The sequence below is a fragment of the Agrobacterium rubi TR3 = NBRC 13261 genome (assembly GCF_000739935.1).
Taxonomy (GTDB): Bacteria; Pseudomonadota; Alphaproteobacteria; order Rhizobiales; family Rhizobiaceae; genus Agrobacterium; species Agrobacterium rubi.
In genome coordinates, this window is sequence record NZ_BBJU01000001.1 from 1 (window position 1) to 57,671 (window position 57,671).

The following is a 57,671-nucleotide window of genomic DNA, read 5'->3' on the forward strand; positions in this document are numbered from 1 at the left end:
CGAAACTTCCAAATTCAACCATTCCAAATATTTGTGTTTAAGCTCCTAACCATACTGGTCGAGGAGCTTTTTGCGTTTGGCCTCCGTGTCGATCTCGCCGAACGCAATTCGCGCCATCAGATCGTTGCCTGCTGCGGCAAGGAACTGCTGCTCCATCAGATCGAGAACCTCCATGGATGCCATGATACTGGCGATGTCGCCATGCACCTGCAGGCTCGCCAGCTGGTGGCCCGGTGTCTTGCCAATCACGACGCTGCTTGGCGTCTTCGTCGGCATTGCTACGGGCAAGGAACAACAACTTGCGAATGGCAAGCTCGACATTATCAGGATTGAACTGCTGCTCCAACTTGCTGATCTTCTCCTGAAAATCCTCCGTCGGCGCTTCGGTAGCGGCAAGCTCGAAGGCCGGCTTCTCACGCGTCACTTCCAGTCCATCCAGTTGGTCGTCGAGGATGGCAAGGCGCGGTCGGCCTTCGGCATGCCGGTCCTGGATTTGTTTCATCAGGCTGGTCTGTGTCGATTTGATTTTTGCAAGCTCTGTCGCAATCTGATCTTTGCGGGAGGGCACGCTCTTCAGCTTGGTCACCTCATGGGCGATCATCTTGTGCGAAATCCGGTCGAAGATGTCGATGGAGTAGAACGCGACCGGAATACAGTTCAGAACGCGCTCTTCGAGTTCTTGGCGCGTGATCGTTTTGCTGTTGCTACAGCATTCGCTGCCAAGCTCGTCGATCGGTAAACGCTTCTTGCGGTTGGTACAGCTATAGCGGTCCTTTCCGCTAATCGCATAGGGTCCGCCGCATTCCGCACATTCCAGCATGCGGCTCAGGAGATATTCTGGACGATGCGTCGCATTCAGCCGGTTGGACGAAGACGTATCGTAGTCTTCACGCGCCTCGGCCTGGAGCTTTTTGACCCTGTCCCACAGCTCGTCCGAAATGATCCGGAGATCAGGGCGTTCATTATACACCCACTGATCCTGGTCATTTGCGCGTGAGGTGCGCCGTTCAGTTGTCGGGTTCTTGCGGTAGTTCTGCTTGTTCCAGATCATCTTGCCGACGTAAAGAACATTGTTCAGGATTCCGGTCCCATCAGAGACGCTGCCAGGGATTGTGGTATCGCGCCAATATTTGGTGCGTGCCCCTGGAACTCCCTGGTCGTTGAGTTTCTGTGCGATGTCCGCCGGTGATACACCATCCGCATATTGCTTGAAGATCCAGCGCACAATCTCTGCCTTGGCCGGGTCAATGTCGCGAAGGCCCCTGATGCGGTCACCATTGGCATCGCGCTGCTGGGAGAGCTCGTAGCCGTAGGATAGGCACGTCGTCGCCTTACCCTTGCGGACAGCCGTCTTCATACCTTCGCGTGTTCGGTAACGAATCTGTTCGACCATTTCGTGGCTGAGTGCTGCGCGCAGGAGCCGATGCTAGGAACATCCGCATGGGCATAGAGGGCTCGTTGATGCGGCTAAAGACTGATTACATCGACATGTACTGGATGCATGTGTGGGACCGCACGACGCCAGCAGAAGAGGTTCTGCAGACGTTGGCCAATGCGGTTCGCGCAGGCAAAATCCTGCATTACGGTTTCTCCAACACGCCCGCGTGGTATGTCGCAAAGGTCGCGACGCTTGCGGAAGCGCACGGCCTACCCAAGCCAATCGGTTTGCAATACGCCTATTCGCTGATCGACCGTGGCGTAGAGCTGGACCTTCTTCCGGCAGGTGCCGAATTTGGTTTAGGTGTGGTGCCATGGAGCCCGCTTGCGGCTGGCTTGCTGACGGGTAAATATGACCGCGAAAAAATCAGCGACTCCAACCGTGTCCCCGGTCTGCCAGACAAGGCCGGATTTGTGGCAGAAAGTGAAAGCGATGGACGCCTTAACGGTGACAATCCGTTCGGCGGCATGCTGTTCACAAACCGTAACTTCGATGTCGTCGATGTTCTGAAGACTGTGGCGTCAGAGGTTGGTCGTTCGCCTGCGGAAGTGGCGCTTGCCTGGGTAGCGAAACGCCCTGGCGTCTCCTCAGTGCTGATCGGCGCCAGCCGGATAGAGCAACTCACCCAAAACATCGCCTCGCTCGAGATTGTGCTGAAGGATGAACATATGCAACGGCTGGAAAAAGCGACAGCGCTGCCTGTGCTTAATCCCTATTTCATCTTTGAGATGCCGACTGAAATGGTCTTTGGTGGACAGCAGGTGCGTGGGTGGGGAGCGAGCTAAGCAGGTACGGCGACTTGTAATCTTCTGATATTCGGAAGGAATTAGTTTTAGGGCCCGGTCTTTGCGACCGGGCCCTGGGTACATCAATGATGGTGTTCTGGCATGTCTTTCAATTGGTCTTTCGTCCAGGAAGTGACGGCATGAACATCGCCGTCCTCATCTCGCATGAAATCGAGGTCGCTGAGGGAGACCGCTACCGGCTTTGCGCCAATTCCTAGGAACCCGCCGACGTCGATAATGACCTGGCCGCCTGTTCCGCCATGCACGTGATCAACCTTTCCAACCTTATGGTCATCTGCGCCATATACGGTTGCACCTTCCAGAATCTCTGGGGTCAGCTCTGTCGTCGATAGGCGAACGTGATTTGTATGATCCATTGGTTTTCCTCCTTGCTGGATGAACACGTAACGGCATCACAGGCCTCTGGTTCCTTAATTAGGAAAAGCTTTAACTGACCCCTGACTAACGGCTCTTCTGACGCTCTCACGGGATGTGTTTATATTCGCGAGACGATCCAGGCATCACCATCTGTAGTCCCGATACTCACGTCGCCCACGCCATTCGCGTTGGTCATAGTAGTCGCGACGATCGCGCCATTCGCGTCTGGCTTCCCAGCGGTCACGTCGATCCCACCGATCGCGATACTCGCGTGGAGGGCCGTTTGGTCGGCAATAGCCACGTGGGGAAAGGTGGAAGCCGCGTCCGCAAGCGTAGTCGACCTTCTGAACATCTGAGGCCAAGGGAACCGATGGATGAACTGACGGCATCGCGTTGGCGACGTTGGCAAGCAGACTACCTAGAATTATTCCCGCGCTGAAAATTACCTTGCGCATCTCACATCACTCCGTTGAGGGTGATGTGATTTAGCGACCTGCACCGTGAACCATGCCTGAATGAACTTTGACGTTTTCGTGGCGTTGTGAGTTGCGAAGTTTTTCGAATGCAACCAAAGCGCGGCGGGACCCTATTCCGAACTAGGCAGCGCCGGGGAGGTGAAACTGGTGCCTATTTTCGGGGTATTCTACGCCAGTGCTCTACGGCCTGGCATCTGTCGGTAAGTTTGAAAGGTTTCGCCCTGACGCACGTGTAGGATGCTTAAGCGCTACTGAGCTAACAACAAATCTAACGGAGCAGTCCGTCAAGGTCGAACTCTTCCCAGCCGCCAAGGTTCGGGGCCGAATCCTTGGCGCCGTCTTTCGACGTCTTAGACCTCTTTCTAGCGTCCTTCTTGAGCGACCGCGTCAACTTCGCCTGATACGTAGCCCGCTGCCGCTTTTCGGCTTTCGCCTCGGCATCCTCCACACGCCATTCTTCCGCGGCTCCTCTGTCGAGAAGATCCTCCACCACCTTAGGGTCGAACACATGGAACGTAATCTGACGAGCGCGTCCGTTCAGTCTGACAGTCCTCGTTCCGGCGCTCGGCAGACGACCGTCTGCAAGCCAACGATGTCGCTCGCTGGTCTTGATCGTGAGGATGTCCTCGATTTCTCGCGGGATGACCGGCATTGCTCCGGCTTCCGCCACCACTTTCGCGACGATAGCCGCTGCCGCGTTGAATGCGGTCTTTTCGTTAGCCGCCATCGCCAGTGTGAGATCGACGCCTTCCAGCGAGATCGACTTTTTAGAGATCGCTGGCAGCCTTGCTCGTATTTCCTGAAGAACGCCTTTCGCCCGAACGGCCGACCCCATTGTTACCGTGGCTGGCAGGGTCCATGTCCTGATCAGTTCGATCTCATCTTTTTCACGCTTCGGCATGTCACACAAATGGTGGTTCAGCGCTTCCAAGTCAACGAGCCTGTTGACAGCAGAAGAGGAACTGCAACCGATCTTTCTTATCCCTCCTTCTTACCGAAACTCTCCATCAAGATGTTCAGCAAGGCTTCCCGTAATCGATGCAGCATGATGCATAAGCGGGCGGATCGTATTCGCCCGCGACCGTCCTTCAATAAACTTGTATCGCGTTCGATGGCAGTTCGAGTACAATCAAACTTAGCCAGAGCTTGCAGAACGCATTGCCAGCCAGTGACCCGGCGTCATACCGAAGGCTTTGCGGAAATGGCGGGTAAAATGTGCCTGGTCAGCAAAACCCGCATCTGCTGCCGACTGCGCCAATCCGTTGCCATTAACAACAGACCGTTTCGCCAATTCAAGTTTGCGCATGATGAGGTATCTATGAGGGCTGGTACCTAGCAATCGGCGAAACTGTCGGGCCAATTCGTAACGGTCCAGTCCAGATGCAACCTCTAGCGCTTCCGAGCGCACGACATCGCTGCAATGCCCTTCGATAAAGTCGCGAGCACGAAGAACAGCCGACCGTGCCGGCGCGGCGATGCTTTTGGGCGGTGCACCTGCTTGGCGGGAAAGACCTGATGCCAGCCGCATTACGACGTCGTCCATGATCAGGTCGCTCGGTTCTTCGCTCAGATCGGCAAGAATATCTGCCAGTGCCTGCCAGAGGCCGATGTCAGCAACCACAGGGTTGGCAACAAATGGCAGAGCGTGGCGGTAGCCATCGATAGCGCCAATGAGATCGGGCGGCAGATAGATCATCCGATAGATCAACCCATCCTCGGTACCTGCAGCACCATCATGCAGCTCGTCGGGATGCAGCACGATCACGTTGCCGGGGCTGCTGAAACGCGCGGTGCCGCGATAGCGGAAGGTCTGTACGCCGTGGAGCGTCAGCCCTAGCGCGTAGGTGTCGTGCCGATGCGGCGAAAAAGCGTTGCCATGAAACCGGGCTTCCATCCGCTCGACACCGTGTGAGGGCGCGGAGACACGCATACCGTCGGCAAATCCGACTTCGCACGAACGTTCAAGACCGCCCGCCTTGCTCGGAGCTAGGTCTTCTTTTCCCTCGATACCCCGGACGGAGTTCAACCGCATGTTCGACACCAAGATCGCAATCGTTATCCGCAATGACCTCGCAACCTGGCAGAGGCTGAATGTCACCGCTTTCCTGACAAGTGGCATCGTTGCCCAGACACCAGCCATTATCGGCGAACCATACCGGGATGCGGCTGGGAATGTCTACAATCCCATGACGATCCAGCCGATCGTGGTTCTTGCAGCAGATCAGGAGACGCTGCGCACGACCCATAGGCGGGCTCTCGACCGCAAGGTTACAGCCTCGGCTTATATCGAGGAGATGTTTTCAACAGGGCACGACGCTGCCAACAGGGAGGTGTTCGCCCAGTTTGGCCCAGACAATTCGAAACTGGTAGGACTGGCACTTAGAGCTGAAAAGAAGGTGGTCGATAAGATCGTAAAGGGAGCAAAAATGCATCCTTGACGTATGGAAATTTAGGTCTGGGCGCCGCAACGCCGTCGAATATAGCCGTCTACGGAAGCACTTTCACGCGGCCGAATCTTGGTTTAGCTACCTTAAGTCGGGACTTTTGCAGAAGTCGGTAAGCGACTGATCATACATTGTTCTTCAACGCTGCAAGAGTGGCTTGATCGCCTTCACCTCCATAAAAAACGTGAAGGGCGGTCTCGAACGACGAACCACTCTGGGCGGCTATGCCAAATAACGTCATGCTGGAATGAAACTTGAGGTCATCGGGAGAGCCAAGAATTTCACGTGCACTGAGGCTGGGATGGCTGAGCATGGCGCGCGTGCACTCCTCCAAACGGGCGCCCAAAACAGGATGTTTCAGGTAGGCTTCGGCTTCAGAACGCCCAGAGATCGCGTAAAAGCGGGCAGTTTCCGATCGACCAAGTCCGTGAATTTGCGGAAAAATGAACCACATCCAGTGAGACCTCTTCAGTCCGTCGCTTAACTCCTGCAAGGCTTTTGCGTACGTATCTTGTTGCGCTTTGATGAACCGCGCCAGATCAAATTCCATCCCTGTGTCCTTCGCTCAGCGGGTTAGATTTTTGTCTTCTAGGTGCCATCACATCTCATTCCATTTCCAACTGTGCAAACCATGTAGCGTAGGGGGTGTTCCTGGCGAGATGGCGATTGAAGTCAGGCGCCCCGTCATCCCACCAGACCGGACCGCGTTCTCCAAGGGCAACTTTGGCTGCATCCACTTTCTCTCGAGCTTCGATCATCGCTGGTGAGCCTGCCGATGCGTCGCGAACTGCCCGGCGTGCAGTCATCAAATCCTTGACCAGTGCCGCACGGGTGAGTTCATCGAGTGCAGGATTACTGCGCCGCCACAGCCGTCCTTTTACGACGAAGTATCGACCATCGGGCGTGTCCGGATACTTGTTGCTCATTTGAATCCAAGCGTCCCTTGTGCCGGTTCCGCATCCCGAGACGGCTTGTCCTCAATCCGCCGAGCCAGTTCTGTCTGTGCGCTGAAGCGCACGTCCACATCCCGATCTACGATGAACGCGTTGAGTGTCTCGAGGCTGATGCGACCCCAGGGTTTTCCCCGATCTGGTCCGGCAGGTATGCGCGGTAGAAGTCCGGGTTCGTTGCTCCATGTCAGACAATCCTCAAGCGAGGTTTGGTTCAACATGTCGCGGAGATGATGAGCCGTAACATAGGCATCTGGCATCGCTCTGTGCGCTGGGAGGCCAATTTCATGCACCAGCCCGGTGGGCATTCGTTGATAACGCAGCATCTGGTTGGAAAACCGCGGAAGCTCCGGCCAGACGCGCAGCGCACATTTCCATGTGCAGATCCAAGGCATTCCGCCTGCAAACCGCGGTGTGCAATATCGTTGCTCGAAAGCTGCTCGATGAGCTGCCAAGGCGTCGATGCGGCCGGGTGGACGAAGAACGGTTGACGCTATTTCTTTCCAGAAGGGAGCATCCGCGACTTGGGCATCCAGAATATGATGAATCGCCATCGTGTCGGGTGAGATGGGACGTCCAGGGTTGACGAACAGCGCCCCGCGCTCTTCAGTGACCTGCCACTTTCCAGCTTGGTCGATGACGACATCCTGCCAGCCGATCTCACAAACGTCGTTCGGGCCATTGCCTCCTGTTTCGAGATCGATGACGCGTACCCTGGCTTCGACCACTTCGGTGCTACCTTTCTTCAAACTCCAGCATTGGTAAGCGCGATTGGCGTAGGATGGTTCCTGAATATGAGGCCTACGATCAGCGGGGGCTTGCACGCATCGACAGCCGATGCTGAGGGATTGATTAAGCTCTCCTGAAATTTATTTTCTGCACGTTACCGAGCACCGTTCCAAATCTTACTCACTGATTCAATTTGCGAATCTCTTGAGTTGCTAAAAATCGAGGATTGCATTCCTAATTTAGCGCGTCTTGACTCTTAAGGGTCTGAGAGATGTCCGTGATCGCGTCCGATCTGCTGCATGAGCGCGTTCCCCACACAGTGGACTGTGCCGCTGACATTGCTGGCCGTCATATGCTGGTGTGTCGGCTTAAATCTTGCTCAGAGATCTGCTGTTTTCGCGTATCGACGGAATTGTGCACACATACGAGGCTGTTGACTTTTCCAAGACTGTGGATTGACCTCTGGCTCAATCAACTCAAAGGATATAATTTTTTTGATAAGCCAATAAACAAGACTGAAATTGTTGCCGTTGGATCGCGCTAACCGCGACGAATTGCACCTCCCAAAATTAAAACATGTTGCTCATCCTGCTGGAAGTATCTTCCACCTTTCTATCATCTCATCTCCTGAGAAAAGATTGATGGTATCAAAACCCTGCAGCACGGCTTCGCTTTGAGTGGGTCGAAAAAATGCGAAGTCGTCCGGTTTTAGTGAACTATCATCGGGCAGAGACATCATCTGTTGATTGGATGAGAGGCCCCATAACTTGCTTTCTTTCATGCCGGGCGGAAATACGGGTTCTGCCATCCACTTGCCCCCATAGAGAAAGCAGCCTTGGTGAGGGAACAGACCGGCCATCTGCATCAGAGGGGTCAAAAAAGCAGGACCGGGAAGGCAGACTTTCTGCACTTTCAAAACAGGTGCGGCAATGAAGACAGCTGGCGCCAGCGCGTCGAGAGATGCGACATCGAAATCCATCGGCTTCAGGAAGGCAGATCCCACAGAGACGTCGTTGGCAGAGCTTGGCCCGTGATAGGAAAGCGCTGTCTTGCTGCCGCCTGTGTTGATGATGTGACGGGCGCCCTGAGGAACTGCGGAGACGAACGCTTTCATGCGTGACCCCACGTGTTTTCGTTCGATTCCACCGATGATACCCGGCACCTCCGTGATATGTGCGTCATAACCCATCAAACCTTCTAGTTGGAGGTCTGGAAGTTCTGCGGCGCGTGCAGCGGCAGCTCCAAGTTCAACTGCGGTCGAAAATCCGCCTCGATGCATGCCGACATCGATTTCGAATGCGATCCTGAATGTTTTTCTCGCTCGACTTGCCAATGCAGCATATTGGTCGAGGCGCTCGATCGTATCGATCAGGAAAACCGTGCGACGAACAAAGTCTGTGAAGGATTGAGGGGATGTGGACTGCATCCACGCAGACACAGCTCCAACTGGTAGCGGTTTTCCGTACAGTACGTCTGCTTCAGGGAATGCCTCCAACACGGCAACTGTCGTCGGGAGATGAAAACTCATGATCCGTGTGGTTTGCGTAGCGGCGAGTATATGCGCCAGCAAAGGGATTGATGGGAGGGATTTATCGACGACTCTGAGCGAAAGAGCTGGCGCAAGACCGTTCATCACCGCCACGATATTTGCATCCAACCTGTCTTTGTCGACAACAAGGACGGGACGAAACAGCCCGGCTCTTTTCAAGGCTTCCGAGAGAGCGCGAAAATAACCGTCCTCCGCCGTCATTTGATCCCCAGAAGCTTCGCGATATACGGAGAGACAAATCTGTTATCGGGATCAAGGCTACGTCTTGTGTCCATCGCTTCCCTAAAGCGTGGATAGATCGACACCAGATCGGTTGACGTCAGATTATGCATTTTCCCCCAATGCGGCCGCCCGCCTCGCTTTCGGAAAATGGCTTCGGCAGCACGAAAAAGAATGTCAGGATTTTCGCTGACGCCATGGTGAACGGCAATGGAACAGGTGTCACGCCCGTAGAAAGGGCTGAGCCAGAAATCATCGCCTTTCACACTGCGGACTTCGATGGGGAAATAGACTTCGGGGAAATGATTTTCGATGAGTGTTATGATCTCTTGCAGAGCGCCGGCACCCTCTTCGAAGGGCAGATGATATTCCATTTCGTTGAATTTGGTTCGGCGGTCGGTGACGTAGATTTTCATCCATTCGCCGACGACTTCCTCGTCGGAGAGTTTCGCCATGGCATTGCCGATCAATCGACGCCGCAGGCCGGGAAACCATTTGAGAGCGGTTCTCAATGTTTTAAGCGTAGCAAGACCGTCCTCATCTTCAGATGTAATCTGAGAACGCGCTGCCTCTTCGGTCATATCGAGCGTTTGAAGCAATGCGTGCCTGGCAAAAGGAATGATGAAGACTTCCGTAGACCGGTGTTGGGCCATCAAGTCCTCGAAGCTTTCCAGCATGGTGTCGATACGTATTATGGTGCGCTTGCGACGCAAATTATAGGTTGGGACATTCTGGAAAGTAACAGAGGTCAGCGCGCCGAAGATTCCAAGCGTAACGCCTGTGGCCTTGATCATATCATCGTCACGCCCGGCTATATAGTCGTGGTGAATGCCGTTGCCGTCGATGAGATGCATGCCCCGCAGCAGTGTATGGTAAGCCCCCAGCCCCAAACCAGAACCATGCGTCGCGGTACCCAAAGCGCCAGCAACGGACTGCTTGTCTATATCGCCCATATTGGGCAGGGCCTGACCGATCCCCGCCAGCAACTCCGTCAGTTTATCGAGCTTTGTCCCAGCACCGATTGTCGCTGTCATGGTCTCGTTGTTGTGGTCGATAAGCCCCGACAGCGTCGACACGTCAATGATCGTTCCCGATGTTGCCACCAGCGGGGTGAAGGAGTGACCCGATCCAATCAGTCGAAGGGGAACCGGGCAGGTCGTGATAGCGTCCTGAAGGTCCAGCCCTGTGCTCGGCCGAATAATCGCTTCTGGTGCGCTTGTGACCGTGCCTGACCAGTTGGTCCATGCGGCTTTTTTACCTGAGGCTATTGTGAACCCTCCCACCGAATGACAGGAAGACGCACGTTCCTTCACAGGCGGACGGTCGGAAACATCACGCGTTGGAACGCCATGCTGCTTGTCAGAATTGTAGGGCATAGGTGACACCGACCGCAAAGGCCCAATCAGCGTTCGCTGTCGCGTCGTATGTCGCACCCGAGCTTGCGTTCTGTGATCCTGCAGTCAAATAGGACAGAGCCGCGCCGACACCGACCGTACCAAAGTTGCCCTTATATTGTGTCCCCAGGCCCAAGGTCCACGTATCTGTTGTTATGTCGGCACCGGTGCCGACACCCCTGTCCCAGGTCAGGTTGACGGTACCGCTGACCTTGTCTGTAAACTCGTGTCCCACACCCATTTGGAGTGTATAGCCATCCTTGTAATTGAACACTTTGGAGGATGTTCCAAGACCGGTGACGTCATAGCTGAAACCCGGCAGAACGCTCCAGTCGGTCCAGGCCGCCGAACCATAGACGAGCCAGCCTGGAGCAACACCTGTCTGCGCTGAAAGCTTCAGGGATTGGGGAAGGGTGCCTGCGCCTTTTGCAGGCAGGTCAGTGGGTATCCCGTTTGCTATGCCGAAAGCCGATGGCGTGTAGGTGCCGTCTGCCTCATGCTCGACTTGAGAGCGGTACAAGAGTTGTACGCGCATCGCATATTCAGGAATGTCGTAAGCGATTCCTGCCCTGTATCCCAGTTGACCGTCATCTTTCAGATGAACGGAGCCAATCAGAGTGTCTTCCTTGTAGTCGAAGGTCTCCAAAAACATACCCCCGATGAAATGCAGTCTGCCAGGCCCTGCATCCAAGCGTATGCCGCAGGTTGCTCCGTATTCATCCGCATAGAATTTCATTTTCGATGTCGGGTTGGGAAAGGTACTTCCAGCGGCTAGGGCCGTCAGAAACTCTGCATTTTGTGCAGCCTCGCTATAGGTGCCGGATGCACCGAAAGGCTGGGTGTAGGTCAGCGCGCAGGACAGATTGTCGCCTAGCCGCATGCCTAAGGAGACGCTGGGAATTGCAAACGAATTCGAATATGCGCTTTCATCGACGGACTGGCCCATGATGCTGGAATAGCTACGGTTTGGCGAAACATAGATGACCGAAGATTCCGTGCTGAAACGTGCATCTCCAAACAGAATGTCGGTATTTGCCTCCCCACGGGAGAACCCGCCAGCGGATGCCGCCAGAGGCGAAACAGTCACCAATCCGATTGAAAGTATGAATCCGTATATGTATTCCATTTTTCTGGAATTCATCTGAGCAGTTCCCATCTTTATTTTTGATTTTTATGATTTATTCGAACGTCGCCATCGTCGGCATGCCGATTTCCCACCCCGGCATTTTCGGTCCTCCACCGAAAATCATGTCCAGAATATGTGTGACGGCCCGCGCATCAATGGACGATGGGGACAAAAATGGATCATTTACGGCCAAACAAACCGGGGTGTTCCGGAAGAAAAACGTGGTGAAGTTGAGCCCTTATCTGCCATCGCAGACCCGCATTCTCCACACGCTTGCCGTTAGAGACCCATCGTTGGCCGGAAATGATCGTTCCAGATGTAGAGATGAGATTTATCCTCATCGGCGCGATCATCCGGATCGGATAGCGAAAGCAGTAAGGGGAAAGCGAAATGAGATTTGCAGCATTGATACTGGTTCTGGTCGCCATCGGCATCACGACGTCTCCGGCTAAAGCCGTGGAGCCGATCGAGGGAAAATGGAAGAATGGCCCGGTGGATATCGTCGCAATCACCCCTTGCGGCGAAAGCTTCTGCCTGAAGATGGCGAGTGGCGAATATGCAGGTCAGTCCATCGGAAAGTTGCGTGGCAAAGGCCCTGACTACAGCGGAGATATCACAGACCCGGCTGATCAGAAGACCTATAGCGGCTCGGGAACCGTGAGCGGCACCACGCTCAAGCTCAAAGGATGCGCGTTGAAGATATTTTGCCAGACAGTGGTCTGGAACCGCTTGTAAGCGCAGGCCGAGGGAGCGACGGCGGCACGGACAACGTGGCCGGGCCGTCGCATTCCGACCTCAGATGCCTGAGGCGACTGGATGAACGATGCTTGGGAGATCAGGCAGTGTTTTGCGCAATATCCAAAGGACGATCGGCTTTAGGAGAATACGGGCGAGCCGTATCAGCCAGCGCATGGACAGAGGAAACAGATAATCCTGCTTCTCGTGCCTCAGGGCATAGAGGATGTGATCGGCCGCCTTTTCCGTCGAGATTTCAAACGGTGCAGGCATACCGTCATTGGCTGTGACTTCGGTAGCGACGAATCCCGGATAAACCGTTGTAAAGCGGATGCCGTAACGGGCGAATTCGACCCTTCACGTATCGATCAACAGCATCGCCGCACCCTTTGCCGCCTAAGACGGTCCGTGCAGTGGTACACCGAGGAAGCCGGCCAGCGAATTGGGGTGCCCAGCATGACCGCCACCCTGCTTTACCATCTGCTTCAAGGTCGGAACCAGGAAGTTGACAACCACATCATAGTTCGAACGCAGATAGCTGCAGACCCCTCCTGCGGTCATCAGGCGCATATCCAGTGGTGGCGCACCACCGGCATTGAGGTAGATTACATCGAGACGACCGTAACGGCCAACCACAGCCTCGACCACATCATTGGCCGCACTTTCGTCCATCGCGTCGGCAGCAATCGGGAAGCACTCTCCGCCATTGGCGCTGATTTCCTGCGCCAAACTGTCCAGCAGCGGTTGCCGTCTCGCAATCGCAATGATTTTCGCTCTCTCTTCGGCAAGCCTCAATGCCAGGACGCGACCCATACCGGAAGATGCGCCGACGATCAGGATGATTTTTCCGGAAAACTTCATCTTGGTCATCACTCACGCTGGTTTAGTCCGGCGGTGTTCTGCCCAACTTCGATAATGATCCCTCATCGTCTGTTCGAATGGCCGGTAGACGATCCCGAGTTCATCGCGGCTGCGGCTGTTGTCGAGTGCGAAGCAGATGCCCAGATGGTTCGTCATATAGTCCTGGGTGAGCCCGAAGAGCGGGCCGATAACTCGAACGACGACATTGGGAATTTGCCATGAGGGAAGCAGATAAGCTTTGGGATGCCATCGCCGCGCGAAGCCCGCGATTTCCAGAAATGTGCGGGTATGGTTTTCCGATAAAATATACCTGCCCTTCGCGTCCGGATTCTCTGCTGCACGGATGTGGGCATCGACCACTTCGCGCACATCCACGCAGGCGAGGCTGAGATCGGGCATGCCATAAAAGAAATATCCCTTGAACATCTCATCCAGAAGGAAAAGCGATCCGGATTCGGAAGCAGGAGCCAGCGACGGCCCTAGCACCATGCCGGGATTGATGGTGACGAGGCTCCAGCGGTTCTGCTCGCTCTGGATTTTCCAGGCCGCGTTTTCCGCCACCACCTTGGAATAATGATAGGGATTGTTTTGCACATTGCTGGATGTGTTGAAATATTCCTCCGCCACAGTCCGGTTTTTCATGGCGTAAACGTCGATATAATCACCGAAAATCGCCCCGATGGTCGACGTCATGACGACACGTCGAACGCTCTCGGTCCGGTTGACGCTGCCAAGGACGTTGCGCGTTCCCTGAAGCGCCGGCTCGACCATTTCGACCTGCCCGTCCTTGATTTTTTCCGGCAGTTTGAATGGAGATGCCACGTGGAAGACGACGCTACAGCCCGTCGTGGCGGCATCAAAAGACCCCTCTTTTAGCAAATCCGCCTCGAATAGCTTCAGCCTTTCTGGAAAACGTGCCTGCATATCCGTTAGCGGTCGCACCTTGGTGCTGTTGCTGATGCTTCTGACGGTGGCGTGCACAGTCGCTCCCACATCGAGCAGACGATGGACGAGATGGCTGGCGACGAAGCCGCTTCCGCCCGTGACCAATACGGTTTCTTGCATTGCGAACCCCGGTTTTATGATTATGGCTCACTGTAATCAAAGCTGGAAAAGCAGTGTAAGAGGTCATCATGAGGCTGGCCTCACAAGATCAGAAAATGACCGGAAAAGACCTTTTTTGAAGATGCCAAATCCGTCTCGTCACAACGGTTGGGTTCAACGCGTGTAGCCAACACCGGCGCGCTTATGAACTCATCGTCGCAACCACTGTTTATGCTTCCTAATGCCTGCTTTCACTGGATGCTAAAAGGGCGCTTCCGCTTTCAGTATCCGGCTTTCATGATGGACCGCTCGCCGCGAAGATGGTGCGCGGCGGCATCCTTCTGGTCTTTGCGCAATCTGCCATTGGCAATGAACTTGATGAGCCAGGGGATGCGCTTGACACGGGATGTGGCGCTTTGCGCCAACACGAAGCACTCCGAGCATTTTTCGAGGATTTCGATGTTGAGCACCAATCGCTCCAGCCCCATGCCGAAGCACAGTGCGATGTCATCGAGGCAATACGCATTGGCACCGTTGGAAAGTGCTTTCATCGGTCGCGCATCGTCAGACCGTATGGCAACACGTTTTGCCTCAACGCCCAAATGGCGGATCTGCTCGTCAAACACGGCTGGCAAAGACAGGTCCATGCGGGACAGCAAAGACGTCCATGTAAGCTTACCCGCCGCAATTGCCCCCACGTCCGGGCGGGCGGCATAGATGCGTTGATGCATATCGCCTGGTGTGTCTGATAAGTGTACCCACTCGAAGACTTCGGGAACGTCGCAGCCGGATTTGATCTCCACCCGGACAAAAGCATTGCGTTCGGGAATGCGCTGGGAAAGGGTATCGCCTGACTTCAGCAAGCCCTTGCCAGCAAGGCGCGCGGCGGCAAGGCCGAGCGTGTTTTCCAATATGGCGTTATCGATCTCGTTCAACATATCACACCAGCCGGAACACGGCTTCGAAACGCTCGAGTGCATCATCGATGACCTCGTCGGTATCGGCCATGCTGGTGTAGATACGGCTGCCAGCAAGCGTCAGGATGCCGTGGGCGAGATAGGCCGCCCCCATTTCCTCCATCAGATGCTTGCGGGCATTGGCTTCGCGCATCAGCTTGATGGGGGTTCGCATGCTCATCAACAGAACCGCCGAAGTCTGCAAATGGACGATGGAGCCCATGTTATAGACGACGTAAGGAAGGCCCAAACGGTTCATGATCTCCTTCAAGCCTTTGGCAAGCCGGTCACCCGCACGACCCGCCAGTGCCGGTGCATTGGTCCGCGCCATTTCCTCGATTGCGTAGTAACCCGCGACGCAGGAGAGCGGGTTGGCCGAAAGTGTTCCACCAACGAAAGCACGCTTGGAAGAGGTGCCGATGCCGCCGACAAGCGTCATCATGATCTCCTTGCGCCCGCCAATGCCGCCCGCCATCAGATAGCCACCGGTCAGGCATTTGCCGAAGACAGTGATGTCGGGATTGACCTTGAAGTAACCTTGCGCGCCACCCATGCCGACACGAAAACCCGTGACCACCTCATCGAAGATCAGGAGAGCGCCGAACTCGTCGCAGAGTTTACGCACTTCCCGATTATACTCTGGCGTGACCGGGCGTGTACCGCTTTCTGGGCCAAGCGGCTCAACGATGACGGCGGCAGTACCGCCACGAAAGCGGTTGAGCATCAGCTTTCGGCGTAACGACCCGAGTTCGTTGGGGAACACTTCCTGCGTATAGGCGGTGGCACCTTTGGGAATACCGGTCGCCTCGCGGCGTCCGGTTCCGGGCACGCGCATGCCATAAACCATCTGGTCACTCCAGCCGTGATAATCACCCCCGACCTTGATCACCCATTTTTTGCCCGTATGCGCCCGCGCCAGACGGATTGCACCCATGCAGGCCTCTGTGCCGGAACCGAGCATGCGAAACATCTCGATGCCAGGCATGTGCTGACGGATGATTTCTGCCAGCTTGAATTCATATTCATGCAATAGACCCGTCACAGGTCCGGTTTCATCAATGATCTGATGTGCTTTTTCTCGTACGGGCAAGTAGTTGGACCCAAGCAGCGTCGGGCCACCTGCCTGAAGGAAATCGATATAGCGGTTACCGTCCGCATCCCACATATAGGCACCATCGACTTTGGTGGCGGCAATGGCGAAGGGATAATTGAAGGCGAGATTGTGCTGCACGCCGCCGGGAATGACCTCGGCAGCGCGTGTTGCCCATGCCTTGGACGTCTGGCATTTCTGCTCGAAATAATCGAGCACCTTGGGCATGTTTGCCTTTGAGATGCCGCGCGGTGGCAGTTTGAGGAGGGCATTCAGCCTGTCGGTCAGGTCCTTGTTATCCGGCCATGAACTGATGCTGTAGGGGGCCGGTTCTGTCGTGCGGGGTGCCATGTTCATGTCATGCTCCTTTAAGCTCGGCCTTGTCCAAAACGTTCACGAGAAACGCCTGAAGCTGCTTGTCGAGGCTGGCGCGTTGAGTGATGCGGTTGCGCAGATGAACTGCTGCGGAAGCTTCGATCCGGCGGATCATGCTGGCAGCAGTCTTGAGATTATCGCCCGAGCAAATGACGCCGTGGCTCGCCATAAGATAGGCATAGATGTTCGGCCGCATCGCCTTTTCGAAAGCCTTGGCCAGCATGCCCGTGCCAGACGGCCTGTAGGGAATGACCGCCACATGCGGACCGAAAAGGTTCAGATCGCTGCCCTGTATCCACGGCAGAACCTCGTGCAGCAGCGCGACGGCACTGGCGATAGGCTGATGGGTGTGAATGCTGGCGCGTCGTGAGGGATGCATCCGCAGCATGCGGGAATGAAGCCCTTTCTCCACTGTCGGCGTCTTATCGCCCTCGACGACCTCCAGCGTATCCAGCCGCAGGATGGGCACATCTTCAGGACCGATACCATAATAGTCGGTGGCGGATGGCGTCACGGCCATCAAGTCATCATCGACGCGCACACCGATATTGCCGCCCGTTCCGGCGAAATACCCATGGTCTGCCAGATAACGGCACATATCGGTAATGTCCTGCCGCACCGCTTTGAACCTAGTCATTATTCCTGCCCTTCGAGCCGTTAAGTTTTTGATAGAGCGGTGCAAGACGCCGATGGAGTTCCGTAAAGATGCCGAAACGTTCGTCGTAAAATTGCCGCGCGGATGGATTGGGCTCGTAGAAGCGTTCGATCTTCACATGACGAACCGCCTCATCCATCCCGATAAGGCCAAGACCATGGGCACCGATGAAAGCCGCACCCCGGCTGTTCGCCTTCATGGGATCGTGCGGCTGCCGGATGGTAACGTTGAGAATATCCGCATAAATCTGGCACCAGGCGTTGGACATCGCGCCGCCACCGATCATGGTGATCGCCTTTGGTCTCCGTGCCATGAAACGGGTGATCGGCTTCATCATCCATCGTGTATTGAGCGCCACCCCTTCGAACACCGCGCGCACTATTGTCTCGCGGTTATGCTCCATACTGAGATTGAAGAGCCCGGCCCTAAGCGACTGGTCGTCCACCGGGCAGCGCTCACCGAACAGCCAGGGTAGATACATCGCCCCATCCGCTCCGATAGGCATACGCGCAGCGATTTCATCCAGCACACGGTAGGTATCGACGGACGGCTCGGCATCAATCAGACCATCGTCGTGGAACACGATCCGATCCTTGAGGAACGTGATGTTATTGGCCCCGCTCGACTGCATGGCAATCATCAGATAGCGGGAGGGAACCGCGCAAGGTACGGACCCGATCTGATCGAGAACGCTGGTTTTCTTGTAGGGCACATGCGCGGCAATCCAGGAAGAAGATCCGACATAGAGGTGGCAATCATAGTCATCCAGCGTGCCAGCCCCCAAGGCCGCCGCCGTATTGTCTATAGCACCGGCCACCACCTGCGTCTGCGCAGAAAGGCCGAGTGCCTCGGAGACCGACGGCAGGATGGTGCCGATGACATCTGTGCAGCGGACTAGCTCGGGGAATTTTGACTTGTCGATGCCGCTGATCGCGATCAATCCGTCATCGTAGCGGATATTATCCACGTCACGATTGTCGGTCACCCATGAGGTGAGGATCGAGTCCTGCGTGGCAACGAAGCGTCCCGTCAGTCTCAGGTTAAAGTAATCCAGCACGTTCAGAAATTTATAGGTGCGCGCATAAATTTCGGGAAAGGCGTCACGGATCAGAAGCATATGCCCCGCGGGGTCTTTTCCAGACAGCGCTGGTGCGCCACCGCAAAGCCGAATCCATTTTTGCAGCTTGATCGGGTCATAACCAGCCACTTTCAAAGAGCTGCGCATCTCCTGCTTGAGATGCCGTGCGCCGCGCATATCGAGCCAAAGGACTGCATTCATCAAAGGCTGGCCATCCCGGTCCACGGCAACGGTGCCTTCGCCCTGCGTAGAGGAACAGATAGCCACGATATTCGAGCGTGGCACGAGGTCCTGTGCCAGCACCTCCTGTGCGGCACCCAGAAAAGCATTCCACCAGTCGTCAGGCCTCTGCTCTGCACCGATGCTGTCTACAACGGTCAGTTGGACGGAGCGAAATGCCCACGCCACGACTTGGCCCGTAATCGACACCAACCCGACTTTGCAGCCGCTCGTTCCCAGGTCTATAGCAAGTATATACTGCTCCACCTTCAACATGTCCCCACAGCCTCGCCGGACAACAATCCAGACGTGCCTTCTTTTTAATTGGTGAGCAGATGATAGGCGCGGTGGGTGGCGGCTCATAAGCGGCCAAGCTGTCCTAATGAGGGTCTATTCCGGCCAAATTGACGACATGTGACTTCGCATTGCGCCGGGTGTCGTTCCCGTCCACCTGCGAAAGGCGCGGCGGAAATTGTGGGGGTCTGTGAAGCCCGCCGCAAAGGCGATCTGCTCCACCGACATCTGGGGATTTGCGAGAAGCTCCAGCGCGCGGTTCTTACGCAACCCATCGAGAAGGCTCTGAAATGAGACGTCGTTTTCCGCAAGCCTGCGGCGCAGCGTTCTCTCGCTCATACCCAGCGCACGGGCGACTTTTGCGATGGTGATACGGTCCTGAAGCTTCTGTCGGAGCACGCGTTCAACGGACTCGGTTATTTCGGCCGCCTCGCGAGAGCGGGTTCGGTTGAAGGCCATGAACTCGAGAATTTGACGATGGGTGAAAGGGTCCGCCGTAGCAAGCGGGCGTTTGTACCAAACGGGATCGTAGAGGAAAGCATTCTCCATCTGGCCGAACTCGACGGCGCAACCAAAAACCCGATGATAGGCTGCGGCATGGGTCGGTGGGGGATAAGCGAAATTGACCTTGAGAGGACGGAACTCCTCACCAACAAGTCCGACGGCAATACCCATGAAGCTGGCAAAAGCCTCCTCCACCAGAAATGTATATATCTCCGGGTCGTGGAACCGGCTGGTTGCGGTAACGATGATGCCTTCTTTCGTGGGACGTGTGTCAAACTCCAGCATGCTTCCAGTATCCCGCTGGAACTGAAGTCCGAGCTTGACAGCTTCGCCGACCGTGGGTGCTGTCAACATCGCGTAGCCGACAAAACCTACCGAGGTGATTTTTTCTCGAAAGCCAGTTTCAAGCCCCAGCGCATGCCCCTTGGCCATTTGCGTTGCCCTGAATATCGCTTCCCGGCCCTGACGAAACGAGACCCTACATGCGGGGTCATCCAGATCATCGATCGTCAGTCCAAGCCCGACGAAAAGGCGGGATGCGTCAAGATTGAAATCGCCAAGTGTCTTTACCAGACTGCGTATCAGAAATATCGGAATATTCGCCGTCATATAACGTGTATCGACTGACTTCATATCGGCTCCTCCCGTCTATCCAGCAGACTGACACCCAGCCTTAACGCAACGAACTTCCTCAAATCTGATGCGGGTCATTGTCATGCGAAAGACGTCTCGTCAGTCAAGCCAATCTCCCTGTATCGGTCAAGATTTGGCCGGTTATGACCCCAAACAGGCCCGGATATCTCTTGCTGCCTTTCACGCGCATCATATTCTGTTTGGCAAGGCAGCGATAAGACCCGATCTAGGCACCGCTTCCAATGAACCTCGTAGGGGAAGTTCGATGATCTCTTGGATTTTGGGATTGAGCGCTGCCTATGCAGTCGCGCTCAACGGCACGATGGTGATGCCGGTCGTTGTTCTGGCGATGAGCAAACTAGCCGGTTACGACGAAGGCCTTGCCACTGTCGTCGCCAGTGCAGAATTGGCTGGTATCGCGATCTACGGCATTTTCTTGCCGAAGCTTGCAATGCGATCCTGGCGTCTCGTCGCCATCGGAGGGTTGCTGGCCGTCATCTTGGGAGAGGCGTCAAGTTTCTGGCAACAAGGACCTTTTGCACTTGCGGCTGCGCGCCTTGTGGCAGGCCTCGGCGAAGGTGCAGTCTTCAGTCTCATTTCTATGAATCTCGCCTCGCTGGCCAATGCCGAACGACTTTGGGGCGTGCTTGCTCTCATCGGCGGCGTGGCAATGGGCGTTTTGCTCTTCGTCGTTTCCTTGATGCCTCATCAGGAAACCAGTGCGCCGGTCTTTCTCATATTGGCGGCCTTCATGGCGTTGATGGCGCCTTTCTTTCTGTTGATGGCGAAGCGCCCGAAATTCATGCCGGTCGCCACGCTTCAATCGAAACTCGATCGCCCCAAAATAATCTTGACCATGCTGATCGTCTTCCTTGTTTATGCCGTGCAGGCCGGGCAATGGGCAATCTGTGGCTATGTCGCTGAGCGTGTTGGTCTCAGCAATAGTGAGGTCGGTCTCTATCTCGCCGTATCGTCGCTGGCGGGCTTTGTAGGAGCCATCATTCCCTCGATGACCCGCGACAAGGCCAAGCGCCTTCCGTTCGTCGTGTTGGGCTTTTTCGTGATGGCCGTATCGATCTACTATTTCTTCAACATCTATACCGCAACGGTCTTCATCACAGCACAGATCATGGTGAATATCGGCTTCTTCATCGTCACGCCCTTCGTAACGGGAGTACTGACGGAAAACGACCCGGACGGCTCGTTAATGTCGCGTATTCTGGTAATTGCTATCGTTGGGGCTACGGTCGGCACCGCCATTGCCGGACCCGTTTTTGAAACGGCAGGGCCTTCCGCAGTCGCATGGGCATGTCTCCTGCCCCTTGCGGTTGCAGCCATGTGCGCAATCGTTGTATTTGGACACCTTCATCGTGGCCTTAACGTTGTTGCAAAATTGAAATAGTGGAGCAATCCTTGACCGATAACGGCCATCAGCACATGCACATCAGTCTGACGCATCAGAAAAATGCCTTCGAGCAGGACCCGTTTCCGTCACTCGCCGTTCGGCGCGAAAGGCTTGACAGGATCGGTCGTCTGCTTGAAGCACATGAAGAAAAATTATGCGCCGCCGTTTCCAAAGATTTTGGGCACCGCTCCCCGCACGAAACAATCATGCTGGAGATCGCTCCCCTTATGGGGGCCTTGCGCCACACGCGCTCCCATCTGCGGAACTGGATGCGACCCGAGCGGCGGGGCCGCTCCATCGAATTCCTGCAAATGTCCAATTGGGTTCAGTATCAGCCACTCGGCATCGTCGGCATCATGGCGCCCTGGAACTATCCACTGCTTCTGGCTCTTGGGCCCTTGATTGACGTTCTGGCGGCTGGAAACCGCGCAATGATCAAACCGTCCGAACTGGTTCCGGAAACGTCGGCGTTGCTGACAAAACTCGTAGGAGAATATTTCAAGCCGCAAGAGGTAACAGTTGCCCAAGGCGGCGTCGCGGTGGCGGCTGCGTTTTCAGCCTTGCCGTTCGATCACCTGCTTTTTACGGGGTCCACGACTGTCGGGAAAAAGGTGATGGCAGCGGCAGCGGCCAATTTGACTCCGATTACGCTGGAACTAGGCGGGAAATCCCCGGCTATTATCGCGCCGGACTACCCGGTGGCCAGTGCGGTGAAGGATATCGCATTTGGAAAGCTGATGAATGCGGGGCAAACATGTATCGCACCGGACTATGTCTTTGTTCAAAGAGCAAAGGTTACGGAATTCGTTACTGCGCTTGTCAGCCAAATTCATCGCCTCTATCCGGCCATGACGGCTCCCGAGCACTATACAAGCATCGTAGGTCTCCGCGCCCACGAGCGTCTTGTCAAGGGATTGAGAGAGTGCCGGGAGCGTGGCATCAGGATTGTGGAGGTGGATATCCCTTTGCCGAAATCCGGCACCAGCATCCAACCGACCCTGTTGATCGACCCTCCCATGGACTGCCTGCTGATGGAGGAAGAGATTTTCGGCCCCGTTCTACCGATTATACCCTACGATACGATCGACGAAGCCATAACCTTTATTTGTTCTCGCCCTCACCCTTTGGCGCTCTACATCTTCAGCCACGAGAAAGCAGTGCAACGAAAGCTCCTCGACAAGACCATCTCGGGCAATGTGACCATCAACGGGACGCTTTTGCACATCACGCAAAATGATTTGCCCTTCGGCGGCGTCGGTTCAAGTGGAATTGGTGCCTATCATGGCTATGAAGGTTTCAAGCGGTTTTCCCACGCGAAAGGCATTGCAAAGGTTCGCGTTTTTAACCCCGCACGCCTAGCCGCACCTCCCTATGGCCGCATCACAAGACTGCTCGCTAAATTTCTAAAACGCTGATGTAGATTCCCAGCTACTCGTATCCTGATCTCCTGCGCGTTAGTGGTGACGCCTATAATCGCGCCTTGTCTGAGATGCAGAACAGGAGGCTGATAGCATGCCCAGCTGCAGTTGAGGGCGCGTGGGGTGACACATGGAACCGGGTTATCTCCTCCATCCTCACGACGACATGGCTTAGTTGCAAGCATGCCATCCCGTATATGGGAAAGGGTTCGTCCACGGGGTCGGTCATCAACACAGCGTCGTTCCTAGCAGGAATGGGATCGGCGACCGCTCAGATGGCGTTCAACGCCGCAAAGGCCGGTGTGGAGCAGCTTTCACGCGATCTCGGCGTTCAACTTGCGTGCAGCAATGTAAGACTTAACTCGTTCGCGATCGGTCCGATCGAAACGTCTGAGATCAGGACGAAGTTCGATAGAATCGGACCCGAGCAGGCTGCGCGCCGGTTCACGCATATGCCGATGGGACGCTTCGGCACACTGGAAAAACTCGCCTCGACGGCAGGCTATCTCGCGAGTGACAACGCAGGTTTCCTGACTGCGTCTTCGTTTCCGCTCAACGGCCGCATTCCCGAAATGCCTTCAAAGTTCCTCCTAGACAGATTAAGAGCGACACCGACATTTGATCAACACACCAATTCAAAGGAGATGCTCGTGTCTTCCGGTCCGCAGGATGTATCGTTCAAAAATCGCAGCATAACTCTCGCTGGCATCTTCTGACCCCGCAAAGGGAACATGGTAACCGATCCTTGGCAGCCGTGGTGATTGCGACGCCGGGCAGTAGCGTCAAGGAACAGATCGGTGCGAACTATGCGAAAAGGCTGACGGCGCGAGGGTTCGTGACGCTCACTTTCGATCCTGCCTACCAGGGACACGAAAATGTTGGCTGTATCAGCCTATAACGTCATCCTGACGTCGTGGCGCTGGGTGGAAGGATCCGCGCTCTGGATGAAGGACGCTAGCTCGTACGCGAAAGATGCGTCAGGGCTTCAAAGAGCTGTGAAGAACTCTATGGCGTGGAGATCGACGTCGATATCCGAAATGTCTTCTCCGTGCTTTCCAATCATCCTGCTCAAACACAAGCCGTGGTCGACATCGCAAGTTCGCTGCTTGGAGCAAGTCAAGTGGCGGCAGATTACCCACCGTTCATGGCAAGTGAAGACTTTGCGGACATGTTGAACATCGTTCCTGGCGCACATTTTTTCATCGGCCAGGAAAACACTGCCCCGCTGCATAATCCATCCTATGAGTTTGACGATGATATCATTCCAGTCGGCGCTGCCCTTCTCGCTTCCATCGTGCAGACTAGAAGTTCATCTCTCCGGTGACGGTTGGTCTAGATGCGCGTTTTGTGCGGCTTGGATGTCATGAAGCTGCACACACATCTTGTCGGCTAAGTCCAGAATGGCGACTACTGTGAGGACTTGCTCCAGCCGAGCACTCTAGCGGTTAGGGAAGCATAGGGGACATTATACGATATCCGCAGGTAGAAGACGGTTTCGTCCAGAAAACTGCCGCCTGGAAAACTCTACGAAATCAAGAACGGCCTTTGATTTTTCATTGGCTTGCCATCCCACAACTAGTTCCACTTCGTCTGGAATCTCGGTAAGTGGGCGGTAAACAAGATGTGGGCTGAGATTGTGGGCGAGCCATGACGGCGCGATGGCGATGCCGACGCCCGCCGCAACAAGTGTGGCTATGGCAAGCGTGTGCGATACTTCCTGAACCACCATGGGGTAGATCCCTGCGAGCCGAAACGCATCCATGATGACATGGTGATAACTTGCACCAACGGTTGGCGCATAGGTGATGATGGGTTCACCGGCGAAATCCTTCACACTGACGGCCTCCTGCGTGGCCAAGCGGTGGTCCTTGTGGAGCACTGCCACAAAGCCTTCTTTCAGCAGATGCTCGGTTTTCAGAAAGCCCGCGGGATTGGTGGGGCGGATGAACGCCACTTGAACGGTTCCGTTCTGAAGCATCTCCAATTGGCTGGCGGTGCCAAGCAGTTGCACATCGACCTGGATATTCGGATATTGCTTGTGAAACTCGGCAATGACGCTAGGCAGCACATGCGACAGGGCAACGTGAACGCCGCTCACGTAAATCTTTCCACTATCGTCGCCGGAAATAGAACGGGTGTGCGTGACCGCCCTGTCGATGCCACCTAGTATTTCCATTGCATGACGCAGGAAAATCTCTCCCGCCGGCGTCAGTTTCACGCTGCGTGTCGTGCGCGATAGAAGACGCGTTCCGATGCGTTCCTCAAGTTGACGAATCTGCTGGCTGAGAGGCGCTTGTGCCATGCCAAGCCGGTCTGCCGCGCGGCTGAAATGCAGCTCTTCCGCGACGCAGGCAAAATAGTGAAGGTGACGAAACTCTATGCCGTATTTCATATCCTACAGATATCAATATCCGGCTTATTTTGTAATAGATAATAATTTATTTCCGTGATTATCTGAAAAAAACAAATGAAATAACGGGAATAGCTGAAACATCAATTCCAGAAAACGGAGCCCTATGACACGCTTCTGGTTGCTGAAAATACTACGCACAGCGTTGACGCTGTGGTTCATCGTGACCTTTACTTTCGTTGTTCTGAGAACGTCCGGAGACCCGGTCGTGGCCCTTGTCGGGGCAGATGCAACGCCTGATGAAATCGAACAGTTTCGAGCGCTATGGCGGCTCGATGACCCACTCTGGGTCCAATATTTTCGCTACATCGCACAGATGGCGACGGGCCAGTTCGGCATTTCCTACCGCGACGGTCGGGAGGTCATCGACATCATTGCGGAGCGAGTGCCGTGGACGATCATGCTCGGGCTGTTTGCCTATGCGGGCGCTATCCTGATCGGCATTCCGGCAGGCATCATCGCCGCCATCAAGCGTGGCTCGCCCTTCGATAATCTGATCATGGCCACAGCCGTATTCGGATTTGCCATCCCGAATTTCTTCCTCGGCATTCTTCTGATCCTGTTGTTTTCGCTTGGCCTGCAATGGCTTCCCAGTTCCGGGACGGGAACGATATGGCATGTCCTGATGCCGGCACTCACGCTTGCGACATTTACGGCCGGAACGCTCGCGCGCTTTACGCGCTCGGCCATGCTGGAAGTGCTTGATAAACTCTATATCCGCGCTGCCGCGGCAAAAGGGGTCAGTTACTGGAAACGCATCGTGTTCCACGCACTTCCCAATGCGGGCATCCCGATCATCACCATTATCGGCCTTAATCTGGGCGAACTCATTGGCGGTGCGATTGTGGTGGAAACAGTGTTCGCCTGGCCCGGCGTCGGCAGATTGCTCGTGACAGCCGTGTCGTCTCGCGACCTTGCCGTCGTGCAGGCGCTGGTTCTCATTATGGCTGTTACCATGGTCATGGCCAACCTCATCGTGGACCTGCTTTATGGTTTGCTTGACCCGCGCATCCGCGTCTCGAACTAGGACGATCACGATGAAGCGCCGCTCTCCCATTGTTATTTTCGCTGTGATCGTGCTGGCACTGGCGGTGTTCATCGCCATCGTCGGAAATATCTTCACGTCGCACGGCGTCACGCAACAAAACCTGCTTGCGCGTCTGAAGCCCCCTGCCTTCCTCGGCGGGAACCCGGATTTCCCGCTCGGAACAGATCGCATCGGTCGCGATATGGTCGCCCGTGTCATTGCCGGTTTGCAGATGTCCCTCACGGTCGCCATGGCAGGGACGATCATCGGCGCCGTTTTCGGATCTCTTATCGGCTTCATTGCCGCCCATTTCCGCGGCTGGGTGGATGAAGTGCTGATGATGCTGGTGGATTTCCAGGCATCGCTGCCGTTTATCCTCATCACGCTGACGCTTCTGGCATTCTTTGGCAACAGTCTGACATTGTTCATCCTGCTGATGGGACTGTTTGGATGGGAAAAATATGCTCGTCTTGCCAGGGGTGTCGTGCTGTCGGCGATCAACCAGCCCTATGCCAAGGCCATCGTCGCACTGGGCGCTGGCAATAGCAGGCTCTATGTGCGGCATGTGCTGCCCAATGTCGCAAGTGCCTTGATCGTTCAGGTGACGCTGACATTTCCGCAAATCATCCTGCTCGAGACGTCGCTCAGCTTTCTCGGTCTCGGCGTCCAGGCACCGCAGACGAGCCTCGGTCAGATCCTTGGCGATGGCCGAGACTACCTCTCGACCGCCTGGTGGATTTCTGTTGTGCCCGGCACGGTGATTTTTCTCGTAACACTCTCGATGAGTATCGTCGGCGATTGGCTGCGCGACCGGCTGGACCCGATGCTTCAGGGACGAAACGCGTAAATAAATAAAACAAGATCAAGGAAGGTGGAACATGTTTACCAGGCGTGAAGTTGGAACTCTCCTGCTCGCAGCAGGCGCAGTCACATTGGCAGGCCGGGTGCCGTTGGCGCAGGCCCAGCAACGGCCCACACTCAACATCGCCGTCGATAATCTGTGGGCGACGATGGCACCGATCAACGGCATCTCCACCACATCCCGTCGCATCTTTCCGAATTTCTACGATACGCTGGTCGAGCGGGATTATATCAATGACGAGAATGGTTTGATCTTCGCGCCCAAGCTTGCAACCAAATGGGAGCAGAAGGGCAATATCTGGACATTCACCCTTCGCGAGGGCGTGAAATTCCACGATGGCAGCGAAATGACTGCCGAGGATGCGGTCTTCACTTTGTCGCCAGAGCGTCTTTGGGGCGAGAAACCATTCGAACCGCGTGGCAAGACATTTACGGCGGGTTTCAAGCGGGTCGAAGCAACCGGAAAATATACGTTCGAAATCGAGACCGCCGCACCCGATCCCAACATTCCAGCCAAGTTGACCGGTTATATCGGCTTCGTGGTGCCGAAGAAATATTATCTGGAAGTGGGCGTCGATGCATTTGGTCAAAAGCCGATCGGTACCGGACCCTACAAGGTCACAACCTTCCGTTCGGGCGAGATCATGGTCCTCGATGCGTTCGATGAATATTGGGCGGGGCCTCCTCCGGCGCAGAAGGTCAACTGGAAGATCATTCCCGAATTTGCTGCACGCATGGCGGGTCTGGTCTCGAAGGAGTTCGACTTCATCGTCAATATTCCGACCGATCAGGAAGCATCGTTGGAAAGCTATGATGGTGTTACGCTGAAGCGCGTTCTGGCGGATAATTACCCGGCGATTGCGTTCAACACGCGGCCAGACCCCGTGGACAATCCGCTGGTCGATCCTAACCTGCGTTACGCCATGGTTCAGGCCATCGATATGAACGCCATTGTTCAGGCGCTGTTCAACGGAACGACCGAACATCCAGCTGTGCCCTTCAACTTCAAGGAATACGGCAAGTTCTACGATCCAAATTTGCCGGTCAAGCTTCCCTATGATGTCGAGGCTGCCAAGGCGCTGGTTGCCAAGACGAAATACAAGGGTGAAACGCTGATCTGGCATATCACGCGCCAGTTCTATCCAAACTACGAAGCGGCTGCCGAAATCATGATCGAGCAGTGGCGCGAAATCGGCGTCAATGTGCAGGCGCAGGTGCTGGATAATTTCGAACTGGTCTATCGTCGGCCATACCACATGATGAACATGTCCATGAGTTCGGACTTCATTCCGGGAGACCCGTATCAGCCGCTCTGGCTGGACTGGGGTCCAACGGCATCGCGTTCAACGGCAAGCTGGAAGACCTGGGATCCAACGCCTGAATTCGTTGATCTTGGCAAGAAATTCGATTCCGCGATCGATTTCGAGGAGCGCAAGGCCGCGTATCTTGCCCTTTCCGATGAGTGGCAGCGCGTCACGCCGGGCTATTACATGTGGAAGAGCGTCTATAATTGCGCCCACCGTTCCGGCATTGAGTTCCGCCTCAAGCCGAACGGTGAAATGCGCATCTACGGCGACTACTTCAAGTTGGTGTGATGAGCAACATGCGCAAGAACGCCCTGAAAGACATGACGTTCGCGGAGTTTCGCGAACGTCTGCCGGAAAAACCCGTGATCCTTTTGCCATTCGGCAGCCAAGAGGAGCAGGGGCCCCATGCTCCCATGGGTGATTTTATGCTGACTGAGGCCATCGCGCTCAAGGTGGCCGAGATGTCCGGCGCCATCGTGGCTCCAACGGTGCCTTTCGGCTATGCCGATTTTTTCAAGACCATTCCCGGCGGCAGCCAGTTGCGGCCCGCAACCTTCACGGCTCTTGTGGAGGATATGGTTGCGGCCTTTCTGGATCACGGCATCGATCATATTCTCATCCTTAACGGTCATACGACCAATGCGTCGTTGATTGATCAGGCGGTTCGGCGTGTTCGTGCAGAACGCGGCGTGTCGGTTGTATCGATCAATCTGTGGCAGTCGATACCGGACGCCCTGTGGCAGGAATTGCATGGTCCGGCGGTTGCTGCGGCACGCGGCCATGGCGGGGAACCGCTCACCTCTGTCTATATGCATCTCTTTCCGGAGTTGTTGGGCATGGACCTCGCAAGACCAGCCGGTCGCGCAAAGGCATTCGGGCTTGCCACGAGTGGGGTCAACAATGTCCAGTTCGAAGGCATGCCGGTGAATGTGCCGCTCAACTGCCATGAATTGAATGTCGATGGCATGCTGGGCGGCGATCCGCTGCTCGCAACAGCCCAAAAAGGCGAGCGGATCGTTCAGCATCTCGTCGGCTTTTGCAGCCGCTTCGTGGATCACATGCGTACCTTCGACATGCGCTCACCGTCTCACCAGACACAAAAGGCGATTTGACCATGAGTGATGTAAGGCTGTCGATCGACCACTTGAGCGTTCCCTTGCCGCAGGGCGCAGAGCGTAGCTTTGCAGTCGAGGACCTGTCCCTGACTGTCGCCAAAGGTGAAATCCTCTGCATCGTGGGTGAATCCGGTTCCGGCAAATCCCTGACGGCGCTTGCCACCATGGGATTGCTGCCCAGCAATCTTGGCAAGCCAAGCGGAAAGGTCATATTCGAGGACAAGAACCTCCTGACGATTGACGACGCGACAAGGCGCAGCATCACCGGGCGCAGCATCGCGATGATTTTTCAGGAGCCGACCGCCGCGCTCAACCCAATTTTCCGCATCGGTGAACAGGTATCCGAGGCATTTCGGGTGCACACGTCTCTGTCGAATGCAGAGATCAAGGAGCGGGTCATCACGCTGTTCCAGGAAGTTCAACTGCCCAACCCTGAAGAGATATTTCATTCCTATCCCCATCAACTGTCCGGTGGTCAATGCCAACGCGTCATGATTGCTACGGCGCTCGCGCTCGAACCATCCGTGCTGATTGCGGATGAACCCACGACGGCGCTCGATGTGACGACACAGGCGCAAATCCTCAAGCTGATGCTCGAACTGAGAGAGCGGCACGCAACAGGCATTATTTTCATCACCCATGACTTCGGCGTGGTGGCTGAAATTGCCGACCGCGTGGCAGTCATGCAAAAGGGCAAACTCATCGAAATCGGATCGCGGGACGACGTTCTCAATCATCCGCAACAGGATTACACGAAACGATTGCTGGCGGCGGTGCCGACGCTCACACCTCGCAAGGAACGGGAGGGTCTGGGAACGCCCGTTCTCATCGCGAAAAACATCATCAAGACGTTTTCCCTGTCAGGCGTTTTCGGGCCCGGGCGTGTCGTCAAGGCCGTAGACGACGTCGATATCACCATCCGCCGAGGTGAAACACTGGGGCTCGTCGGCGAATCCGGTTCTGGAAAATCCACGCTGGCGCAATGCGTCATTCGCCTTATCCAGCCTGAAAGCGGCGATATCGTCATTTCGGATGGCGATTTTTCGGGCCTGCGCGGCAAGGCACTGCGGGAAGCGCGACGCAAGGTCCAGATCGTCTTTCAAGATCCCTATACGGCGCTCGATCCGCGTCAACGTATCGGGGATGCCATTGCCGAAGGACCTATCGTCCACGGTCTGGACAGGAAAGCCGCCATGCAGCGTGCGCTCGATCTGCTGGAGGCCTGCGGTCTGGATCCGGCTTCGGCGACGCGGTTTCCGCATGAATTTTCCGGCGGGCAGAGACAGCGTATCTGCATTGCCCGCGCGCTTGCAGTCGAGCCGGAACTGCTGATTGCCGACGAGTCCGTTTCCGCTCTCGATGTCTCAGTGCAGGCGCAGGTCCTGGAGCTTCTTGCAAATATGCAGGCACGGCTTGGTTTCGGCATCCTGTTCATCACGCATGATCTGCGGGTTGCCAGTCAGATTTGCGATAACATCGCCGTCATGCGTCACGGTCGTATCGTTGAGCGGGGCGATCCGGCATCGCTGTTTGGCGAGCCGAAAGACGCCTACACGAGAGAATTGCTTGCCGCGGTTCCAGGCAAGGGCTGGCAACACAAGCCGGAAGCCGCCAAAATTGCAGAGGACCTGTCATGAAGAAGTACCATATCGGCACCCCACCAAAGCAGATCGATCCCGAACTGGTGGCCAAGTTCGAAAGTGTCGAGGTTGCCACCATCGGGCATTTTCGCCACCGTGGTTTCGTCCATCACTCCATCACGCCCGTTGTCGATGCGGGGCGTACATTGGTCGGCACTGCCGTCACCGTCGCCATTCCCGCAACAGATTCCACCTTGCTCCACCATGCGGTCTCCGTCATCCGCCCTGGCGACTTTCTTTTCGTGGATCGCCTCGGCGATGACAGGCACGCCTGTATCGGCGGCGGGGTGGCATTTGCCATTAAAACCGCCGGAGCCATCGGCGTTGTCATAGACGGTCCATGTACAGATGTTGAGGAAATCATCGATCTGGACATGCCCTTGTGGTCGCGCGGTGTGTCCGGCATCACCACGCGGTTGAACGATCTGGGTGGCTCCCTCAATCTTCCTGTGTCCTGCGGCAATGTGCCTGTTATGCCGGGAGATGTGGTCATTGCAGATGCCAGCGGCATCCTCGTCATCCCTGTCGATGAGGCGGAAGAGGCCGTGGAAGAAGCCATGATCCGGCAGGCGCGGGCAGGGCGCAACAAGGGCAAGATCGAGGCTGGCGAGAAGCTTGGTGATCTCTCTGGCGCAAGCCGCATGGTGGCGGCAGCGCTGGAGGCGAAGTGATGGAAAATCCACAATTCGATCATCTGCGCGTTGAGCGTAGCACAACGCGCAAGACGCCGGGTGTCAGCCCAAAAGGGGTGGTCACGTCTCAGCATTTCGTGGCGGCGGAAGCCGGTGCTGCCGTGCTGCGTGCCGGGGGAAATGCCGTCGACGCGGCTGTGACCGCAGCCTTCACTTTACAGACGGTCGAACCATGGATGACCAGCCTCGCGGCATGTGGTTACATGCTGGTGGCGCAGCCTGATGGAACGGTCGATACCGTCGAATTTACAGGGCGTGTGCCATCCTCTTTCGATGCCGATTTTTACCGGCCTGACCCCACCATCAAGACATTCATCGGTCATCCCGCCTCCTTGGAAAACCGCAATGTGGACGGTTTTACCGCTGCGGTCGTGCCCGGCTGCGTGCTCGGTTTTGCAGAGGCGCTGAAGCGCTATGGAACGATCGGTTTTGACGCAGCACTTGCACCTGCCATCGGCCGTGCCCGAAAGGGTCTCGTCGTTGATTGGCACACTACACTTGCCATCGCCATTGCAGCATCCGGTCTTGCAAAGGATGAAGGCACGCGCAGCGTGTTCATGCCGGATGGTTATCCGCCGGAACCCGGTACCGTTCTGCCGTTGACGGCACTGGCCGAAACACTGGAGACGCTGGCCAAAGATGGTCCAGACGCGCTTTATGGCGGTTCCATTGGCCAAAAGCTTATTGCAGATTTGCAAGCGGGCGGCAGCTTCATGACGCTTGACGATCTTGCGGCTTACGAAGCGCGGATTTATCCGGCACGAAGCATGACCTTGCAAGGCAAGACCGTCCATGTTGCAGGAGAAACGAGTGCAGGGCAGCGCCTGTTCGATGCTCTGGCCTTCTTCGACAAGACCCGTGGTATTGGCCCCGTAGATGCCCGGTTCTTTACCGCCATGTCTCAGGCCCTTTGGGAATCCTTTGGCGCTCACCGCCGCAGGCTCAACCCAGCGGAGACCACTAACAAGACCAGCACCACGCAGGTCAATGCCGTGGATAGCGATGGGCGGATGGTGGCAATCACCTTCACCTTGCTGAACCGGTTCGGCGCACGGGCTTTGTCCTCCTCGACCGGCATTCTGCTAAACAACGGCATGTCCTGGTTCGATCCGACCCCTGGCCGTACCAATTCCCTAACGCCGAATGCCTATGCGCCGAGCAATATGTGCCCCGTTGTCCTCACTGATTCCGATGGCACATTTGCCGCCTATGGCGCCGCCGGGGGCAACCAGATCGTGCCATCGCTTGCGCAACTGACCGGCATGATTGTGCATGCCGGCATGGATATCGAAGATGCGATGAACACCCCGCGCATGACGACGGGTCCCCATGCAGACATCATCGTCAATGTCGATATGCCTGCTGACCACATTGCCGCGTTATCGGAGATCGCCAAGGTCAAAGCCGCAGCACAAGTCGTTTTCCCACGGCCTTTCGCGGCGCCGGGCATGGTTGGCCGTCGTGGCGAAAGCTTTATCGGCATGGCGGACACCACCTATCCTGCGGCTTACGCTGCCCCTGCATGAATGGAATATGGCATGAAAGATTTTTCGATTTCGCCTCTCGATATCGAGGGCGTTCTGTCCATCCTGCCGCCAAGTGCGCAGTCCATCCCCATGGTGTTCGACTCGCCCCATAGCGGCCTGATTATCCCAACTGATTTCGAGCGGGCCGTCTCCGACGAACTGGTGTTGATGGCGTCCGATACCTATGTCGACGACCTGTTCGGCTTTGCGCCTTCCATCGGCGCTCCCATGCTTCTGGCTCACTTCCCGCGAAGCTTTCTCGATCTCAACCGCTCGCTGCAAGATGTTGATCTGGAGCTTATCGATGGCGCGTGGCCGCATGCAGTGCGAGACAGCGCCTCGGCGCGTCGCGGAATGGGCCTGACCTGGCGTTTTGCCTGGGGAGACCAGCCTATGTATGGCCGGAAACTGACCGTCAACGAACTTGAAAAGCGCATCGACACCTACTGGCGCCCCTATCATCAGCAATTGGTCCGGTTGCTGGATAAGACTTACGACGCTTTCGGTCGCGTCTACCACGTAAACTGCCACTCCATGCCCGCCATAGGCCACGCCCTATCGCCTGACCCGGCAGGAACGGTGCGAAAAGACATTGTTGTCGGGGATTATGACGGGACGAGCAGTGAAACGGAATTCGTGCAATTGGTCATCAGAACGCTCGAAAGTTTCGGTTATTCCGTTTCTCTCAATGTGCCGTTTCGTGGCGCGGAGCTCGTGTCAGCCTATAACGCACCAGAGAAAAACCGCCACAGCATCCAGATCGAGCTTAACCGCAAGCTTTATATGGATGAGGTTACACGCGAGAAGACTGCTGGTTATGGAGAACTGAAGAGAAATCTCGCTAGGCTTGGGACAATTCTCCGAAATTATGCTGTCTCAAATGACAGGTCGGACAAGCCATGAGCTGGGCGCGTAACGTTGCTCATTGTTAATCACAGCCAATGCCATAGTCCACAAGACGAACGACACAAAGATTACTGAGGCTCGCCGGACCGCGCTGCTTAAGCTTAAAGTCACTTGATTTGGACTAAGGTTCGATGGCCTTGATTCAGTGGACAACTATCTCACAACCTTTAAGTCCGTCGGCGGCTAATAATGTATCAAGGCGGTCGATCTTTTGCAAGTCTCCATGCGCTCAGGCCTCCGCAACCAATTATCCCAATGATTTACGTTGATCAAGCCGCCCTCAGGGGCGGCATTTGCGTTTTTGTGCCCTGAAGCAGCTAGCGCGAGACCCGAGACAGCTGGAGGAAAGCGCCTCGCCATAATCTTTTAATCGGCAGATAAACGATAAGCCATGGTGGGCCGTGAGATATTCACGCGGGCAGGAGGCCGTTCTGTTTTTAATAAGAAGGTAGACTCTGTTTCTGTCGAGCATTCCGAATACGCACTACCACCACGATTTGACGAACTTTCCTTTCACAATAGAGGGATTGCGCGCCGGCAGGGACGCGTTATATTTCCATACATGACGAAGAAAAGCTTGGGAGGAGCGTTTCATGAAACGGTTGTGGCCAGAGGAGTTTAATTCCATTCTTAGGGATGCGCAGGAGGTCACGCTCGATGTGCCGGCGGTGGACCCCGCAGGGCATCCTCATGGAGAGTCAACAAAGCGCCAAGCGTTGAAGGTGCGCATGACACAGGCCGACTATGAGCGCATATGGCCGCTTGCCGAGGCGCGTTACCGCGTTCAAGGGCCGTTATTCGGCAAGGCCATCACGCTCATTACCAACAATCCCCATTATCAGAAATGGCACCCCGAGGATGGCGGATATGAGGAAGATATGTCCGATAGCGGTAAGCCTTTTCAGACAAAATATGTGATCGTACATTTTCTGCTGGATGACGTCATGGAAAAGGCCGAAGCCTGAGCAACGCCACGGTTATCCGTTTCAAAGCGTGTACGGCTGTCGGGTTAATTCGGAGCTTAAACCAATCATAGAGTGGCGGGATTGAGGTCTGTTCATTTTCCGCCGCTCTAACAACTTTGTGTTTATTCCGGTCGCGTTCGATTTTCCATGGGCGCCATGTGGTGTGGCTTGCGTACCGCTATCAGGATTGGAACTGCGAGATAACCTCCAGAAAGGCTGGGCCGTAGCGATCCAGTTTCGCCTCGCCGACGCCGGGGACTTTGGCCATTTCGGCCCGTGAGGTGGGTCTGGCACCTGCGAGTTCGATCAGGGTTTTGTCATGGAATATGACATAGGGCGGCAGGTTCTGGGTGCGGGCGATTTCCATTCGGCGCTCGCGCAGGGCCTGAAACAAAGCCGCATCCTCGTCGGGAAGACTGACGGTTGGTCGTCCATTCGCATTGCGATCTCGGCTGGTTTTGCGCGGCGCCTGAGGTTTTCGCAACAGCAGCATAGGTTTTTCGCGCAGAAACTGGCGGCCTGTTTCTGATATCGAAAGGCCGCCGTGCCCGGCTATATCGACTTCGATCAGTCGCGCTGCGATCAACTGGCGCAGGATTGCTCGCCACGTGCGGTTATCGTGCTCCTTGCCGATGCCATAGGTGGTAATCTGGTCATGACCGAAGCGGGTTATGCGCTCCTCGTCGGCGCCCAACAGCACGCTGATGATGTAGGCTTGGCCGAAGCGCTCTCCGGTTCTGTAGATGCAGGACAGGATTTTCTGGGCGGATATGGCGCCGTCGAACAGTTCTGGTGGTTCGGCGCAGGTGTCGCAGTTGCCACAGGGCTCGCACGTATCTCCAAAATAGGAGAGCAGTGCCTGTCTGCGGCATCCCGCCGTTTCGGCCAAGCCCAGCAGAGCATCCAGCTTTTGCCGTTCCATATGTTTGCGCTGGTCCGACGCATCGGATTCTTCGATGAATCGATTGCGCAACGCGATGTCGTCGGAGCCATAGAGCATCAGCACGTCGGACGGCAGACCATCGCGGCCTGCACGGCCCGTTTCCTGATAATAGGCTTCGATGCTGCTAGGCAGATCGATATGCACCACGAAGCGAACGTCCGGCTTGTCGATGCCCATGCCAAACGCGATGGTGGCGACCATGATGATGGCCTCGCCATGCTGAAAGCGGGTCTGGTTTGCCTCACGGTCTTCGCGTGCCATGCCGGCATGGTAGGAGAGAGCGTCATAGCCTTCGGAGCGCAGCCATTCGGCGGTCTCCTCCGTTTTTCGCTTGGACAGGCAGTAGATGATGCCGCTCTCATCCTGATGATCCCGCAGGAAACGTTTGACTTGGGATCGCGGATTGTCCTTCTCCATGATGGCGTAGCGAATGTTGGGACGGTCGAAGCCTGCGATGAAGGCGTCCTTGCCGTCGATACGCATATGTTCCAGAATTTCGGCGCGGGTCGGCTCGTCTGCGGTCGCCGTCAGGGCCATGCGCGGCGTGTTGGGGAAGCGCTCGGTTAGCATATCCAACTGGCGGTATGGCGGGCGAAAATCGTGGCCCCATTGGGACAGGCAGTGCGCCTCGTCGATGGCAATGAGCGATAGCGACACATCCTGAAGCGCGTCCAGCACGTCAGGCTTCAGCAGTGTTTCGGGGGCTGCGTAGAGAATGCTGACTTTCCCTGCACGGATATCGGACCACAGGGCGCGGCGCTCATCCGGCTGGAGGTTGGAATTCAGCGCTTCCGCTCTCACACCCGCCTGGCGCAAAGCGGCCACCTGATCGACCATCAGCGCGATCAGCGGCGAAACGACAAGGCCCATGCCGGGGCGCGAAAGGGCTGGAATCTGGTAGCAGAGCGACTTGCCGCCGCCTGTCGGCATCAGCACGAAGGCGTTGTTGCCCGCGATGACATGCTGGACGATGTCTGCCTGCTGACCACGAAAAGTGTCATAGCCGTAGATGGTTTTTAGAATATGGAATGGATCAGTATTCACGGATATCTTCTTTGAGATTCGGTCGTGCCGCACCTCATTCCATATTCAGAATAATCGCAACCCTTTCATTCCATTCGTTTCACGCTGGCATAGGGATTATTCCGCTGCGGTCTTCACGCAGCCTTCGATGATGCCGCGGATTTCTGCGCGGCAGGAGCCGCAGTTTGTGCCAGCGCTCAAGGTTTTGCCAATGTCTTCGACGGTGTGGCACCCATCACGAATGGCTGATGTAATCTGGTTGACGCCGACATTGAAGCAGGAGCAGACGGTGGCGCCGGGGTCGGCTCTGCCAGCACCGGGTCGGCCTGCGACGAGGGAAAAGCGGGTTCGCAAATCTTCGTGGCGGATGGAGAGTTGGGAGATCGCCCAGTTGCGGGCGACGCCAACAGGGGCATCGGCGACGTAAAGTGCGGCCAGCAATGTGTCGCCATCGAAGAATGCGAGCCGTATCTGACTGGTGCTGTTATCGGCATAGCCGATGGGTTCTATGCTGACATCGATACCGAAAATGGTGCGAGCCCAGTCGCTCCAGTCGTCGGGTATGTCTTCGAAAGCCATCTCCAGACGATAGCCGCCATTGGCCTTTGCCAGCGCCCAATAGGCGCAATCGAGACCCTGCGGTTTGGCCTGCGTGACGGCAAAGGCATAGGCTTTCGCCTGAAAGCGGCGCGCGGTGACGGCCACGTTTTTCGATGCCGGTTGGCCGGAAAAGGGGTCGGTTACGGATGGCACCAGTCTGTCGACGCGGGCATTGGCGGCAAACTGGTCATTCCAGTGCATGGGCACGAAGAGATTGCCGCGCGCCTGCCGGTCCGTTACCAGCGCCCGCACGATGATCCTGCCGAGCGGGCTTTCGATTTCCACGAGATCGGCGCTGTTGATGCCTGCATCCATCGCATCGCGCGGATGCAGTTCCACGAAGGGCTCGGCTATGTGGGATGACAGGCGGGCGCTTTTTCCCGTGCGCGTCATGGTATGCCACTGGTCGCGGATGCGGCCCGTGTTGAGGGTCAGGGGGTAGGCCGCATCGATGCGGGATGTTTGTGGCAGGGCGGTGCTGACGAAGCGGGCCTTGGCATCGGCATGATAGAATTTTCCGTCTGCAAAGAAACGTGTGGTTTGCGTGGTTCCAGATAATGGCTGCGGCCAGTTGAAGGGTGACAGGTCGTCATAGGCTGGCTTTGTCAGTGCGGAATATGCGCCGATATCGAAATCACGCGATCCGTTATTTTCGAAGGCGGAGAGATTGGCATGTTCCGTGAAGATATCGACTGGGCCGGTGTAATCGAACGCTGCGGCAAACCCCATACGCTGACCGACCTGCGCCAATTGCCACCAGTCTGCCGTTGCCTCTGCCGGTGCGGGAAGGTAGCCGCGCTGGCGGGAAATGCGGCGTTCCGAGTTCGTGACCGTTCCGTCCTTTTCGCCCCAGCCGAGCGAGGGAAGGAGGACATGGGCGTATTTTGCCGTGTCGGTGGTCGCGAACATGTCTGACACGACGACGAAAGGGCAGGCTTTCAATGCGGCTTCGACGGCGCTGGCGTCGGGCATGGAAACCACGGGGTTGGTCGCCATGATCCACAGCGCCTTGATGCGCCCATCGGCCACCGCTTGGAACAGATCAACTGCCTTCAAGCCCGGTTTGTCGGCAATGACGGGCGAATTCCAGAAACGCTGGACGCGGTCGCGATCACCGGCATTCTCGATGGCCATATGGGCCGCCAGCATATTGGCGAGACCGCCGACTTCGCGGCCTCCCATGGCGTTGGGCTGGCCGGTCAGTGAAAACGGTCCCATGCCCGGCCTGCCGATGCGGCCGGTTGCAAGATGGCAGTTGATGATGGCGTTGACCTTGTCCGTGCCGCTTTCCGACTGGTTGACGCCCTGGCTGTAGCAGGTGACGGTCTTTTCCGTGCGCTCAAAGAGTTCGTAGAACTGGATGAGTTCGGCAATGGTCAGCCCCGTGGCATCTGCAATTTCGGGGAGGCCGTATTCCGCAGCGGATTGAACGGCGGCATCGAATCCGTTTGTGAAGCTCTCGACATAGGCACGGTCAATAGCGGGACCGTTGGCGAGATGTGCGAGAAGGCCGGTAAACAGCGCCACATCGCCATCCGGGCGGATGGCCAGATGCATGTCGGCGATATCGCAGCTCATGGTGCGGCGCGGGTCGATGACGACGATGCGCATATCCGGGCGCTCGGCCTTGGCGGCGGCGAGACGCTGGTAGATGACCGGGTGGCACCATGCCAGATTGGAACCGGTGAGAATGACCAGATCAGCTTCGAAAATATCCTCATAGAGACCCGGCACCGTATCCGAGCCGAAAGCGCGGCGGTGGCCTGCGACCGAAGACGACATGCAGAGGCGCGAATTGGTATCGATATTGGCCGAACCGATGAAGCCCTTCATCAGCTTGTTGGCGACATAATAATCTTCCGTCAGCAATTGGCCGGAGACGTAGAAGGCAACGGAGTCTGGTCCGTGTTCGGCAATGGCGTCCGAAAATTTCGAGGCCACGAGATCAAGTGCGCTCTCCCATGTTGCCCGCTCGCCATCCACCTGCGGATAGAGCAATCTTCCGTCGAGATCGATGGTTTCGGCCAGTGCCGAGCCCTTGGAACAGAGCCGTCCCAGATTGGCAGGGTGATCGGGATCGCCTTTGACGGTGACAGCGCCATCGTCTTCGATCTTCGCAATCACACCGCAGCCGACGCCGCAATAGGGACAGGTGGTCTTGACCTCTTGTGCCATGCTCACTCCGCCGCGATCATGAGGCTTTCGATTGAAATCGACAGCTTGCCGTCCACGTTGCGTACGGGAATGGTGCGCACGGCACCCTCATCCGCGCCCAGCGCCTTGCCGGTTTCCAGCGAGATGACCCAGTTGTGCAGCGGACATGTGACCGATGCGCCGTGGACAATGCCTTGGCTCAGCGGTCCACCCTTGTGCGGACAATGGTCTTCGATGGCATAGACATCGTTGTCCGCCGTGCGGAACACCGCGATCTTGCCGGAGGGCGTTTTTACGCAGCGCGCGCCGCGCAGAGGAATGTCGGAGATGTCGCCTATATCGACCCAGTTCATTGCGTTCATCCTGTCCTTCTCGATGATGTCTCCGGGTGGGCGGAAACTCCTCTTTCCGCCCACCCGACTGCCCACGCGTCCAGCCTGCCTTAAAGACGGGCGGTCACTCTGCGGCTTGATTAAAGCCGATGGTCGCCATCGGTTTGAACTCGTGCTTGTGTTCGCCGGATACGCGCTCCGACCAGGGATCGACCTGTGCGAATTTCTGGCTGAAGACGAAGCGGTCGAAGTAAGCCTTGCGCTTTTCGGCATCACCCATGATCTGGCGGCGAACTTCGTCGTAACCGATGCGCTTGGCCCATTTGTAGATGCGCTCCAGGTAACGGCCCTGTTCGCGGTACATCTGCGTCAGAGCCACGATATGCTCAAGCGCCTCGTCCTCGGTTTTGACGAGGCCCAGAACTTCCGTCCCCTTGATGTCGAGACCGGCGGCACCGGCGAAGTGGATTTCATAGCCGCTGTCGACGCAGATCACGCCGATATCCTTGCAGGTGGCTTCGGCGCAGTTGCGCGGACAGCCGGAGACGGCAAGCTTCAGCTTGGCGGGCGTCCAGGAACCCCACATGAATTTTTCGACGCGGATGCCAAAGCCTGTCGAATCCTGCGTGCCAAAGCGGCACCAGTCCGATCCGACGCAGGTTTTGACGGTGCGCAAGCCCTTGGCATAGGCCTGACCGGAGATGAAACCGGCCTTGCCGAGATCGGCCCAGACGGCGGGCAGGTCTTCCTTTTCGATGCCGAGAAGATCGATACGCTGGCCGCCTGTCACCTTCACCATGGGTATCTCGAACTTGTCGACAACGTCCGCGATGGCGCGCAATTCGTTGGCATTGGTCACGCCGCCCCACATGCGTGGCACGACGGAATAGGTGCCATCCTTCTGGATGTTGGCGTGGACACGCTCATTGATATAGCGCGACTGGTAATCGTCGGCATATTCATCCGGCCAGTCGGACACGAGATAGTAGTTCAGCGCCGGGCGGCATTTGGCGCAGCCGCAGGAGGTCTTCCACTCCAGTTCCTGCATGACGGCAGGAATGGTTTTCAGGCTCTTGGCCTTGATCAGACGGCGCACGTCGTCGTGTCCAAGCTCCGTGCAGGTACACATGGGCTGCACGGCTGCCGGGTTGTAGCTGTCGCCCAGCGTCAGCGTCATCAACTGTTCCACAAGGCCCGTGCAGGAGCCGCAGGATGCCGATGCCTTGGTGTGGGCGCGCACATCGTCAAGCGACGTCAGCCCCTTGCCGGTGATGGTCGAGGTGATCTTGCCCTTGCAAACGCCGTTACAGCCACAGATTTCCGCATCATCCGGCAAGGCTGCAACGGCCGCCATAGGGTCCAGTGGGGACCCTCCCTGATAGGACTGGCCGAAAATGAGAGTGTCGCGCATGGCGGAGATATCGACGCCCTTTTTCTTCAGGTCGTTGAACCAGGCTCCGTCAGAGGTTTCACCGTAGAGAACGGTGCCGATAATGCGGTTGTCTTTGAGGATCACGCGCTTGTAGACGCCTGCGGTGGCATCGCGCAGCACGATCTCCTCTCGGTCGTCGCCATCGGCAAAATCACCGATGGAGAAGAGGTTGATGCCGGTAACCTTGAGCTTCGTCGGCGTATCCGCATGCACGAAGGCCGGTGTGGTGTCGCCCGCCAGATGCGCAGCGGCCACCCGCGCCATTTCGTAAAGCGGGGCGACGAGGCCATAGACCATGCCATCCACTTCGGCGCATTCCCCGACAGAGAGAATATCGCCGTCCGATGTCTGCATGCCCGCATCCACGACGATGCCGCGATTGACGGCAAGGCCTGCCTCCTTCGCAAGGCCGATATTGGGCCTAATACCAACCGCCATCACCACCAGCGTGGCGGGGATGATGGTGCCATTGTCGAGTTCGATGCCCTCCACCTTGTCGGTGCCGACGATCTGCTTGGTATTGGCCTTGGTGATGACCTTGATGCCGCGATCTTCCATCGCCTTTTGCAGCAGGTAGCCCGCTGCCGGATCGAGCTGACGCTCCATCAGCGTCGGCATCACATGCAGAACGGTCACGTCCATGCCGCGCATGGAAAGACCGGCTGCGGCCTCCAGCCCCAGCAACCCGCCGCCGATAACGACGGCCTTCGCTCTGGATTGGGCGGCCAGCAGCATGGCATCGACATCGTCAAGATCGCGATAGGTGATGACGCCGGGCAAATCCTTGCCCGGAACGGGAATGATGAAGGGAACGGAGCCGGTGGCGATGACCAGCTTGTCATAGCTTTCGGTGACGCCATGATCTGACGTTACCGTCTTCGCCGCGCGGTCGATATTGACGATGCGGTGACCCTTATAGAGCGTAATGCCGTGCTGGATATACCAGCCATCACCATGGATGATGATGTCCTCATAGGACTTCTCACCCGACAGCACCGGCGAGAGCATGATGCGGTCGTAATTGACGCGAGGCTCGGCGTTGAAAATCGTGACCTGATATCGATCAGGGGCTTTCTCGAAGAGTTCTTCCAGCATGCGTCCAGGCGCCATGCCGTTTCCGATGATGACAAGTTTTTCTGTCATGATTTTACTCCGCAGCTTCGACGAAGCGGTGACGTTCATAGAGGAACTTCAACACGGCTTCGCGGCATTTGAGGTAGGTTCGGTCGGATGCAAGCTCGATGCGGTGGCGCGGCCTTGGCAGCGGCACATCGAGAATTTCGCCGATATGGGCGGCAGGGCCATTGGTCATCATGACGATGCGGTCGGAAAGCAGCACGGCCTCGTCGACATCATGGGTAATCATGACCATGGTGTTGCCAAGACGGGCATGGATTTCCATGACCGCATCCTGCAAATGGGCGCGGGTCAGCGCATCGAGCGCGCCGAAGGGCTCATCCAGCAGCAGGATTTTCGGCTCCATCGCCAGCGCACGGGCAATGCCGACGCGCTGCTTCATGCCGCCGGAAATTTCCGATGGCTTCTTGTCCTTGGCATGGGCCATCTGCACGAGGTCCAGATTGCGCATCACCCATTCGTGGCGCTCTGCCTTGGTCTTCGAATAGCGGAAGACCTTTTCCACGCCGAGATTGACGTTTTCATAGACGCTCAGCCATGGCAGCAGGCTGTGGTTCTGGAACACCACGGCGCGTTCCGGGCCGGGTTCGTTTACCTCGCGGTTTTCCAGGAGAACGACGCCGGAGGAAACCTTGGTCAGCCCCGCGATGAGGTTCAGCATAGTGGACTTGCCGCAGCCGGAATGGCCGATGACCGAGACGAATTCGCCCTTGCCGATGGTGAGGTTGATGCCCTTCAGCACCTCGGCGCGGCTACCGCCCTTGTCGAAATATTTGTCGATGTTATCGAGCTTGAGATAGGCGTTCATGGTTGCTCTCCTCCTCAATTCGCCGCTGCGCCACGGGTGACGATGTTGCCGAGTGCGGCCACCAGCTTGTCCAGCACGAAGCCGACGACGCCGATATAGGCGAGTGCAACGATGATGTCGGGCAGGCGCGAGGAATTCCATGCGTCCCAGATGAAGAAGCCGATGCCGACGCCTCCGGTCAGCATTTCGGCCGCAACGATGGCAAGCCATGAGAGGCCGACACCGATCCGCAGACCCGTGAAGATGTAAGGGGCGGCGGATGGCAACATGATCTTGTAGAAAAACTCCAGCTGGTTCAGCCGCAGCACCTGCGCCACGTTGCGGTAATCCTGTGGGATGTTGCGCACGCCAACGGCGGTGTTGATGATGACCGGCCAGATGGAGGTGATGAAGATCACGAAAATGGCCGATGGATTGCTGTCCTGAAAGGCAGCCAGCGACAGCGGCAGCCATGCCAGCGGCGGCACGGTGCGCAGCACCTGAAAGATCGGGTCCAGACCGCGCATCGCCCAGATGGACTGACCGACGATGGCACCGAGGATGACGCCTGCAACAGCGGCAAGCCCGAAGCCATAGGCCACACGCTCCAGCGAAATCAGAACCCGCCAGCCAAGTCCGATATCCTGCGAACCATAGACGAAGAAGGGATAGACGATCAGGTCATAGCTTTCCTGAAACACTTGGCTCGGCGGCGGCAGCGTTGCACCGGGGGAGGAACAGAGCATCTGCCAGATGCCAAGCATCAACACCAGCACGACCAGCGGCGGAACGACGTTGCGGGTTATGGCGGCGGCGATCTTTTTGGCATTCAACGCCGGTGCCTTGCGGCGGTCGATGGCGATCACGGTGCCGCTTTTCGGGATGGCGGTGGCCGTTGCCATGCTGTCTGTCTTGCGGGCAGTTGCGGTCATGGGTCTATCCTGTCGCTTTTTAAGAGGCGGCTTTGATCGAGAGGCTGTCGAGATAGGCGGATGGGTTTTCCGGGTCGAAGGTCTTGCCGTCGAAGAAGGTTTCCTTGCCGCGGGATTTCGATGTGGGGATATCGCTTGCTGCCACGCCCAGTTCCTTGGCGGCTTCGCGCCACAGGTCTTCGCGGTTGACCTGGGATACCAGCGCCTTGATGTCGGTATCGGGCGCAAACTTGCCCCAGCGGACATTCTCGGCGATGAACCAGCTGTCATGGCTTTGGAACGGGTAGGATGCGCCGTCCTTCCAGAATTTCATCTGCAAATCGGTGCCATGTGCCACGCGGCCATTGCCGTAATTGATGTCACCCTTCAGGCGACCCAGCACATCCTTCGGCGGAACGTTGAACCACTGGCGCTTGCCCAGAATGGCCGACATCTCGTCCTTGTTGTCCATGCTGTCGCACCATTGCTGGGCTTCCATCACGGCCATGAGAATGGCTTTTGCGGCATTCGGGTTCTTCTCCACCCAGTCGGCGCGCATGCCGAGCGCCTTTTCGGGATGGCCCTTCCACAACTCGCCGGTGGTGCAGGCGGTGAAGCCGATGCCCTGGTTGACCAGTTGCTCGTTCCACGGCTCGCCCACACAGAACACATCCATGTTGCCGACCTTCATATTGGCTACCATCTGCGGTGGGGGAACGACGATGGTGGAGACATCCTTGTCCGGGTTGATGCCGCCAGCCGCCAGCCAGTAGCGAATCCACAGATCATGCGTGCCGCCGGGGAAGGTCATGGCCGCCTTGGTCTCCTTGCCCTCGGCCTTCTTCTTTTCAAAGGCTGCCTTCAGCTTGGAAGCATCGAGCTGCACGCCGGTGTCGGCATATTCCTTGGCAACCGAGATGCCCTGGCTGTCGAGATTGAGGCGGGCGAGAATGGCCATCGGCACCGGTACATTGTTCTGCGTCACCTTGCCCGTGTGCATGAGGTAGGGCATGGGGGTCAGAATATGCGCACCATCGATGCCGTTGGATGCACCGCCGAGAACGAGATTGTCGCGTGTCGCACCCCAGGATGCCTGTTTAGCAACTTCCACATCGGGCATGCCATGCTTGGCGAAGAGACCTTTTTCCGACGCGACGATGAGGGGTGCTGCATCCGTCAGCGCGATATAGCCGAGTTTGGCACCCGTCACTTCCGGTGCTGCGGTTGCACCAAATGCGCCGGATGGGAAGGCGGATTTCATGGCGGTGATCAGGGCAGCGGTGGCGGTGGTCTTCAGCATGCTGCGGCGGCTTATGGTGCCGGTGAATGTCGGTTTCATGCGCATGTTCCCCATTTTTGATCCGCCGTTCCGGCGCTGTTTGCGAAAAGTAAAAATAAAAAAACGCCGCTCGGAGATTGCGTTTGCCGGGAGGGAGGTCCCGGTCAGCAAAAACCTTGCGACGTCAGTGTCGTTGGTAAGCAGCAGTGAAGCGCTTTTATCCTCGATCGCCGTTGACCGAGTGTTTTATATCAAGCAACTAGTGTGCCAGTTTGTTGGTTCGTAAATAAGCTTTTGATATAAAAACGTTATTCCTGAATTCTGTGGTCTTTGTTCAAAATTTAATCGTGAAATTGACGGCTCATATTTTGCGCACATGATGTCTGAGAAGCTTTTTCGATGCGCAGCATTTGTGCAGTGCGTTACAATCAGGCGTCTTCGGGGCTGGCCGATCCGAGATTGTCTGCACTGACTGCGAAGCCTTTCACGTACGCCTCAATCATGCTCGGGTCGAAGACATGGCCATCCATGAAACGATCGCCATCCGTATCGCCTTCGATGCGCATATCGGACTCAGGCGGCGCGTTGCTGGTACCCAAGGCGTTGCGGTAAAGATCGCTGCGATAGGCTGATGCCGCAGCATGAGCAGCTTGCTGCGTAAAGTTGGTCTGTCCCCAGCGGATCATCTGGCTGTAGATCCATAGAGCCTGGCTCTTGCGTGGGTAATTGGCGAAATTCTCATGGAACGTAAAATAGCGCTCGATGACGCGCTGGTTGCCCTGTGCATCGACACTGAAGCGTCCGGCCAGCACTTGGCGAATGATCTCCTCGGGCGCGGCGATGTATTTCGCATCCGCCAATGTCTCGGCCAAAGCGCCGTGGTTTTCCGTGTCGTCACACCAGCGCGCAGCGGCATCCAGTGCCACCAGAAGACGCGAGACGGCTTCGGGTTGCGCATCCGCCCATTCCGGTCGCATGCCGACGACCTTTTCTGGTGCCGATGGCCAGATGTCCTGTTTGGCAGCAACGATGCGGCCAATGCCGCGTTCGCTTGCCATCATATTCCACGGCGCGCCGACGCAAAAGCCGTCGATAGCACCAGCGGCAAGGGCGTCGGATGTCAGCGGTGGCGGCACGACGACGAGTTTGACGTCCTTGTCAGGGTGAATGCCGCCAGCCGCCAGCCAGTAACGGAACTCGTAATTGTGCGATGAGAAGGGATAGGTCACACCGAAGGTCGGTGTGGTTTCGCCGCGTGTGCGCATCTCATCCAGAAGCGTTTTCAGCGCCTTGGCATTATCAAGCGCACTTGCGGTTTCGGAAATTCCTGCCACTTCACGCATGCGCGCAAACAGCCGTGTCGACAGCGTAATCGCATTGCCGCCACGCCCCAACGAAAATGGGGTTATGGTCGGGGAGGGGTTGGAGCCCAGATCGAGCATCGAGGCGACCGGCATGGGAGACAGCATATGGGCGATATCGAACTGCCGAAACGCCAAGCGGTCGCGCACATTGGCCCAGGACACGTCTTTCACGAGATCGAGCTTCAGGCCTTCCTTCTCGGCAAAGCCGAATTCGGCGGCGGCAATCAGAACGGATGCGTCGACCAGCGGAATGAAGCCCGCGCGCAAAGTGCGTTGGCGGTCATTGCCAACAAGAGCTGGCGCACTGTCTGCGCTGCCGCCTTCCGGTGTCTCGCTGACGATGGTCGTCATATCCTATGCTTCCTTTCCTGTCCCGCGCCGCTCACATCAGCAAGCCGGCAGCCGTGACCACGCTTTGCGCAATCTCGGACAGTTTTTTCTTTTCGTTCATCGCCGTCTGGCGCAAAAGTGCGAAGGCTTCCTCTTCGGACAGGCCGCGCATCTTCATCAGAATGCCCTTAGCGCGCTCCACGATCTTGCGGTCCTCAAGCGCCGATTTGGCATCGGCGAGTTCCCGCTTCAGGCGGCTGAAGGCGTTGAAACGGCTGACCGCCATATCGAGGATGGGTTTGACGCGCTCTTTCTTGAGCCCATCAACAATATAGGCAGAAACGCCCGCTTCGACTGCGGCTTCGATGGATGCGGTGTCGGAGCGATCCACGAACATGGCGATGGGTCGGCCCACCGTGCGGGTCAGTTGAAACAAATGCTCCATCATGTCCCGGTTGGGATTTTCGATGTCGATAACGATGACGTCGGGACAGAGTGTGTCGATGATGCGTGCCACGCCATGGACTTCGTGGATGACAGTCACGCGGTCATGCCCCGCCTCTCGCAATCCTTCCTCGATAATGGAGGCGCGAATGGCGTTTTCATCGATCACCAGAATGGTCAGGTCGCGCAGCGTCATGCGCGCATTGATGACGCAGCGCACAATCATTTGCAATCTTTTTCACCGCGACTAAAAATCAGGCAAATTTGTCGTTTTTTGTTTTAGCAAAACCCACAAGACGCTCCCTCCACGCCTTGACAACGATCTCGTGTTTATAAAAGGTTGTCATATGAGTGCAGGGGTGGACTGGTTATCAGAAACAAGCCCGATCAGCCGGAAAAGTGCGGCGGAATCGGTGTTCGAAGATTTGCGTCTGGCGATAGTCTCCGGGCGATTGACCGTGGGCACGCGGCTGCCTGCCGAAACGCATCTTGCGGGAAAATACGGCGTCAGCCGACCCATCGTGCGCGAAGCCCTGCGGTCCCTGCAAACGCTTGGCATGACGCAGACCCGCACGGGCAGTGGCACATTCGTTTTGACCGACAGACCAAGCCCCGAACTGAGTTATGGAGGATATTCGGCCCGTGATCTGATCGAGGCCCGGCCCTATATCGAGGTTCCCGCTGCCGGTTGGGCTGCGGTGCGACGCAGCGGCGAGCAGCTCTCTCGTATTCTCAGCCTCTGCGACGCCATGGATGCGCAGGAAGATCCACACAAATGGGTCAAGCTGGATTCGGAGTTCCATAGCGCCATCGCCGAGGCCTCCGGTAATTCCGTGTTTGCGAAAATCGTCTCGGATGCGCGTGGCTCGCTCAGCCAGCAATCGGAATTGCTGAACATCATGGCACCGCGACGCATCGCGTCCAATGTCGAACATCGGCTGATTGCCGAGGCTATTGCCGCTGGTTCGGATGAAACCGCACGAAGCGCTATGGATGCGCATCTGAGCCAGGTCAAGCAGATCGTCACCACCATTCTGGGCGATGAAGAAGCGCTGCGGTAAGGCACGTCGTTTGCTCTCCTAGACTTTTGACGATATCTGCCACGTCATCACAACCGCACTCCTTTATAGCCGCCAACGGCGCGTTGCGACGCACTCCTCATGTGCCTACTCCTCGATTCTTCAATGCCGCGTTGCTGATGAGGCAATAGCGTTCCGTGCACTGGCAGTTACGTTTCCCAGCCTTCAAACAGCTGTTGGGATAGCTGAATCGCTTGGCGGCGGGGTACGAACCCATCTGGATTGAGACTTGACGTCGCAAAAGACGATCAGTATTTGGACGTGTAAATCTGTCTTGCAGCATAACAGAATCATATTTCTATACGTTTTATTAGAAGTTTAACGTCAAAGCCGCCGATATCGTGAGGCTGGCATCTGCCCGCTGAACGATAGGAATTTGCGGCTGACTGAAGCTCTGAGGGAGGGGCGATTGTCAGTGAACCAGTCAAATCAGCACCATGATGACCGCGATACGCAGTTTCAGGAGGACCTTGGATATCACAAAGCTCTAAAACCTCGGCAAATCCAGATGATCGCCATTGGCGGCGCCATCGGAACAGGTCTTTTCCTCGGCGCAGGCGGGCGCTTGGCCGCTGCTGGTCCTGCTCTTGTGTTCGTTTACGCCATCTGTGGCTTCTTTGCATTTCTGGTGCTGCGTGCCCTGGGCGAGCTCATCATGCACCGCCCGTCCTCTGGCTCGTTTGTTTCCTATGCCCGGGAATTCTACGGCGAGAAAATGGCCTTTGCGGTCGGCTGGATGTATTGGCTGAACTGGGCCATGACATCAGTTGCCGATGTGACGGCTGTTGCCATCTACATGAATTTCTTCAAGCAATATGTGCCCTGGTTGCAGGGCATCGACCAATGGGTCTTTGCGCTGGGTGCGCTCATCATCGTGCTGGCCATGAACATGCTGTCGGTGAAGGTGTTCGGCGAGCTGGAATTCTGGTTCAGCCTCATCAAGGTCGTCGCGCTTGCCACCTTCCTTATCGTCGGCATCTATTTCGTCATTTTCGGCACGCTGATCGAAGGGCATGTCACGGGCTTCAGCCTGATTACCGACAATGGCGGTTTCTTCCCCAATGGCATCCTGCCCGCCTTCATCATCATTCAAGGGGTGCTGTTCGCCTATGCCTCCATCGAATTGATCGGCACCACCGCGGGTGAAACCGAAGATCCGCGCAAGGTCATTCCCGGTGCCATCCGCACGGTGGTGTTCCGGTTGCTGGTGTTTTATGTCGGCTCGGTTCTGCTGCTGACGCTGCTGTTGCCCTACACGGCCTATAAAGCAGGCGAGAGCCCGTTCGTGACATTCTTCGGCTCCATCGGCATCGAAGGTGCCGATATCATCATGAACCTCGTGGTGCTGACGGCGGTTTTGTCGTCGCTCAATGCCGGGCTTTACTCCACCGGGCGCATTTTGCACTCCATGGCAGTTTCAGGTTCCGCGCCTGCTGCACTCGCCAAGATGAACAAGGCGGGGGTGCCCTATGGCGGTATCGCGGTGACCGCTGTCGTCACCGTCATCGGCGTCATTCTCAACGCCATTGTACCGGCCGCGGCTTTTGAAATTGCTCTCAATCTTTCGGCGCTTGGCATCATTTGCGCGTGGGGTGTCATCGTGTTATGCCAACTCAAGCTGTGGCATCTGTCGCGGCGGGGGGAAATGAACCGTCCTGATTTCAGAATGTTTGGCGCGCCTTACACCGGCATATTGACCCTTGTCTTTCTTCTCGGCGTGCTGGTTCTGATGGCGCTGGATTATCCTGCTGGTACGTTGACGGTCGGTTCGCTCGTCATCATCGTGCCGGCTCTTGTTGCGGGATGGTATCTGTTGCGAAATCGCATTCATGAACTGGCGAAAGCCGAAACGTCAAGACGCGCTGGCGCTCGAGGCGAGCCGTGAGCATTGGGCAATCGACAAAGCTGGTGGCCGTCATCGCCACCGGCGGCACCATTGCCAGCACACGCGATGAAACCGGCGCCGCCAAACCGGCACTTTCAGGCGAGACGCTGGTGTCGGGGCTTTCAGGCGCCGATGTGCTGATAAAGCCCGTCGAGTTGATGGCGAAGGATTCGTCCAGCCTGACGCTGTCGGATATGCAGCATATCAGCGACGCGGTGGCCAAGGAACTGGTCGATCCCGCCGTGTCGGGTATCGTTATTCTCCACGGCACCGACGCCATGGAGGAAAGCGCGCTTCTGGTGCACCTCCAGCACCAAGTGACCAAGCCCGTCATCTTTACCGGCGCGCAATTTACCGCAGATCACCCGCAGGCCGATGGCCCGGACAATCTTGCGGCTGCTATCGATGCTTGCATCGATCCGTCCAACAGTGAAAAAGGTGTTCTTGTCTGTTTCGGCGGAAAACTCCTGCCAGCATGGGGCCTTTACAAACACTCGTCCGATGCACGCGATGCGTTCGATCTGGCCGGAAAAGCCATCTGTCCGCAAAGCCCCGGTCTCATGGCCAGCGTCAAAAACGTCAGGGTGGATATCGTCGCGATCCATCCGGGGTGTGACGCCACACATATCGACGCCAGTTTAAATGCGGGCGTTGACGGCATCGTTCTGGCGGCCTTGGGCTCGGGCAATGCCAATATTCGCATTGTCGATGCTGTCAGCCGCTGCCGCGATGCTGGTGTGCCAGTGGTCGTTTCCAGCCGGGTGCCCACCGGCGTTCTCGTGGCCGGTTACGGTGGTGGCGGCGGTGGCTATGATCTGGGTGCAGCAGGCGCCATTCATTCGCGGACATTGCGGGCGGGCCAGGCGAGAATTCTGCTTGCGGCTCTGGTTGCTACGGCCAAAAGTAGTGACGACATGCGGACCGCATTCGCCGATTTTGAAAAAGTGGCAAAATCGTGATTTTTTCGGGAACCTTTGAGGCCTGATGGTGTTTCCCGCGTGGGAGACCACTGGGGGCATTTTATGGCAGTTACATCCACTGCAGTCATCCTGACGCTTATTGGACTTGCAATTTTCGGCTTTGGTTCTCAGCTCGTCATGCTGGGCGGAAGCTTCTATTACGCATTGGCGGGCATCGCATTTGTGGTGACCGCTGTTTTGTTGTTTCAAAGAAACAAGCTGGCACTGCATTTTTATGCCGCGTTCGTCATCGCCACCCTGTTGTGGGCGCTTTGGGAAGTCGGCTTCGACTGGTGGCAGCTCGGGCCACGCGGCGGTTTCATCATCGTCATCGGCATGTGGCTGTTGATGCCATGGATCAGAAAGCCGCTGGGCTTTACCAGCCCAACCGGCACCACCTATGGCGCAAACGCCGTGCCATTGCTGACAGCCGTTCTCGTTTCGGTCGGCGCTGCCGCTTATGCGATGACGCAGGACCCGCAGGATATGGAGGGGGCGCTTCCCACAGAGGTCGTGACAGCGTCGCCATCCTATGGAAACGCGGTTCCCGATGGTGAATGGCACCAATATGGCCGCACGTCTTACGGCCAGCGCTATTCGCCCTTGGCGCAGATCAACACGGACAATGTCGGTGAGCTGAAGGAAGCTTGGCGTTACCAGACGGGCGACGTGAAGCTGCCGGATGATGTGGGCGAGACAACCTATCAGGTGACTCCCTTAAAAGTGGGAAACTCGCTTTATCTCTGCACACCGCACAATTGGGCCATTGCCATCGATGCGGCGACCGGCAAGGAAAAGTGGAAATACGATCCCAACGCAGGCATGAACCCTGATCGTCAGCATCAGACCTGCCGTGGGGTGACCTATTACGCCGACCCCGCCGTTCAGGCCGGTGCGCCCTGTGCCCAGCGCGTCTATCTGCCGACGTCGGATGCTCGCCTGATCGCGCTTGATGCCTTGACAGGCCTCGTGTGCAATTCCTTTGCCGACAACGGCACGCTGCAACTGGCATCCGGCATGGAGCACAATCCGGCTGGTTACTATTACTCGACCTCGCCGCCCGTCATCGTCGGCAACAAAATCATCATCGGTGGTGCCGTCAACGACAACTACTCGACGCAGGAGCAGTCCGGTGTCATCAGAGCGTTCGACGTCAACACCGGTGCCTTGATCTGGAATTGGGATTCGGGAAATCCAACTCAGACGCGGCCGTTGCAGCCGGGCCAGACCTACACGACCAACTCTCCCAACAGCTGGTCGGTCTTCAGCGTCGATGAAGCGCTGGGTCTCGTTTATATTCCGCTTGGAAATCAGGTCCCTGACCAGCTGGGCATGGGCCGCAGCGAAAGCGTCGAGAAATACTCGTCCTCCATCGTGGCACTCGATATCAACACGGGGCAGGATCGCTGGGTGCGCCAGACCGTGCATCACGATCTCTGGGACATGGATGTTCCGGCGCAGCCTGTGTTGCTCGATATTACGAAAAAGGATGGTCAGACCGTTCCGGCTTTGGTTGGCCCCACCAAACAGGGTGACATTTACGTTCTCGACCGACGCAGCGGCGAGCCGATACTTGCGGTGACGGAAGAAAAGGCGCCCGGTGGTGCCATTCCTGAAGATTTCAGTGCGCCGACACAGCCGACATCCGCTTTGTCGTTCAAACCAGATCCGCTGGTGGAAAAGAACATGTGGGGCGTGTCGATGTTCGACCAGCTGGCCTGCCGCATCAAGTTTCACCAGCTGAACTATGAGGGCCGCTACACGCCGCCATCGCTGAATGGTTCTCTGATTTATCCCGGCAACTTTGGTACCTTCAACTGGGGTTCCGTCGCGGTTGATCCCGAGCGTCAGGTGATGTTCGGCATGCCCACCTATCTAGCCTTCACATCGCAGCTCGTGCCACGCGCACAGATTCCGCCAAAGGAGCAGGATCAGAAGGGTAGCGAACAAGGCCTGAACCGCAATGATGGCGCGCCCTATGGCGTGTTGATGGGCCCGTTCCTCGGACCGCTCGGCGTTCCCTGCCAGGCACCGCCATGGGGTTATGTTGCAGGTGCCGATCTGCGTACCGGCGATGTTGCCTACAAGCACAAGAACGGGACGGTCTATGACATGACGCCGCTGCCGCTGCCCTTCAAGGTTGGCGTTCCCGGCATCGGTGGTCCGATGATCACCAAGGGTGGCGTTGCGTTCCTCGGTGCTGCGGTCGACAATTATCTGCGCGCTTATGACCTGACATCGGGCAAGCAGCTGTGGGAAGGACGTCTGCCCGCAGGTGGCCAGGCGACGCCGATGACGTATGCCATGGATGACGGCAAGCAGTATGTGGTCATGGTCGCGGGTGGTCACGGCTCTGTCGGCACGAAACCGGGTGACTACGTTATCGCCTACACGCTGCCCTGATCTACCCTAAAGAAGCCGCCAACCTTGTTTGGCGGCTTTCATTGTTTTGACACCTGGGTCGCACATGTGATTCTTCGGGCTGTCTCAAGACAACACTGGTGGATTTCGCCCACGCCCACCGGCGGTTTGAGACGACTGGGCTCCTGAAGGAAACCAAGATGCGATCCTTTTCCAAGACTTGTACGACAGCGATTACGAGCACCGTGCTGACAATCGCAACCTGCCTTGCGGCACAGGCTGCCGATGCGGTGCGGGTGCGCGGCACGGTCGAAAGCCTTGATGGCACGACTTTGTCGGTCAAAACCCGTGAGGGTGCCAGTGCCAAGATCATGCTCAAAGATGGCTGGCAGGTTTCAAGCGTCGCCAAGGCATCCGTCGATGACATCAAGCCGGGCGATTACGTTGGCATTGCTTCTCTGCCCACAGCCAGTGGTGGAGACGGCGCACTCGAGGTGCTGATTTTTCCCGCAGCCATGAAGGGCACCGGCGAAGGCAGTTATGCCTGGGATCTGAAGCCGAATAGCTCCATGACCAACGCCACCGTTGCCGACGCCGTCAAATCGGTCGATGGCCGTACCTTAACGGTTGCCTATAAGGGCAAGGAAAAAAAGATTTCGATACCGGATGGCACGCCGGTCGTTACCTTCGCGCCTGCGACCGTTGCCGACATAAAGGCGGGTGCGACAGTGTTCGTGCCGTCCGGAAAGGCCGCGGATGGCGCCCTGTCGAGTGGCCGGGTCGTGGTCGGCACCAACGGTGTCGTTCCGCCAATGTGACGTGTTCGACGTCGTAGAAAATGGATGCCGCAGTTTGGAAATGGCCGAGATAATGCTCTCGGCCATATTTTATGTCCGGTGCACAAAGCACTTGCACTAAAATGTAATAACATTACAAAAGCTCTGCTTGACGGCATGTGCTGAATGAGTCTATCTGGCCATGACGGTTTCGAGCGAGCAATCGTGAGGAATAATAGGGAATACGGTGAGGACTTTGGTCCGATGCCGTGGCTGCCCCCGCAACTGTGAGCGGATTGTCGAACCCATTGGCGCTTTTTACAAGCGTCATACCACTGCGAAGCACGATCGCGGGAAGGTTGGGTGAAGACGCAAATCCGTGAGCCAGGAGACCTGCCGTCATAAGTTCATTCCAATTCACGGGCGGGGATGCCCGGAGCAGGAGACGTCGTGATTGCATCAAGCGCTGCCCAGCGCCTTATTCCATCTGCCATGTCCCGGTTTCAGATCGTCCCAGTGCTGCGTTTTGCGGGCTGACTGTTGAAACATGTTCATAAACGGTGGCCGTCTGTGCCGCCCATGACGATCGGGGACTATCGAAAAATGACATTCCATTTCAGACACCTGCTGTGTGCTGCGACGTTTGCCGTCGCGACAATCGGCGCATCGATCCCGTCAGCTCAAGCGGCTGAAACGACCTATCCGCTGACGATCCAGAACTGCGGTCGCGACGTGACCTTCACGCATGCGCCAGAGCGCACCGTTTCGATCGGTCAAAGCACCACGGAAATTCTTTATATGCTCGGTCTTGCCGACAAGGTCGTCGGCACTGCGGTGTGGATCGGCCCTGTCATCAAGGGTTACGAAGAGGCCAATGCCAAGATCGACCGTCTGGCCGATAATGATCCAAGCTTTGAGAGCGTTCTGGCCAAAAAGCCTGACTTGGTGACGGCGCAGTTCCAGTGGCATGTCGGTCCTGAAGGCGTGGTTGCCAAGCCAGAACAGTTCGAAGAACTGAAGATACCGGTTTACATATCGCCTGCCGATTGCACGGGGAAGGATAATTCCAGCGGCGGCGACGGCGTTCGCCATTCCGTCTTCACCATGGACCTGATCTACCAGGAAGTGACCGATCTCGCCAAAATCTTCAACGTCCAGGACAAGGGCGAAAAGCTGGTGGCTGATCTCAAGGCCCGCGAAGAGGTGGCACGCAAGAAGATCGCGTCCGTGGATGGCAAACTTTCCGCCGTTTTCTGGTTCTCCAGCGCCGAACTGGATATCGACCCTTACGTCGCAGGCAAGAATGGTGCGCCCGGTTACATCATGTCGGCACTCGGCATCAAGAATGTCATCGACAGCGACGAGGAATGGCCAACGGTGGGTTGGGAGACCATCGCAAAGTCGCAGCCGACGCTGATCGTCGCCGGTAAGATGGATCGCAAGCGCTACCCAGCGGACGACATCGTCGTTAAGGAAAAATTTCTGAAGGAAGACCCGGTCGCAAGCCTGATGCCTGCCGTCAAGCAGGGCCATGTCGTCGTCATGGATGCGCAGGCCATGAACCCGACCATCCGCACTATCGAAGGTATTGAAGTTCTGGCCGACGCCGTCGTCCAGCTTGGACTGTCCAAGTAGGAATGGGTGCTTGTTTCACCCTTACCCGTGCCGTGTTGCTGGCGGCCGGGTTTCTGGCCCTGGCACTTTGGCTCGGTGCCGCCATTGGCGAGACATCCATTCCCATGGATGTCGTCGCCAAAACCGTGGCAAACCGTGTGTTCCATGCGGGCTATCCACTCGACGCCATCGATGAAGGCATTATCTGGAACTACCGCCTCAGCCGGGCGGTGGTCGCCGCCTGCTGTGGTGCGGCACTGGCGCTATCGGGCGTCGTTCTGCAAGCGCTTTTGCGCAATCCGCTGGCCGATCCCTATATTCTCGGCATTTCGGCGGGGGCATCGACGGGCGCTGTCGGTGTCGCCATTCTCGGCTTCGGTGCGGGTATGCTGAGCATGCCGCTGGGCGCATTTCTCGGTGCGCTGGTGGCGTTCGCACTTGTCAGCCTGCTGGCCTTGCGGGCGGGCAGCGGCAACAGCGCCATCATTCTGGCGGGTGTCGCCGGCTCACAGCTGTTCAATGCCACCACGTCCTTCATCGTCACCAAGGCGGCGAACGCCGAACAGGCGCGGGGCATCATGTTCTGGCTGCTGGGCAACCTGTCTGGTGTTCGCTGGCCGGATGTCTGGCTGGCCTTGCCAGTCGCCATCGGCGGTTTCATCGTCTGTCTGTGGTATGCACGCGCGCTGGATGCTTTCACCTTTGGTTCCGAATCCGCCGCGTCCCTCGGCATACCGGTACGCCGCGTCTATATCGTTCTCACCGGCATCTGTGCCCTGATGACGGCCATCATGGTCAGCATCGTCGGCTCCATCGGTTTCATCGGGCTCGTCATTCCCCATGCCGCACGCATGATCGTCGGCATTCGCCACGGGCGACTGCTGCCTGCGGCAGCCTTGACGGGGGCCGTGTTCATGATTGCGGCCGATATCGTCTCGCGCACCATCATCACGGGCCAGGTCCTGCCCATCGGCGTCATCACCGCATTATTCGGTGCACCGGCTTTCGCACTCATTCTCAGCCAGCGACGGAGGTCGGTATGATGTTATGTGCACAT

Annotated in this window: 53 protein-coding genes and 1 riboswitch (1 of these 54 running past the window's edge); of the genes, 24 read left to right on the forward strand and 29 right to left on the reverse strand. The window is 56.8% G+C overall.

Features of this window, described 5'->3' with window-relative positions; genetic code table 11:
• Positions 1–37: 37 nt before the first annotated feature.
• Entirely contained in the window at positions 38–1,393 is a 1,356-nt protein-coding gene (locus RRU01S_RS24935; protein WP_052815881.1) for a recombinase family protein, read from the reverse strand.
• Positions 1,394–1,404: 11 nt separating this feature from the next.
• On the opposite strand from RRU01S_RS24935, the gene RRU01S_RS00010 reads away from it, so the two are divergent.
• Positions 1,405–2,223 (forward strand): aldo/keto reductase, encoded by an 819-nt coding sequence (locus RRU01S_RS00010; protein ID WP_276325036.1) that lies wholly within the window; start codon positions 1,405–1,407, stop codon positions 2,221–2,223.
• 83 nt (positions 2,224–2,306) lie between these two features.
• Here the strand turns inward: RRU01S_RS00010 and RRU01S_RS00015 are convergent, their stop codons facing one another.
• The 4 genes from RRU01S_RS00015 to RRU01S_RS00030 form a co-directional block, all read right to left on the reverse strand.
• Positions 2,307–2,600: a PRC-barrel domain-containing protein gene (locus RRU01S_RS00015; RefSeq protein WP_045228197.1), complete on the reverse strand. Its 294-nt coding sequence runs from the start codon at positions 2,598–2,600 to the stop codon at positions 2,307–2,309.
• A gap of 144 nt (positions 2,601–2,744) precedes the next feature.
• Positions 2,745–3,056: a GCG_CRPN prefix-to-repeats domain-containing protein gene (locus RRU01S_RS00020; RefSeq protein ID WP_081879955.1), complete on the reverse strand. Its 312-nt coding sequence runs from the start codon at positions 3,054–3,056 to the stop codon at positions 2,745–2,747.
• Positions 3,057–3,345: 289 nt separating this feature from the next.
• On the reverse strand, positions 3,346–3,978 hold the full coding sequence (locus RRU01S_RS00025) for a hypothetical protein (RefSeq protein ID WP_045228199.1): 633 nt from the start codon (positions 3,976–3,978) through the stop codon (positions 3,346–3,348).
• A gap of 234 nt (positions 3,979–4,212) precedes the next feature.
• On the reverse strand, positions 4,213–5,109 hold the full coding sequence (locus tag RRU01S_RS00030) for an AraC family transcriptional regulator (RefSeq protein WP_045228200.1): 897 nt from the start codon (positions 5,107–5,109) through the stop codon (positions 4,213–4,215).
• Between RRU01S_RS00030 and RRU01S_RS00035 the strand changes: the two genes are divergently transcribed.
• On the forward strand, positions 5,108–5,515 hold the full coding sequence (locus RRU01S_RS00035) for a DUF2000 family protein (protein ID WP_045228201.1): 408 nt from the start codon (positions 5,108–5,110) through the stop codon (positions 5,513–5,515). The two genes, RRU01S_RS00030 and RRU01S_RS00035, sit on opposite strands and share 2 nt — an antisense overlap.
• A gap of 130 nt (positions 5,516–5,645) precedes the next feature.
• On the opposite strand, the gene RRU01S_RS00040 is transcribed toward RRU01S_RS00035, so the two are convergent.
• The 6 genes from RRU01S_RS00040 to RRU01S_RS00065 all read right to left on the reverse strand — a co-directional run bounded on the left by RRU01S_RS00040 (position 5,646) and on the right by RRU01S_RS00065 (position 11,449).
• Complete coding sequence (locus RRU01S_RS00040) at positions 5,646–6,071, reverse strand: DUF1810 domain-containing protein (RefSeq protein ID WP_045228202.1); 426 nt, start codon at positions 6,069–6,071, stop codon at positions 5,646–5,648.
• 55 nt (positions 6,072–6,126) lie between these two features.
• Complete coding sequence (locus RRU01S_RS00045; protein WP_045228203.1) at positions 6,127–6,447, reverse strand: hypothetical protein; 321 nt, start codon at positions 6,445–6,447, stop codon at positions 6,127–6,129.
• Complete coding sequence (locus RRU01S_RS00050) at positions 6,444–7,220, reverse strand: exonuclease domain-containing protein (protein WP_209806518.1); 777 nt, start codon at positions 7,218–7,220, stop codon at positions 6,444–6,446. Before RRU01S_RS00050 ends, RRU01S_RS00045 begins: the two co-directional genes overlap by 4 nt.
• A 563-nt stretch (positions 7,221–7,783) precedes the next feature.
• The gene (locus RRU01S_RS00055) at positions 7,784–8,950 is read right to left on the reverse strand and encodes an alanine racemase (RefSeq protein WP_045228205.1); all 1,167 of its coding nucleotides are present in this window, start codon (positions 8,948–8,950) and stop codon (positions 7,784–7,786) included.
• Positions 8,947–10,344: a D-arabinono-1,4-lactone oxidase gene (locus tag RRU01S_RS00060; RefSeq protein WP_081879956.1), complete on the reverse strand. Its 1,398-nt coding sequence runs from the start codon at positions 10,342–10,344 to the stop codon at positions 8,947–8,949. Before RRU01S_RS00060 ends, RRU01S_RS00055 begins: the two co-directional genes overlap by 4 nt.
• Positions 10,328–11,449, reverse strand: a complete 1,122-nt coding sequence (locus RRU01S_RS00065) for an OmpP1/FadL family transporter (RefSeq protein ID WP_244446066.1) — start codon at positions 11,447–11,449, stop codon at positions 10,328–10,330. The genes RRU01S_RS00060 and RRU01S_RS00065 overlap by 17 nt, the downstream gene beginning before the upstream one ends.
• A gap of 429 nt (positions 11,450–11,878) precedes the next feature.
• On the opposite strand from RRU01S_RS00065, the gene RRU01S_RS00070 reads away from it, so the two are divergent.
• Entirely contained in the window at positions 11,879–12,223 is a 345-nt protein-coding gene (locus tag RRU01S_RS00070; RefSeq protein ID WP_045228207.1) for a DUF2147 domain-containing protein, read from the forward strand.
• Positions 12,224–12,283: 60 nt separating this feature from the next.
• Here the strand turns inward: RRU01S_RS00070 and RRU01S_RS26385 are convergent, their stop codons facing one another.
• The 8 genes from RRU01S_RS26385 to RRU01S_RS00105 form a co-directional block, all read right to left on the reverse strand.
• Complete coding sequence (locus RRU01S_RS26385; RefSeq protein ID WP_234936017.1) at positions 12,284–12,496, reverse strand: Rossmann-fold NAD(P)-binding domain-containing protein; 213 nt, start codon at positions 12,494–12,496, stop codon at positions 12,284–12,286.
• A 123-nt stretch (positions 12,497–12,619) separates the two neighbouring features.
• The gene (locus RRU01S_RS26390) at positions 12,620–13,093 is read right to left on the reverse strand and encodes an SDR family NAD(P)-dependent oxidoreductase (protein ID WP_234936016.1); all 474 of its coding nucleotides are present in this window, start codon (positions 13,091–13,093) and stop codon (positions 12,620–12,622) included.
• A gap of 3 nt (positions 13,094–13,096) precedes the next feature.
• Entirely contained in the window at positions 13,097–14,149 is a 1,053-nt protein-coding gene (locus tag RRU01S_RS00080) for an NAD-dependent epimerase/dehydratase family protein (protein WP_045228208.1), read from the reverse strand.
• Positions 14,150–14,409: 260 nt separating this feature from the next.
• Entirely contained in the window at positions 14,410–15,066 is a 657-nt protein-coding gene (locus RRU01S_RS00085; RefSeq protein WP_234936015.1) for a hypothetical protein, read from the reverse strand.
• Position 15,067: 1 nt separating this feature from the next.
• On the reverse strand, positions 15,068–16,531 hold the full coding sequence (locus tag RRU01S_RS00090) for an aspartate aminotransferase family protein (RefSeq protein ID WP_045228210.1): 1,464 nt from the start codon (positions 16,529–16,531) through the stop codon (positions 15,068–15,070).
• A 1-nt stretch (position 16,532) separates the two neighbouring features.
• On the reverse strand, positions 16,533–17,186 hold the full coding sequence (locus RRU01S_RS00095; protein ID WP_045228211.1) for a class II aldolase/adducin family protein: 654 nt from the start codon (positions 17,184–17,186) through the stop codon (positions 16,533–16,535).
• Entirely contained in the window at positions 17,179–18,777 is a 1,599-nt protein-coding gene (locus RRU01S_RS00100; protein WP_045228212.1) for a xylulokinase, read from the reverse strand. The genes RRU01S_RS00095 and RRU01S_RS00100 overlap by 8 nt, the downstream gene beginning before the upstream one ends.
• A 114-nt stretch (positions 18,778–18,891) precedes the next feature.
• Entirely contained in the window at positions 18,892–19,932 is a 1,041-nt protein-coding gene (locus tag RRU01S_RS00105) for an AraC family transcriptional regulator (protein ID WP_045228213.1), read from the reverse strand.
• Positions 19,933–20,197: 265 nt separating this feature from the next.
• On the opposite strand from RRU01S_RS00105, the gene RRU01S_RS00110 reads away from it, so the two are divergent.
• From RRU01S_RS00110 to RRU01S_RS00125, 4 genes are all read left to right on the forward strand, one after another.
• On the forward strand, positions 20,198–21,334 hold the full coding sequence (locus RRU01S_RS00110) for an MFS transporter (protein WP_045228214.1): 1,137 nt from the start codon (positions 20,198–20,200) through the stop codon (positions 21,332–21,334).
• An 11-nt stretch (positions 21,335–21,345) separates the two neighbouring features.
• A complete protein-coding gene (locus RRU01S_RS00115) occupies positions 21,346–22,752 on the forward strand; it encodes a coniferyl aldehyde dehydrogenase (RefSeq protein WP_234936014.1) in 1,407 nt (468 codons plus the stop codon).
• Positions 22,753–22,826: 74 nt separating this feature from the next.
• Positions 22,827–23,471: an SDR family oxidoreductase gene (locus tag RRU01S_RS00120; protein ID WP_081879957.1), complete on the forward strand. Its 645-nt coding sequence runs from the start codon at positions 22,827–22,829 to the stop codon at positions 23,469–23,471.
• Positions 23,472–23,767: 296 nt separating this feature from the next.
• On the forward strand, positions 23,768–24,079 hold the full coding sequence (locus RRU01S_RS00125) for a M20/M25/M40 family metallo-hydrolase (protein WP_052815885.1): 312 nt from the start codon (positions 23,768–23,770) through the stop codon (positions 24,077–24,079).
• Positions 24,080–24,220: 141 nt separating this feature from the next.
• Here RRU01S_RS00125 and RRU01S_RS00130 read toward each other — a convergent pair whose 3' ends face one another.
• Positions 24,221–25,147 (reverse strand): LysR family transcriptional regulator, encoded by a 927-nt coding sequence (locus RRU01S_RS00130; RefSeq protein WP_045228215.1) that lies wholly within the window; start codon positions 25,145–25,147, stop codon positions 24,221–24,223.
• Between the two features lie 124 nt (positions 25,148–25,271).
• On the opposite strand from RRU01S_RS00130, the gene RRU01S_RS00135 reads away from it, so the two are divergent.
• The 9 genes from RRU01S_RS00135 (at position 25,272) to RRU01S_RS00175 (ending at position 35,204) form a co-directional block, all read left to right on the forward strand.
• Positions 25,272–26,192 (forward strand): ABC transporter permease, encoded by a 921-nt coding sequence (locus RRU01S_RS00135; RefSeq protein WP_045228216.1) that lies wholly within the window; start codon positions 25,272–25,274, stop codon positions 26,190–26,192.
• A gap of 10 nt (positions 26,193–26,202) precedes the next feature.
• Complete coding sequence (locus RRU01S_RS00140; RefSeq protein ID WP_045228217.1) at positions 26,203–27,039, forward strand: ABC transporter permease; 837 nt, start codon at positions 26,203–26,205, stop codon at positions 27,037–27,039.
• Between the two features lie 31 nt (positions 27,040–27,070).
• Positions 27,071–28,648 carry an ABC transporter substrate-binding protein gene (locus RRU01S_RS00145; RefSeq protein WP_045228218.1) on the forward strand — a complete coding sequence of 526 codons (1,578 nt, stop codon included), beginning with the start codon at positions 27,071–27,073 and terminating at the stop codon, positions 28,646–28,648.
• A gap of 8 nt (positions 28,649–28,656) precedes the next feature.
• Positions 28,657–29,472, forward strand: coding sequence for a creatininase family protein (locus RRU01S_RS00150; protein WP_234936013.1), 816 nt, complete (start codon positions 28,657–28,659; stop codon positions 29,470–29,472).
• A gap of 2 nt (positions 29,473–29,474) precedes the next feature.
• Positions 29,475–31,112: an ABC transporter ATP-binding protein gene (locus tag RRU01S_RS00155; protein WP_045228220.1), complete on the forward strand. Its 1,638-nt coding sequence runs from the start codon at positions 29,475–29,477 to the stop codon at positions 31,110–31,112.
• Positions 31,109–31,786, forward strand: coding sequence for an RraA family protein (locus tag RRU01S_RS00160; RefSeq protein WP_045228221.1), 678 nt, complete (start codon positions 31,109–31,111; stop codon positions 31,784–31,786). Before RRU01S_RS00155 ends, RRU01S_RS00160 begins: the two co-directional genes overlap by 4 nt.
• Positions 31,786–33,333 carry a gamma-glutamyltransferase gene (locus RRU01S_RS00165; RefSeq protein ID WP_045228222.1) on the forward strand — a complete coding sequence of 516 codons (1,548 nt, stop codon included), beginning with the start codon at positions 31,786–31,788 and terminating at the stop codon, positions 33,331–33,333. Before RRU01S_RS00160 ends, RRU01S_RS00165 begins: the two co-directional genes overlap by 1 nt.
• Positions 33,334–33,345: 12 nt before the next feature.
• Complete coding sequence (locus RRU01S_RS00170; protein ID WP_045228279.1) at positions 33,346–34,236, forward strand: N-formylglutamate amidohydrolase; 891 nt, start codon at positions 33,346–33,348, stop codon at positions 34,234–34,236.
• Positions 34,237–34,832: 596 nt separating this feature from the next.
• Positions 34,833–35,204 carry a hypothetical protein gene (locus tag RRU01S_RS00175; RefSeq protein ID WP_045228223.1) on the forward strand — a complete coding sequence of 124 codons (372 nt, stop codon included), beginning with the start codon at positions 34,833–34,835 and terminating at the stop codon, positions 35,202–35,204.
• Between the two features lie 181 nt (positions 35,205–35,385).
• Here RRU01S_RS00175 and recQ read toward each other — a convergent pair whose 3' ends face one another.
• From recQ to RRU01S_RS00220, 9 genes are all read right to left on the reverse strand, one after another.
• Complete coding sequence (gene recQ, locus RRU01S_RS00180; RefSeq protein ID WP_045228224.1) at positions 35,386–37,191, reverse strand: DNA helicase RecQ; 1,806 nt, start codon at positions 37,189–37,191, stop codon at positions 35,386–35,388.
• Between the two features lie 96 nt (positions 37,192–37,287).
• A complete protein-coding gene (locus RRU01S_RS00185) occupies positions 37,288–39,945 on the reverse strand; it encodes a nitrate reductase (protein WP_045228225.1) in 2,658 nt (885 codons plus the stop codon).
• A 2-nt stretch (positions 39,946–39,947) separates the two neighbouring features.
• Entirely contained in the window at positions 39,948–40,277 is a 330-nt protein-coding gene (gene nirD / locus RRU01S_RS00190; RefSeq protein ID WP_045228280.1) for a nitrite reductase small subunit NirD, read from the reverse strand.
• A gap of 103 nt (positions 40,278–40,380) precedes the next feature.
• The gene (gene nirB, locus RRU01S_RS00195) at positions 40,381–42,831 is read right to left on the reverse strand and encodes a nitrite reductase large subunit NirB (RefSeq protein WP_045228226.1); all 2,451 of its coding nucleotides are present in this window, start codon (positions 42,829–42,831) and stop codon (positions 40,381–40,383) included.
• A 4-nt stretch (positions 42,832–42,835) separates the two neighbouring features.
• Positions 42,836–43,633: an ABC transporter ATP-binding protein gene (locus tag RRU01S_RS00200; RefSeq protein ID WP_045228227.1), complete on the reverse strand. Its 798-nt coding sequence runs from the start codon at positions 43,631–43,633 to the stop codon at positions 42,836–42,838.
• A gap of 14 nt (positions 43,634–43,647) precedes the next feature.
• A complete protein-coding gene (gene ntrB / locus RRU01S_RS00205) occupies positions 43,648–44,544 on the reverse strand; it encodes a nitrate ABC transporter permease (protein ID WP_045228228.1) in 897 nt (298 codons plus the stop codon).
• A gap of 19 nt (positions 44,545–44,563) precedes the next feature.
• The gene (locus RRU01S_RS00210; RefSeq protein ID WP_045228281.1) at positions 44,564–45,862 is read right to left on the reverse strand and encodes a CmpA/NrtA family ABC transporter substrate-binding protein; all 1,299 of its coding nucleotides are present in this window, start codon (positions 45,860–45,862) and stop codon (positions 44,564–44,566) included.
• Between the two features lie 368 nt (positions 45,863–46,230).
• On the reverse strand, positions 46,231–47,517 hold the full coding sequence (locus RRU01S_RS00215; RefSeq protein WP_045228229.1) for a CmpA/NrtA family ABC transporter substrate-binding protein: 1,287 nt from the start codon (positions 47,515–47,517) through the stop codon (positions 46,231–46,233).
• A 31-nt stretch (positions 47,518–47,548) separates the two neighbouring features.
• Positions 47,549–48,136, reverse strand: coding sequence for an ANTAR domain-containing response regulator (locus RRU01S_RS00220; protein ID WP_045228282.1), 588 nt, complete (start codon positions 48,134–48,136; stop codon positions 47,549–47,551).
• A 151-nt stretch (positions 48,137–48,287) separates the two neighbouring features.
• On the opposite strand from RRU01S_RS00220, the gene RRU01S_RS00225 reads away from it, so the two are divergent.
• The 8 genes from RRU01S_RS00225 to RRU01S_RS00260 form a co-directional block, all read left to right on the forward strand.
• Positions 48,288–49,001 (forward strand): FadR/GntR family transcriptional regulator, encoded by a 714-nt coding sequence (locus RRU01S_RS00225; protein WP_045228230.1) that lies wholly within the window; start codon positions 48,288–48,290, stop codon positions 48,999–49,001.
• A gap of 433 nt (positions 49,002–49,434) precedes the next feature.
• A complete protein-coding gene (locus RRU01S_RS00230) occupies positions 49,435–50,904 on the forward strand; it encodes an amino acid permease (protein WP_045228283.1) in 1,470 nt (489 codons plus the stop codon).
• On the forward strand, positions 50,901–51,863 hold the full coding sequence (locus RRU01S_RS00235; RefSeq protein ID WP_045228231.1) for an asparaginase domain-containing protein: 963 nt from the start codon (positions 50,901–50,903) through the stop codon (positions 51,861–51,863). The genes RRU01S_RS00230 and RRU01S_RS00235 overlap by 4 nt, the downstream gene beginning before the upstream one ends.
• A gap of 63 nt (positions 51,864–51,926) precedes the next feature.
• Positions 51,927–54,266, forward strand: a complete 2,340-nt coding sequence (locus tag RRU01S_RS00240; protein ID WP_045228232.1) for a glucose/quinate/shikimate family membrane-bound PQQ-dependent dehydrogenase — start codon at positions 51,927–51,929, stop codon at positions 54,264–54,266.
• A gap of 158 nt (positions 54,267–54,424) precedes the next feature.
• Entirely contained in the window at positions 54,425–55,042 is a 618-nt protein-coding gene (locus RRU01S_RS00245; protein WP_045228284.1) for a hypothetical protein, read from the forward strand.
• A 147-nt stretch (positions 55,043–55,189) separates the two neighbouring features.
• A riboswitch (cobalamin riboswitch) is annotated at positions 55,190–55,415 on the forward strand.
• A 188-nt stretch (positions 55,416–55,603) separates the two neighbouring features.
• Positions 55,604–56,635, forward strand: a complete 1,032-nt coding sequence (locus RRU01S_RS00250) for an ABC transporter substrate-binding protein (RefSeq protein ID WP_045228285.1) — start codon at positions 55,604–55,606, stop codon at positions 56,633–56,635.
• Positions 56,636–56,637: 2 nt separating this feature from the next.
• Complete coding sequence (locus RRU01S_RS00255) at positions 56,638–57,657, forward strand: FecCD family ABC transporter permease (protein WP_045228233.1); 1,020 nt, start codon at positions 56,638–56,640, stop codon at positions 57,655–57,657.
• Positions 57,654–57,671 carry the beginning of an ABC transporter ATP-binding protein gene (locus RRU01S_RS00260; protein ID WP_045228234.1) on the forward strand. Its footprint extends 768 nt past the window's final position, so the window shows 18 of its 786 coding nt (coding positions 1–18); its start codon is at positions 57,654–57,656; the stop codon falls past the right edge of the window. Before RRU01S_RS00255 ends, RRU01S_RS00260 begins: the two co-directional genes overlap by 4 nt.

Bases quoted from the DNA above. Each gene is read 5' to 3' on its own strand.
- nirB (WP_045228226.1), bottom strand. From the start codon at position 42,831: ATGACAGAAAAACTTGTCATCATCGGAAACGGCATGGCGCCTGGACGC.
- RRU01S_RS00170 (WP_045228279.1), top strand. From the start codon at position 33,346: ATGAAAGATTTTTCGATTTCGCCTCTCGATATCGAGGGCGTTCTGTCC.
- RRU01S_RS00095 (WP_045228211.1), bottom strand. From the start codon at position 17,186: ATGACTAGGTTCAAAGCGGTGCGGCAGGACATTACCGATATGTGCCGT.
- RRU01S_RS00105 (WP_045228213.1), bottom strand. From the start codon at position 19,932: ATGAAGTCAGTCGATACACGTTATATGACGGCGAATATTCCGATATTT.
- RRU01S_RS00030 (WP_045228200.1), bottom strand. From the start codon at position 5,109: ATGCGGTTGAACTCCGTCCGGGGTATCGAGGGAAAAGAAGACCTAGCT.
- RRU01S_RS00020 (WP_081879955.1), bottom strand. From the start codon at position 3,056: ATGCGCAAGGTAATTTTCAGCGCGGGAATAATTCTAGGTAGTCTGCTT.
- ntrB (WP_045228228.1), bottom strand. From the start codon at position 44,544: ATGACCGCAACTGCCCGCAAGACAGACAGCATGGCAACGGCCACCGCC.
- RRU01S_RS00130 (WP_045228215.1), bottom strand. From the start codon at position 25,147: ATGAAATACGGCATAGAGTTTCGTCACCTTCACTATTTTGCCTGCGTC.
- RRU01S_RS00100 (WP_045228212.1), bottom strand. From the start codon at position 18,777: ATGTTGAAGGTGGAGCAGTATATACTTGCTATAGACCTGGGAACGAGC.
- RRU01S_RS00185 (WP_045228225.1), bottom strand. From the start codon at position 39,945: ATGGCACAAGAGGTCAAGACCACCTGTCCCTATTGCGGCGTCGGCTGC.
- RRU01S_RS00085 (WP_234936015.1), bottom strand. From the start codon at position 15,066: ATGTTGAACGAGATCGATAACGCCATATTGGAAAACACGCTCGGCCTT.
- RRU01S_RS00110 (WP_045228214.1), top strand. From the start codon at position 20,198: ATGATCTCTTGGATTTTGGGATTGAGCGCTGCCTATGCAGTCGCGCTC.
- RRU01S_RS00160 (WP_045228221.1), top strand. From the start codon at position 31,109: ATGAAGAAGTACCATATCGGCACCCCACCAAAGCAGATCGATCCCGAA.
- RRU01S_RS00120 (WP_081879957.1), top strand. From the start codon at position 22,827: ATGCAGAACAGGAGGCTGATAGCATGCCCAGCTGCAGTTGAGGGCGCG.
- RRU01S_RS00070 (WP_045228207.1), top strand. From the start codon at position 11,879: ATGAGATTTGCAGCATTGATACTGGTTCTGGTCGCCATCGGCATCACG.
- RRU01S_RS26390 (WP_234936016.1), bottom strand. From the start codon at position 13,093: ATGACCAAGATGAAGTTTTCCGGAAAAATCATCCTGATCGTCGGCGCA.
- RRU01S_RS00025 (WP_045228199.1), bottom strand. From the start codon at position 3,978: ATGCCGAAGCGTGAAAAAGATGAGATCGAACTGATCAGGACATGGACC.
- RRU01S_RS00040 (WP_045228202.1), bottom strand. From the start codon at position 6,071: ATGGAATTTGATCTGGCGCGGTTCATCAAAGCGCAACAAGATACGTAC.
- RRU01S_RS00200 (WP_045228227.1), bottom strand. From the start codon at position 43,633: ATGAACGCCTATCTCAAGCTCGATAACATCGACAAATATTTCGACAAG.
- RRU01S_RS00155 (WP_045228220.1), top strand. From the start codon at position 29,475: ATGAGTGATGTAAGGCTGTCGATCGACCACTTGAGCGTTCCCTTGCCG.
- RRU01S_RS00060 (WP_081879956.1), bottom strand. From the start codon at position 10,344: ATGCCCTACAATTCTGACAAGCAGCATGGCGTTCCAACGCGTGATGTT.
- RRU01S_RS00145 (WP_045228218.1), top strand. From the start codon at position 27,071: ATGTTTACCAGGCGTGAAGTTGGAACTCTCCTGCTCGCAGCAGGCGCA.
- RRU01S_RS00090 (WP_045228210.1), bottom strand. From the start codon at position 16,531: ATGAACATGGCACCCCGCACGACAGAACCGGCCCCCTACAGCATCAGT.
- RRU01S_RS00045 (WP_045228203.1), bottom strand. From the start codon at position 6,447: ATGAGCAACAAGTATCCGGACACGCCCGATGGTCGATACTTCGTCGTA.
- RRU01S_RS00250 (WP_045228285.1), top strand. From the start codon at position 55,604: ATGACATTCCATTTCAGACACCTGCTGTGTGCTGCGACGTTTGCCGTC.
- RRU01S_RS00165 (WP_045228222.1), top strand. From the start codon at position 31,786: ATGGAAAATCCACAATTCGATCATCTGCGCGTTGAGCGTAGCACAACG.
- RRU01S_RS24935 (WP_052815881.1), bottom strand. From the start codon at position 1,393: ATGGTCGAACAGATTCGTTACCGAACACGCGAAGGTATGAAGACGGCT.
- RRU01S_RS00135 (WP_045228216.1), top strand. From the start codon at position 25,272: ATGACACGCTTCTGGTTGCTGAAAATACTACGCACAGCGTTGACGCTG.
- RRU01S_RS00035 (WP_045228201.1), top strand. From the start codon at position 5,108: ATGTTCGACACCAAGATCGCAATCGTTATCCGCAATGACCTCGCAACC.
- RRU01S_RS00055 (WP_045228205.1), bottom strand. From the start codon at position 8,950: ATGACGGCGGAGGACGGTTATTTTCGCGCTCTCTCGGAAGCCTTGAAA.
- RRU01S_RS00080 (WP_045228208.1), bottom strand. From the start codon at position 14,149: ATGCAAGAAACCGTATTGGTCACGGGCGGAAGCGGCTTCGTCGCCAGC.
- nirD (WP_045228280.1), bottom strand. From the start codon at position 40,277: ATGAACTGGGTCGATATAGGCGACATCTCCGACATTCCTCTGCGCGGC.
- RRU01S_RS00150 (WP_234936013.1), top strand. From the start codon at position 28,657: ATGCGCAAGAACGCCCTGAAAGACATGACGTTCGCGGAGTTTCGCGAA.
- RRU01S_RS00245 (WP_045228284.1), top strand. From the start codon at position 54,425: ATGCGATCCTTTTCCAAGACTTGTACGACAGCGATTACGAGCACCGTG.
- RRU01S_RS00015 (WP_045228197.1), bottom strand. From the start codon at position 2,600: ATGGATCATACAAATCACGTTCGCCTATCGACGACAGAGCTGACCCCA.
- RRU01S_RS00220 (WP_045228282.1), bottom strand. From the start codon at position 48,136: ATGACGCTGCGCGACCTGACCATTCTGGTGATCGATGAAAACGCCATT.
- RRU01S_RS00210 (WP_045228281.1), bottom strand. From the start codon at position 45,862: ATGAAACCGACATTCACCGGCACCATAAGCCGCCGCAGCATGCTGAAG.
- RRU01S_RS00225 (WP_045228230.1), top strand. From the start codon at position 48,288: ATGAGTGCAGGGGTGGACTGGTTATCAGAAACAAGCCCGATCAGCCGG.
- RRU01S_RS00175 (WP_045228223.1), top strand. From the start codon at position 34,833: ATGAAACGGTTGTGGCCAGAGGAGTTTAATTCCATTCTTAGGGATGCG.
- RRU01S_RS00240 (WP_045228232.1), top strand. From the start codon at position 51,927: ATGGCAGTTACATCCACTGCAGTCATCCTGACGCTTATTGGACTTGCA.
- RRU01S_RS26385 (WP_234936017.1), bottom strand. From the start codon at position 12,496: ATGCCTGCACCGTTTGAAATCTCGACGGAAAAGGCGGCCGATCACATC.
- RRU01S_RS00140 (WP_045228217.1), top strand. From the start codon at position 26,203: ATGAAGCGCCGCTCTCCCATTGTTATTTTCGCTGTGATCGTGCTGGCA.
- RRU01S_RS00255 (WP_045228233.1), top strand. From the start codon at position 56,638: ATGGGTGCTTGTTTCACCCTTACCCGTGCCGTGTTGCTGGCGGCCGGG.
- RRU01S_RS00215 (WP_045228229.1), bottom strand. From the start codon at position 47,517: ATGACGACCATCGTCAGCGAGACACCGGAAGGCGGCAGCGCAGACAGT.